This is a genomic window from Pseudomonas sp. GW101-3H06 (assembly GCF_059424605.1).
In genome coordinates this window covers 3,957,531-4,011,774 of record NZ_JBWKZO010000001.1, presented here as the reverse complement: position 1 = coordinate 4,011,774, position 54,244 = coordinate 3,957,531, and the positions used below count along the sequence as shown (strand labels likewise).

58 protein-coding genes (2 of these 58 only partly in view) are annotated in these 54,244 nt (G+C 61.6%); 25 read left to right on the top strand and 33 right to left on the bottom strand.

All coding sequences use genetic code 11. The features are described 5' to 3' along the window. The 3 genes from AC07ZE_RS18330 to AC07ZE_RS18320 form a co-directional block, all read left to right on the top strand. A protein-coding gene (locus AC07ZE_RS18330; RefSeq protein WP_207266081.1) for an NAD(P)/FAD-dependent oxidoreductase crosses the window boundary here: on the top strand, positions 1-549 show its final stretch. Its footprint begins 654 nt before the window's first position; only the last 549 of its 1,203 coding nucleotides appear in the window; its start codon lies beyond the left edge, outside the window; it ends in the stop codon at positions 547-549. 204 nt (positions 550-753) lie between these two features. Beyond that, the gene (locus AC07ZE_RS18325) at positions 754-1,692 is read left to right on the top strand and encodes a cyclase family protein (protein ID WP_207266080.1); all 939 of its coding nucleotides are present in this window, start codon (positions 754-756) and stop codon (positions 1,690-1,692) included. 69 nt (positions 1,693-1,761) lie between these two features. Continuing rightward, positions 1,762-2,706 (top strand): LysR family transcriptional regulator, encoded by a 945-nt coding sequence (locus AC07ZE_RS18320; protein WP_207266079.1) that lies wholly within the window; start codon positions 1,762-1,764, stop codon positions 2,704-2,706. Here AC07ZE_RS18320 and AC07ZE_RS18315 read toward each other — a convergent pair. The 3 genes from AC07ZE_RS18315 to AC07ZE_RS18305 form a co-directional block, all read right to left on the bottom strand. Then, positions 2,699-3,676, bottom strand: a complete 978-nt coding sequence (locus tag AC07ZE_RS18315; protein ID WP_207266078.1) for a cyclase family protein — start codon at positions 3,674-3,676, stop codon at positions 2,699-2,701. The two genes, AC07ZE_RS18320 and AC07ZE_RS18315, sit on opposite strands and share 8 nt — an antisense overlap. Before the next feature lie 148 nt (positions 3,677-3,824). Continuing rightward, on the bottom strand, positions 3,825-4,139 hold the full coding sequence (locus AC07ZE_RS18310; RefSeq protein WP_095192554.1) for an NIPSNAP family protein: 315 nt from the start codon (positions 4,137-4,139) through the stop codon (positions 3,825-3,827). 13 nt (positions 4,140-4,152) lie between these two features. Beyond that, entirely contained in the window at positions 4,153-5,319 is a 1,167-nt protein-coding gene (locus AC07ZE_RS18305; RefSeq protein ID WP_207266077.1) for an iron-containing alcohol dehydrogenase, read from the bottom strand. 160 nt (positions 5,320-5,479) lie between these two features. Between AC07ZE_RS18305 and AC07ZE_RS18300 the strand changes: the two genes are divergently transcribed. From AC07ZE_RS18300 to AC07ZE_RS18285, 4 genes are all read left to right on the top strand, one after another. Then, positions 5,480-6,268, top strand: a complete 789-nt coding sequence (locus tag AC07ZE_RS18300; protein WP_207266076.1) for an SDR family oxidoreductase — start codon at positions 5,480-5,482, stop codon at positions 6,266-6,268. A gap of 222 nt (positions 6,269-6,490) precedes the next feature. Further along, positions 6,491-7,804: an MFS transporter gene (locus tag AC07ZE_RS18295; protein WP_207266075.1), complete on the top strand. Its 1,314-nt coding sequence runs from the start codon at positions 6,491-6,493 to the stop codon at positions 7,802-7,804. Between the two features lie 33 nt (positions 7,805-7,837). Beyond that, positions 7,838-8,941, top strand: a complete 1,104-nt coding sequence (locus tag AC07ZE_RS18290) for an NAD(P)/FAD-dependent oxidoreductase (protein ID WP_207266074.1) — start codon at positions 7,838-7,840, stop codon at positions 8,939-8,941. Between the two features lie 202 nt (positions 8,942-9,143). After that, entirely contained in the window at positions 9,144-9,737 is a 594-nt protein-coding gene (locus tag AC07ZE_RS18285) for a DinB family protein (RefSeq protein WP_207266073.1), read from the top strand. Here the strand turns inward: AC07ZE_RS18285 and AC07ZE_RS18280 are convergent. The 9 genes from AC07ZE_RS18280 to gcvA all read right to left on the bottom strand — a co-directional run bounded on the left by AC07ZE_RS18280 (position 9,658) and on the right by gcvA (position 18,030). After that, positions 9,658-10,578: a LysR substrate-binding domain-containing protein gene (locus tag AC07ZE_RS18280; protein WP_207266072.1), complete on the bottom strand. Its 921-nt coding sequence runs from the start codon at positions 10,576-10,578 to the stop codon at positions 9,658-9,660. The genes AC07ZE_RS18285 and AC07ZE_RS18280 overlap by 80 nt on opposite strands. Before the next feature lie 151 nt (positions 10,579-10,729). Further along, on the bottom strand, positions 10,730-11,941 hold the full coding sequence (locus AC07ZE_RS18275) for a CaiB/BaiF CoA transferase family protein (RefSeq protein ID WP_207266071.1): 1,212 nt from the start codon (positions 11,939-11,941) through the stop codon (positions 10,730-10,732). Positions 11,942-11,958: 17 nt separating this feature from the next. Then, on the bottom strand, positions 11,959-12,765 hold the full coding sequence (locus AC07ZE_RS18270; protein ID WP_207266070.1) for an enoyl-CoA hydratase/isomerase family protein: 807 nt from the start codon (positions 12,763-12,765) through the stop codon (positions 11,959-11,961). A gap of 10 nt (positions 12,766-12,775) precedes the next feature. Next, entirely contained in the window at positions 12,776-13,534 is a 759-nt protein-coding gene (locus AC07ZE_RS18265) for an SDR family NAD(P)-dependent oxidoreductase (RefSeq protein ID WP_207266069.1), read from the bottom strand. A gap of 4 nt (positions 13,535-13,538) precedes the next feature. Further along, positions 13,539-14,684 carry a thiolase family protein gene (locus AC07ZE_RS18260; protein WP_207266068.1) on the bottom strand — a complete coding sequence of 382 codons (1,146 nt, stop codon included), beginning with the start codon at positions 14,682-14,684 and terminating at the stop codon, positions 13,539-13,541. Further along, positions 14,681-15,031 carry a Zn-ribbon domain-containing OB-fold protein gene (locus AC07ZE_RS18255; RefSeq protein WP_207266067.1) on the bottom strand — a complete coding sequence of 117 codons (351 nt, stop codon included), beginning with the start codon at positions 15,029-15,031 and terminating at the stop codon, positions 14,681-14,683. Before AC07ZE_RS18255 ends, AC07ZE_RS18260 begins: the two co-directional genes overlap by 4 nt. Positions 15,032-15,288: 257 nt before the next feature. After that, positions 15,289-15,651, bottom strand: coding sequence for a DUF6124 family protein (locus tag AC07ZE_RS18250; protein ID WP_207266066.1), 363 nt, complete (start codon positions 15,649-15,651; stop codon positions 15,289-15,291). A gap of 474 nt (positions 15,652-16,125) precedes the next feature. Then, positions 16,126-17,031, bottom strand: coding sequence for an NAD(P)-dependent oxidoreductase (locus AC07ZE_RS18245; protein WP_207266065.1), 906 nt, complete (start codon positions 17,029-17,031; stop codon positions 16,126-16,128). A 93-nt stretch (positions 17,032-17,124) separates the two neighbouring features. Beyond that, positions 17,125-18,030, bottom strand: a complete 906-nt coding sequence (gcvA, locus tag AC07ZE_RS18240) for a transcriptional regulator GcvA (RefSeq protein WP_207266064.1) — start codon at positions 18,028-18,030, stop codon at positions 17,125-17,127. Between the two features lie 194 nt (positions 18,031-18,224). On the opposite strand from gcvA, the gene AC07ZE_RS18235 reads away from it, so the two are divergent. Next, a complete protein-coding gene (locus AC07ZE_RS18235; RefSeq protein WP_207266063.1) occupies positions 18,225-19,490 on the top strand; it encodes an OprD family porin in 1,266 nt (421 codons plus the stop codon). A 170-nt stretch (positions 19,491-19,660) separates the two neighbouring features. Here the strand turns inward: AC07ZE_RS18235 and AC07ZE_RS18230 are convergent, their stop codons facing one another. After that, on the bottom strand, positions 19,661-21,094 hold the full coding sequence (locus AC07ZE_RS18230) for an aldehyde dehydrogenase family protein (protein WP_207266062.1): 1,434 nt from the start codon (positions 21,092-21,094) through the stop codon (positions 19,661-19,663). A gap of 299 nt (positions 21,095-21,393) precedes the next feature. Between AC07ZE_RS18230 and AC07ZE_RS18225 the strand changes: the two genes are divergently transcribed. Further along, positions 21,394-22,737, top strand: coding sequence for an MFS transporter (locus AC07ZE_RS18225; protein ID WP_207266061.1), 1,344 nt, complete (start codon positions 21,394-21,396; stop codon positions 22,735-22,737). A gap of 32 nt (positions 22,738-22,769) precedes the next feature. Here the strand turns inward: AC07ZE_RS18225 and AC07ZE_RS18220 are convergent, their stop codons facing one another. Continuing rightward, complete coding sequence (locus AC07ZE_RS18220) at positions 22,770-23,672, bottom strand: LysR substrate-binding domain-containing protein (protein WP_207266060.1); 903 nt, start codon at positions 23,670-23,672, stop codon at positions 22,770-22,772. A gap of 113 nt (positions 23,673-23,785) precedes the next feature. On the opposite strand from AC07ZE_RS18220, the gene AC07ZE_RS18215 reads away from it, so the two are divergent. Genes AC07ZE_RS18215 through AC07ZE_RS18205 form a run of 3 tightly spaced genes read left to right on the top strand, consistent with a single transcriptional unit; the run spans position 23,786 to position 26,041 of the window. After that, positions 23,786-24,802, top strand: coding sequence for an aldo/keto reductase (locus tag AC07ZE_RS18215; protein ID WP_207266059.1), 1,017 nt, complete (start codon positions 23,786-23,788; stop codon positions 24,800-24,802). 2 nt (positions 24,803-24,804) lie between these two features. Continuing rightward, positions 24,805-25,602 carry an SDR family NAD(P)-dependent oxidoreductase gene (locus AC07ZE_RS18210; RefSeq protein ID WP_207266058.1) on the top strand — a complete coding sequence of 266 codons (798 nt, stop codon included), beginning with the start codon at positions 24,805-24,807 and terminating at the stop codon, positions 25,600-25,602. 28 nt (positions 25,603-25,630) lie between these two features. Further along, entirely contained in the window at positions 25,631-26,041 is a 411-nt protein-coding gene (locus AC07ZE_RS18205; RefSeq protein ID WP_207266057.1) for an SRPBCC family protein, read from the top strand. A 55-nt stretch (positions 26,042-26,096) separates the two neighbouring features. Here the strand turns inward: AC07ZE_RS18205 and AC07ZE_RS18200 are convergent, their stop codons facing one another. Together AC07ZE_RS18200 and AC07ZE_RS18195 are read right to left on the bottom strand one after the other, a co-directional pair. Then, positions 26,097-27,491 (bottom strand): sensor histidine kinase, encoded by a 1,395-nt coding sequence (locus AC07ZE_RS18200; RefSeq protein ID WP_207266056.1) that lies wholly within the window; start codon positions 27,489-27,491, stop codon positions 26,097-26,099. Further along, complete coding sequence (locus AC07ZE_RS18195; protein WP_137806849.1) at positions 27,469-28,152, bottom strand: response regulator transcription factor; 684 nt, start codon at positions 28,150-28,152, stop codon at positions 27,469-27,471. Before AC07ZE_RS18195 ends, AC07ZE_RS18200 begins: the two co-directional genes overlap by 23 nt. Positions 28,153-28,421: 269 nt before the next feature. On the opposite strand from AC07ZE_RS18195, the gene AC07ZE_RS18190 reads away from it, so the two are divergent. Continuing rightward, positions 28,422-29,354, top strand: a complete 933-nt coding sequence (locus tag AC07ZE_RS18190; RefSeq protein ID WP_207266055.1) for a hypothetical protein — start codon at positions 28,422-28,424, stop codon at positions 29,352-29,354. 214 nt (positions 29,355-29,568) lie between these two features. Here AC07ZE_RS18190 and AC07ZE_RS18185 read toward each other — a convergent pair whose 3' ends face one another. Then, positions 29,569-30,183, bottom strand: a complete 615-nt coding sequence (locus tag AC07ZE_RS18185) for a glutathione S-transferase (protein WP_207266054.1) — start codon at positions 30,181-30,183, stop codon at positions 29,569-29,571. Between the two features lie 363 nt (positions 30,184-30,546). Here AC07ZE_RS18185 and AC07ZE_RS18180 point away from each other — a divergent pair, with 363 nt between their 5' ends. From AC07ZE_RS18180 to AC07ZE_RS18170, 3 genes are all read left to right on the top strand, one after another. Further along, positions 30,547-30,951: a TraR/DksA family transcriptional regulator gene (locus AC07ZE_RS18180; RefSeq protein WP_007935965.1), complete on the top strand. Its 405-nt coding sequence runs from the start codon at positions 30,547-30,549 to the stop codon at positions 30,949-30,951. A 147-nt stretch (positions 30,952-31,098) separates the two neighbouring features. Further along, positions 31,099-32,775 (top strand): methyl-accepting chemotaxis protein, encoded by a 1,677-nt coding sequence (locus tag AC07ZE_RS18175; protein WP_404940872.1) that lies wholly within the window; start codon positions 31,099-31,101, stop codon positions 32,773-32,775. 427 nt (positions 32,776-33,202) lie between these two features. Then, positions 33,203-33,406: a hypothetical protein gene (locus tag AC07ZE_RS18170; protein WP_207266052.1), complete on the top strand. Its 204-nt coding sequence runs from the start codon at positions 33,203-33,205 to the stop codon at positions 33,404-33,406. Between the two features lie 9 nt (positions 33,407-33,415). Here AC07ZE_RS18170 and AC07ZE_RS18165 read toward each other — a convergent pair whose 3' ends face one another. The 3 genes from AC07ZE_RS18165 to AC07ZE_RS18155 form a co-directional block, all read right to left on the bottom strand. Next, positions 33,416-33,655, bottom strand: a complete 240-nt coding sequence (locus tag AC07ZE_RS18165; RefSeq protein ID WP_095196017.1) for a DUF2789 domain-containing protein — start codon at positions 33,653-33,655, stop codon at positions 33,416-33,418. A 133-nt stretch (positions 33,656-33,788) separates the two neighbouring features. After that, positions 33,789-34,019, bottom strand: a complete 231-nt coding sequence (locus AC07ZE_RS18160) for a hypothetical protein (protein ID WP_207266051.1) — start codon at positions 34,017-34,019, stop codon at positions 33,789-33,791. 162 nt (positions 34,020-34,181) lie between these two features. Further along, the gene (locus AC07ZE_RS18155; protein ID WP_259332037.1) at positions 34,182-34,418 is read right to left on the bottom strand and encodes a hypothetical protein; all 237 of its coding nucleotides are present in this window, start codon (positions 34,416-34,418) and stop codon (positions 34,182-34,184) included. Positions 34,419-34,851: 433 nt separating this feature from the next. On the opposite strand from AC07ZE_RS18155, the gene AC07ZE_RS18150 reads away from it, so the two are divergent. The 3 genes from AC07ZE_RS18150 (at position 34,852) to AC07ZE_RS18140 (ending at position 36,639) form a co-directional block, all read left to right on the top strand. Further along, positions 34,852-35,301, top strand: coding sequence for a hypothetical protein (locus tag AC07ZE_RS18150; protein ID WP_207266050.1), 450 nt, complete (start codon positions 34,852-34,854; stop codon positions 35,299-35,301). Continuing rightward, positions 35,301-35,504 (top strand): hypothetical protein, encoded by a 204-nt coding sequence (locus tag AC07ZE_RS18145; protein ID WP_207266049.1) that lies wholly within the window; start codon positions 35,301-35,303, stop codon positions 35,502-35,504. Before AC07ZE_RS18150 ends, AC07ZE_RS18145 begins: the two co-directional genes overlap by 1 nt. Before the next feature lie 118 nt (positions 35,505-35,622). Beyond that, the gene (locus AC07ZE_RS18140) at positions 35,623-36,639 is read left to right on the top strand and encodes an ABC transporter substrate-binding protein (protein WP_207266048.1); all 1,017 of its coding nucleotides are present in this window, start codon (positions 35,623-35,625) and stop codon (positions 36,637-36,639) included. A gap of 106 nt (positions 36,640-36,745) precedes the next feature. Here AC07ZE_RS18140 and AC07ZE_RS18135 read toward each other — a convergent pair whose 3' ends face one another. Together AC07ZE_RS18135 and AC07ZE_RS18130 are read right to left on the bottom strand one after the other, a co-directional pair. Beyond that, positions 36,746-38,893: a TonB-dependent receptor gene (locus AC07ZE_RS18135; protein ID WP_207266047.1), complete on the bottom strand. Its 2,148-nt coding sequence runs from the start codon at positions 38,891-38,893 to the stop codon at positions 36,746-36,748. A gap of 89 nt (positions 38,894-38,982) precedes the next feature. Further along, complete coding sequence (locus tag AC07ZE_RS18130) at positions 38,983-39,369, bottom strand: DUF2946 domain-containing protein (protein ID WP_207266046.1); 387 nt, start codon at positions 39,367-39,369, stop codon at positions 38,983-38,985. A gap of 95 nt (positions 39,370-39,464) precedes the next feature. Between AC07ZE_RS18130 and AC07ZE_RS18125 the strand changes: the two genes are divergently transcribed. Next, positions 39,465-39,902: a DUF3995 domain-containing protein gene (locus tag AC07ZE_RS18125; RefSeq protein ID WP_207266045.1), complete on the top strand. Its 438-nt coding sequence runs from the start codon at positions 39,465-39,467 to the stop codon at positions 39,900-39,902. Between the two features lie 114 nt (positions 39,903-40,016). Here the strand turns inward: AC07ZE_RS18125 and AC07ZE_RS18120 are convergent, their stop codons facing one another. The 7 genes from AC07ZE_RS18120 to AC07ZE_RS18090 all read right to left on the bottom strand — a co-directional run bounded on the left by AC07ZE_RS18120 (position 40,017) and on the right by AC07ZE_RS18090 (position 47,350). Next, on the bottom strand, positions 40,017-40,379 hold the full coding sequence (locus tag AC07ZE_RS18120) for a Na+/H+ antiporter subunit G (RefSeq protein WP_207266044.1): 363 nt from the start codon (positions 40,377-40,379) through the stop codon (positions 40,017-40,019). Then, entirely contained in the window at positions 40,376-40,654 is a 279-nt protein-coding gene (locus AC07ZE_RS18115) for a K+/H+ antiporter subunit F (RefSeq protein WP_095196027.1), read from the bottom strand. The genes AC07ZE_RS18120 and AC07ZE_RS18115 overlap by 4 nt, the downstream gene beginning before the upstream one ends. Next, entirely contained in the window at positions 40,651-41,139 is a 489-nt protein-coding gene (locus AC07ZE_RS18110) for a Na+/H+ antiporter subunit E (protein ID WP_207266043.1), read from the bottom strand. Before AC07ZE_RS18110 ends, AC07ZE_RS18115 begins: the two co-directional genes overlap by 4 nt. Then, complete coding sequence (locus AC07ZE_RS18105; protein WP_207266042.1) at positions 41,136-42,821, bottom strand: monovalent cation/H+ antiporter subunit D; 1,686 nt, start codon at positions 42,819-42,821, stop codon at positions 41,136-41,138. Before AC07ZE_RS18105 ends, AC07ZE_RS18110 begins: the two co-directional genes overlap by 4 nt. Further along, complete coding sequence (locus AC07ZE_RS18100) at positions 42,818-43,162, bottom strand: Na+/H+ antiporter subunit C (RefSeq protein ID WP_095196030.1); 345 nt, start codon at positions 43,160-43,162, stop codon at positions 42,818-42,820. The genes AC07ZE_RS18105 and AC07ZE_RS18100 overlap by 4 nt, the downstream gene beginning before the upstream one ends. After that, a complete protein-coding gene (locus AC07ZE_RS18095; RefSeq protein WP_207266041.1) occupies positions 43,162-46,080 on the bottom strand; it encodes a monovalent cation/H+ antiporter subunit A in 2,919 nt (972 codons plus the stop codon). Before AC07ZE_RS18095 ends, AC07ZE_RS18100 begins: the two co-directional genes overlap by 1 nt. 244 nt (positions 46,081-46,324) lie before the next feature. Next, entirely contained in the window at positions 46,325-47,350 is a 1,026-nt protein-coding gene (locus AC07ZE_RS18090; RefSeq protein ID WP_207266040.1) for a DMT family transporter, read from the bottom strand. On the opposite strand from AC07ZE_RS18090, the gene AC07ZE_RS18085 reads away from it, so the two are divergent. Further along, entirely contained in the window at positions 47,345-47,908 is a 564-nt protein-coding gene (locus AC07ZE_RS18085; RefSeq protein ID WP_095196033.1) for a helix-turn-helix domain-containing protein, read from the top strand. The genes AC07ZE_RS18090 and AC07ZE_RS18085 overlap by 6 nt on opposite strands. Before the next feature lie 111 nt (positions 47,909-48,019). Beyond that, complete coding sequence (locus tag AC07ZE_RS18080) at positions 48,020-49,459, top strand: FAD/NAD(P)-binding protein (protein ID WP_207266039.1); 1,440 nt, start codon at positions 48,020-48,022, stop codon at positions 49,457-49,459. 134 nt (positions 49,460-49,593) lie between these two features. Here AC07ZE_RS18080 and AC07ZE_RS18075 read toward each other — a convergent pair whose 3' ends face one another. Next, positions 49,594-50,082 (bottom strand): DUF6644 family protein, encoded by a 489-nt coding sequence (locus AC07ZE_RS18075; protein WP_207266038.1) that lies wholly within the window; start codon positions 50,080-50,082, stop codon positions 49,594-49,596. After that, positions 50,082-50,432 (bottom strand): DUF6152 family protein, encoded by a 351-nt coding sequence (locus tag AC07ZE_RS18070; RefSeq protein WP_095196046.1) that lies wholly within the window; start codon positions 50,430-50,432, stop codon positions 50,082-50,084. Before AC07ZE_RS18070 ends, AC07ZE_RS18075 begins: the two co-directional genes overlap by 1 nt. A 282-nt stretch (positions 50,433-50,714) precedes the next feature. On the opposite strand from AC07ZE_RS18070, the gene AC07ZE_RS18065 reads away from it, so the two are divergent. Genes AC07ZE_RS18065 through AC07ZE_RS18055 form a run of 3 tightly spaced genes read left to right on the top strand, consistent with a single transcriptional unit; the run spans position 50,715 to position 53,698 of the window. Further along, positions 50,715-51,686 carry a Bug family tripartite tricarboxylate transporter substrate binding protein gene (locus AC07ZE_RS18065; protein ID WP_207266037.1) on the top strand — a complete coding sequence of 324 codons (972 nt, stop codon included), beginning with the start codon at positions 50,715-50,717 and terminating at the stop codon, positions 51,684-51,686. Beyond that, positions 51,683-52,165, top strand: a complete 483-nt coding sequence (locus AC07ZE_RS18060) for a tripartite tricarboxylate transporter TctB family protein (RefSeq protein ID WP_207266036.1) — start codon at positions 51,683-51,685, stop codon at positions 52,163-52,165. Before AC07ZE_RS18065 ends, AC07ZE_RS18060 begins: the two co-directional genes overlap by 4 nt. 24 nt (positions 52,166-52,189) lie before the next feature. Further along, a complete protein-coding gene (locus AC07ZE_RS18055) occupies positions 52,190-53,698 on the top strand; it encodes a tripartite tricarboxylate transporter permease (RefSeq protein WP_207266035.1) in 1,509 nt (502 codons plus the stop codon). Between the two features lie 132 nt (positions 53,699-53,830). Here the strand turns inward: AC07ZE_RS18055 and grxC are convergent, their stop codons facing one another. Both grxC and AC07ZE_RS18045 read right to left on the bottom strand, forming a co-directional pair. Further along, complete coding sequence (gene grxC, locus AC07ZE_RS18050) at positions 53,831-54,082, bottom strand: glutaredoxin 3 (protein ID WP_207266034.1); 252 nt, start codon at positions 54,080-54,082, stop codon at positions 53,831-53,833. Positions 54,083-54,109: 27 nt separating this feature from the next. Then, a protein-coding gene (locus AC07ZE_RS18045; RefSeq protein WP_207266033.1) for a carboxymuconolactone decarboxylase family protein crosses the window boundary here: on the bottom strand, positions 54,110-54,244 show its 3' portion. 384 nt of this gene lie beyond the right edge of the window; the window shows 135 of its 519 coding nt (coding positions 385-519); its start codon lies off the right edge, out of view; it ends in the stop codon at positions 54,110-54,112.

Genomic DNA, 54,244 nt, shown 5'->3' with positions numbered 1-54,244 from the left:
ATCGAGTTTCAGGTCGGTTCCGGGGTGGTTGCCATTGATGCCGATGGCGTGCAGACCGCCAACGGTCAGCGCATCGATGCAATGACCGTAATCTGGACCGGTGGGCTGGTCGCCAGTGGCCTGACCTCGCAAGTGTCATCGCAGCTCGACCGCCTGGGACGCGCCGAAGTGACCGACGACTTGCGTGTGATCGGCACCGATCACGTGTTTGCCGCCGGCGACGTGGCCAGGGCGTTGACCGATGATCAAGGGCATTACGCGCTGATGTCCTGCCAGCACGCGATCATCATGGGACGCTTTGGCGGGCACAACGTGGCTGCCGATCTGCTGGGCGTGCCGACCCTGCCGTACCGTCAACCCTTCTACGCCACCTGCCTGGACCTGGGCGAGTGGGGTGCGGTGTACACCGAGGGCTGGGACCGTCAGGTGGTGTTGACCCATGACGAAGGCAAGGAACGCAAGCGCATGATCAACACCCAGTGGATCTATCCGCCTGCGGCGAACCGCGCCGACGCGCTGGCGGCCGGTGACCCTCTGGCATCCTTCTAAACGGATGGATTGGTCATCCTGCTCGCGATGGCGGTGTGTCAGGCAACAGTGATGTTGGATGTGCCTGCCTCTTCGCGAGCAGGCTCACTCCCACAGGTCGGGTACTCGTGAGTATTGAGAACAATTGTATTGTTCATAGCTGTCTGTTTCTGCACAAAAGGGCTGGGTACCTTGGGGTCACTCAAACCAGACAAGGACCCCCACATGCTCAATCGCTTGGTTCTGCCTTTTGCCCTGTTGTTCTCCCTCAACGCCGCCCACGCCGCCGAGGGTGAAAAATGGTACCCGTCGAAATACGGTGCCCAAGATGAAATCGGCGCGCTGAACCTGCTCAATGCCGATTCGGTGCTCAATGCCGCCAAACTGATCAAGACCGGCAAGACCTACCCGCTGGCGGTGCCCATCGACAAGAATCTGCCGGCCTTCCGTCATCGCAGTTTTCACCTGACCAACGTCCAGCCCGGCGAAGCGGGCGGCGCCACCATGGGGCCGAACAAATTCACCTTCAACGATGAGCTGGTGGTGGGCTGGACCGGTGTCGGCACCCAGCTCAATGGCATCGGCCACATCGGCATCGATAATGTCTATTACAACGGCAACCGCGCGGCAGACTTTGTCACCGTGGAAGGGGTGCAGAAACTCGGCATCGAAAAAGTCCCGCCGATGGTCACCCGTGGTGTGGTGCTGGACATGACCGCGGTGTATGGCAGCGCCATCGTGCCGGAGAAAACCGAGTTCACGGTCGCCGACATCCAGAAGGCGTTGGACCTGCAAGGCATCACCATCGAGAAAGGTGACGTGGTGCTGTTCAACACCGGTTGGCTGGAACTGCTGGGCAAGGACAACGAGAAGTTCCTTGCAGTGGAACCTGGCATCGGCATGGCGGCGGCCAAATGGTTGGCGGACAAGCAGATCGTCGCCTTCGGTGGTGACACCTGGGCCTCGGAAATCTACCCCGGCACTGACGGCCAGGTGTTCCCGGTCAACCAGTTCATGCTGGCCAAGAACGGCATCTACAATCTTGAACTGATCGACAGCCGCGCGCTGGTGCGGGACAAGGCATGGACTTTCATGTTCGTGCTCGGGCAGCCGCTGTACAAGGGCTCGACCCAGGTCAACATCAACCCGGTGGCGATTCGCTGATACCCAACGCCCAGTTCATAACCCACCCGCGCCGGTCTTTGCCGCCGCGGGTTTTGACGGATACGCACTTTGAACCAGACCACCCGGTTTCCCTCGCTGGGCAGCATCGCCGCACGCCTGCGCCTCAAACAACTGCGCTTGCTGATTGCGCTGGATGAACGCGGTTCGCTGCACAAGGCGGCCGAACAGATTTCCATCTCCCAGTCCGGCGCTACCAAGGCGCTGCATGAAGTCGAGTCGCTGCTTGGCATGCCGCTGTTCGAGCGTCAGCCCCAAGGCCTGGTGGCCAACGAAATGGGGCGTTGCATGATCCGTTACGCGCGGCTGATCTACAGCGACGTCGAACACTTGCGCGAGGACATGCTGAGCATCCTGCGCGGGCAGGGTGGGCGGCTGTCGGTGGGGGTGATCATGGGCGCGGTGCCATTGCTCACCCGGGCCTTGACCGAACTGCGCCTCAAGCAACCGCAACTGGCCATCGAAGTGGTGGAAAACACCAGCGCCAACCTGCTCGGGCTGCTGGATCAGGGACGGCTGGACCTGGCCATTTGTCGTACCAGTGTCGGCCAGCGTTCGGACGCCTATGCCTGCATCGAGTTGAGCGAAGAACCTTTGGCAGTGGTGGCCAGCAAGGACCATCCACTGGCCGGTGCCACCTCGTTACAGTTGGCGCAATTGAGCGATTACCGCTGGGTGGTTTACCCCAAGGACATGCCGATGCGCCAGGCCCTGGAGCGCGAACTGGAGGAGGCGGGGCTGGATATTCCGCGTTATCCGCTGGAGACCTCGTCGATTTTCGCCACCATTCTGCTGGTGCAGCAGGACCCGACTTTGCTGGCGGTGATCCCGGCGGAAGTCGCCGGCTTCTGTGCGCAGTTCGATTTGCTGGTGACGCTGCCCTTGTCGATGCGCGCGCTGATCGAGCCCTACGGCGCGATCAGCCGGGCCGGCACCGACTTGCCTCCGGCAGCGACCCTGCTGATCGACGAACTGCAACGGTTGATGGTTACTTGATCACGATCGGGTTCACCGGTGCGCCCGTGCCGCCGACGATCTTCAGCGGCGCGGCGGTGTAAAGGAACTGCCACTGACCGTCTTCGGCGCAGTCGTTGGCCAGGTCATCGAGCATCGCCACTTCGGTGAAAGTCACGCCGAGGTTGCGCATCAAAGCGTTGTGCAGCGGGATCAACACACCCGAAGCGGGGTCGACCGCCACTTCGTTGGCCATGGTGTCGGTGACCAGGTTGGGGATCTCCATCTGGTGAAACCACTCCACCAGTTCGCGGCTGAAGGTCAGGCCCGGCTCGGCGAAATCCTTGTAGAACTCTTCCGGCTCGCGCTCATAGAACGAGCCGATCCAGCCAGTGCGGATGATCAGGATGTCACGCTTGTGGATCTCGATACCCTGGGCGTTGGCGGCAGCCAGCAGGTCGTGGTGATTGAAGGTCTCGCCCTTGTCCAGCACGGTTTTGCCGCGATGGCGGGCCATGTCGATCAACACCGCACGGCCGACGATGCCGCGCTCGGCAATCGGCAGGATGCTGGCCTTGTCCATGCCGCCGATGGTGCTCATGGCGTCGTAGCCGTTCCACAGTTTGTTGTCGTGCCAGACATGGCCCAGCGCGTCGTATTGGGTCGAGCCTTGCAGGTGCATGAAGATTACGTCGTCGGCGTATTCCACATGGCCGTCAAAGTGCGTCTTGCCGGCCAGGAAGTGCCCCTTGTCCAACACGTTGACCCGCATCGACGGCCGTCGCCCGGGCCACAAGGGTTCGCCCTTGGGGTGACCGATCTGCACTTGCAGGGTAAAGGTCTTGCCCTGGCGCACCGCAGCGATACCCCGCAGGATTTCCGCGCTTTGCAGGTAGTTCAGGGCGCCAACTTCATCCTCAGGCCCCCATTTTCCCCAGTTGGTGGGCAGGCCTTCGAGCAAGGCCTTGATGTCGGGAGAGCGGTCGACGGTGTTGTTATTGTGGTCGCACATGGGATCTGTCCTTGGTTTGAGCGTCTGACTCGGTCCCTGTGGGAGCGAGCCTGCTCGCGAAGAGGGCGTGTCAGTCACCATTGATGAACCTGGCACACCGCTTCCGCGAGCAGGCTCGCTCCCATAGGGATTTGTGCTGATTGCGGAATTATTTGATCGGCGAAAACGCCGCCGGCATCAACAGCTTCGATTCCATCTTTTCCAGCATCGGGAACGCGATCGGCACAAAGCCTTCGAGCCAGTCCGGGTCCTGGTACAGGGCGGCGCGTTTCTTGATGCGCTCGTCCAGGCTCTCGTAGGCCCAGATGTGGATCACCTGGTTCAACTCACCGATTTCGGTGTACCACCAACCCACCAGCGTGGTGTAGCGGGAGATCACCGGCAGGCCGTTTTCCTCGAAGTGCTTGAGGTAGGTCTGCATTTTTCCGATCTGGATCGTGTAGGTGCGCATTTCGTAGAACATGGGAGGCTTCTCTTCAGGAATGAGTGCCGTGGAAGGCGTTGCTGATGATTCGCTCGACGTCGGCGGCGGTGGTCAGGCGAGGGTTGACCAACACGTTGCCGCTGCGCATCGAGTCGCTGACCATTTGCGGCATGTAGTCCAGGTCCACGCCCAGGTCCTTGATGTTGTCAGGGATGCCGATGGCCTTGTTCAGCGCCATCACGTGTTCCACTACTTTGTACCCGGCGCGGGCAGGGCTGAGGCCGTCGACGTTCTCGCCCATGGCCAGGGCAATCTCGCAAAACCGTTCAGGGCAGGCCGGCAGGTTGTATTCGATGACGTAGGGCAGCAGCGTCGCGTTGGCGATGCCATGGGGGATGTTGAACACGCCGCCGAAGGTGTGGGAGATCGCGTGCACATTACCCAGTTTGGATTGTGCGAAGGCGACCCCGGCGAGGAACGAGGCGAGCAGCATCTGCTCCCGGGCGTGCAGGTCGGAACCGGTGAAGAACGCTTTGGGCAGGTAGGTGCAGATCATCTTGATCGCTTGCAGGGCCAGGGCCTGGCTGATCGGGTTGGCCTGCTTGGAGACGTAGGATTCGATGGCATGGGTCAGGGCGTCCATGCCGGTGGCCGCGGTGATGGATGGCGGCAGCTTGAGGGTCAGTTCGGCGTCGAGAATCGCCAGTTTCGGAAACAGCGCCGGGCTGATGATCACGGTCTTGAACAGGGTCTGGGTGTTGGTGAACACCGTGGACGCGGTGCATTCGCTGCCGGTGCCCGAGGTGGTCGGGATGGCGAAGATCGGCAGCGGCGGGTTCAGCAGTTTGTCATAGCCCTCGTAGTCGAGGATGTTGCCGGGGTTGGTGGCCATGGCCGCGACACCCTTGGCGGTGTCGATGCTGCTGCCGCCACCGACACCGATCACCGAATCGCACTCGTGGTTTTTCAGGAACGCCACGGCGCGTTCCAGCACGTCGGTCGTAGGGTTGGGTTCGACGCCGTCAAACACTTCGTAGGCAATCTCGCTGTCAGCCAGCGAAGCAAAAAAAGGTGCCATCACGCCCGACGCCATCAACCCTTGGTCGGTGACCACCAGCAGTTTTTTTCGAACATGCGGTTTAAGCAGCGCACCGGCCTGGCGCACCAGGCCGTTGCCGCTTTTCAAGGTCGTGGGAAAGTAAAACTGGAAGGGGTTCATCGGTTACTCCGGTTCTTGGTCTTGTTCGTCCCGGAACAGTAATTAGCGTCGCGCGCGGCCGATAATGAAAAGGCCTGATCAAGCGATCACCCTTTGTCATCCCCCGGACAGCGGGTAGGCAGTGGTAACGTGAGCGCTTCCAACAGTCAGGAGCGTGGTCATGGATTTGGGTATTTCGGGGCGGTGGGCGATTGTCTGTGCCGCCAGCAAGGGCTTGGGCCTGGCCTGTGCGCGGGCGTTGGCGAAGGAGGGCGTGAACCTGGTGATCAATGCCCGTGGCGAGGAAACGCTGCAGGCGGCTGCCGTGGAGTTGCGCCAATTGGCGCCGACCATCGAGGTGCGCACCGTGGCCGGGGACATCAGTGAACCTGCGGTGCGCGCCCAGGTGCTGGCGGCGTGTCCGCAGGTGGACATCCTGGTCAACAACGCCGGCGGCCCGCCCCCCGGCGACTTCCGTGATTGGCAGCGCGAAGACTGGCTCAAGGCGCTGGACGCCAACATGCTCACGCCTATCGAGTTGATCAAGGCCTGCGTCGATGGCATGGCCGAGCGCGGTTTCGGGCGCATCGTCAACATCACGTCCGGCGCGGTGAAGGCGCCGATCGATGTGCTTGGCCTGTCCAACGGCGCGCGCAGCGGCCTCACCGGTTTCATCGCCGGGCTGGCACGTCAGGCGCGGTTGGCGGGGAACAACGTCACGGTCAACAACCTGCTGCCGGGGCCGTTCGAGACCGAACGCCTGCACAAAACCCTCGACGCCGCCGCCCAGGCCAATGGCACCAGCGTTGAGAGCATCGCCGAGCAGCGGCGCAAACATGTCCCGGCCCAGCGCTTCGGCCAGCCTGACGAATTTGGTGCGTATTGCGCGTTCATCTGCGGTGCGCAGTCCGGCTTCCTCACCGGGCAGAACCTGTTGCTCGATGGTGGCAGCTATCCCGGGACCTTCTGATCGATTTGGGGGGATGACCGTTGGTGATCCCCCTATCAGATCCCATCATTATCCAGCACTCGGGGGTGTGATTAGAGTGGGGCCGCTTGCCTCATGTCAGTCGGTCAAGACGCAAAAAACTGTGGGAGCCAGCCGGCTGGCTCCCACAGGGGATTGTGGTGTTCAGAACCTTGACCGATAGGCATCAGGCAGCTCGTCTCCACAACAACAAGAGCGCCCCACATGAACAATCCGAGTGCCGAAAGCCTGGTATTGCCAGCCGCGACCGCGACAATGCGTCCCACCAACGTGCGCTGGCGAATCTTCCTCATCATGTTGCTGCTGACCGCGATCAACTACATCGACCGCGCCTCGCTGTCGGTGGCGTTGCCGCTGATCTCCGCTGAGTTCCAGATCCCGCCGGCTCTTGAAGGCCTGATGCTCAGCGCGTTTTTCTGGTCCTACGCCTTGATGCAAATCCCCGGTGGCATGCTACTCGATCGCTTTCATACCCGCCGGGTAATCGTCGTCGCGACCGTAGCCTGGGGGGCGTTCCAGGCCTTGGCGGCCGGCGCGCATAACTGGATCACCCTGATGATCACCCGAATGGGCCTGGGCGTTGCCGAGTCGCCGATCATGCCTGCCGGGGCCAAGCTCAACGGTGCCTGGCTGACCCCCAACGAACGCGGACGCGGCGCGGTGCTGGTGGACGGCGGTGCCCCCCTGGGCAGCGCCTTCGGCGCGATCATCATTGCCGGGCTGATCGGCTGGTTCGACTCGTGGCGCATCGCCTTCGTGATTGCCGGCGTCGGCACCATGCTCGCCGGCGTGCTGGCCTGGAAATACATCCGCAATCACCCCAGTGAACACCCTGGCGTCAACGCCGCCGAACTGGCACACATCACCGCGGGTAACGCAGCGGTCAGCCAGCCTGGCGCGGTCACCAGCATCCCCTTCAAGGAACTGCTCAAGGACCGTTCTGTGCTGGCGATGTTCGCCGGGTATTGCTGCATCCTCAGCGTGTTCTATGGCCTGTTGACCTGGATGCCCAGCTACCTGCACCAAACCCACGGCCTGAACATTTCCGGTATGGGTGGCGCGACCTTCCTGATCTTCATGTGCGGCTTCGTCGGCGAACTGGTCGGCGGGTACCTGGGGGATAAATGGAAGTCCAGCGGCGCCTCGCCCAACCTGGTAATGCGCAGCATGTTCAGCGGTTCGGCGCTGGTGGCGGCGCTGTGCATGCTCGGGACGGCTTATGCTTCCGAGGCGAGCCAGGCCATCGGCCTGCTGTGCGTGGCGATGTTTTTCATTCGCTGGTGCGGCATGTACTGGTGCATTCCATCGATCCTTGGCGGCACTTCGAAAACCGGCGTACTGGCCGGCACCATGAACTTCTGCGGCAACATGGCCGGGGTGATTGTGCCGATCCTGATCGGTTTGATCGTGCAGTTCACCGGTTCGTATTTCCTGGTGCTGATCTTCTTCGTGGTCATGGCCATGCTGCTGGCGATATTCTCCAGCCTGATCGATTACCGGGAGCGGGGACTGGTTTGATGGGGAAATTGCTTTGATAGGGGTAAGTCGCCGATGAGCGTCGATATCGACACCGTGGTGGTCGGCGCCGGGGTGGTCGGGCTGGCGGTGGCCAGGGCCCTGGCCATGAGCGGGCGCGAGGTGATTCTGGTCGAGTCCGGCGAAGGTATCGGCACGGGCATCAGTTCGCGCAATTCCGAAGTGATCCACGCTGGCATCTACTACCCCGAAGGCAGCCTCAAAGCGCGGTTGTGCGTGGAGGGCAGGCAACGCCTGTACGCCTACTGCGATGAGCGTGGCGTCAGTCATCAGCGTCTGGGCAAGTTGATCGTCGCCACCGATGACACACAGCTCGCAACCCTGCAACGATTGCTGGAACAGGGGCGTCGCAATGGCGTCGATGACCTGCAATGGCTGGACGCCGCACAGGCGCGGGCGCTTGAACCGGCGTTGTCTTGCGTTGGCGCGTTGTGGTCGCCATCCACCGGGATCGTCGATTCCCATGGGCTGATGCTGGCGTTGCAGGGCGATGCCGAGGCCCATGGCGCGTCGCTGGTCTTCCATACGCCTTTACTGTCGGCCCGTTGTACCGGGCAAGGTTTTGAGTTGCAAATGGGTGGCGCCGAGCCCATGACCTTGAGCTGTCGCGAGTTGATCAATTGCGCGGGGCTGTCCGCGCCCGAGGTGGCGAGCCGCATCGCCGGTCTGCCTGCGCACCATGTGCCGAAGGCGCGATTGTGCAAAGGCAGCTATTTCAGTTTCAGCGGCCGGGCACCGTTCCGTCATCTGGTGTACCCGGCGCCGGAAAGCGCCGGGCTGGGCGTACACATGACCCTCGATCTGGGCGGCCAGGCACGTTTCGGGCCGGACGTGGAATGGGTCGATACGGTCGATTACCGCGTGGATCCAGCCCGGGCCGACGGCTTCTACCAAGCGATCCGCCGTTACTGGCCGGGCCTGCCGGATCACAGCCTGCAACCGGCCTATAGCGGCATCCGCCCGAAAATCAGCGAGCCAAACGAACCCGCCGCCGACTTTCGAATCAGCGGCCCGAGTGAACATGGGCTGCCGGGATTGGTCAATCTGTTCGGCATCGAATCCCCGGGCCTGACCAGTTGCCTGGCGCTGGCCGAGCGCGTAATCAACCAACTTGCATAACCCCCCCCTGTGGGAGCGAGCCTGCTCGCCAAAGCGGTGTATCAGATTCAGCAAGGGTGACTGACACTCTCTCTTCGCGAGCAGGCTCGCTCCCACAGGTATAGGTGCAGTTTGGAGGGATGACCGATAATCAGCACCCGCGCAACGGCGCGTGGATAGCGCTATCCTTGGAAGATGCGCTTATCGCCATCGGAGATATCTGATGATCAACGTACGCACTGCCCGCCTGCTCGCCGATTACAAACTATGGGCCAACCAGCGTCTGTTCGACAACCTGGCGCAATTGCCGCCGGGCGAAGTCGAAAAGGAACGCGCCGGGATCTTCAAGAACATGATCGGCACGCTCAACCACATCTATGTGGTGGACTGTCTCTGGCAAGCCCACCTGGAAGGCCGAGGGCACGGCTTCACCACTTCCCACGATCTTGTGTACCCCGAGCTAGCGGCCTTGCGCCAGGCACAACAGGACGTTGATCACTGGTACTGCGACTGGAGCGCGCGGCAAACCGATGCCTCGCTGGACAGGCCCGTGCGGTTCACCTTCATTTCCGGCGAGAGCGGCACCATGAGCGCCGGCGCGATGCTGATGCACGTGGTCAACCACGCCAGCTATCACCGGGGCTGGATCATCCAGATGTACTTCGAAATCCCGGCCATGCCGCCCATGACCGACCTGCCGGTCTACCTGCGCGAGACCGACCCGAACTTCAACTCGCTCAATGCCCCGGCAGTGGAACCGACATGTGCTGCGCAATTCGCGAGCGCAACCAACGTTCTGCCGGATCGTTATCGTTGACGCCGTTCCAGACCATGGACAGTTCGGACAGGTTGATTTCGAAAGGCGCGTCGTCGGCACGCAACTGACTGCTGCCTTCGATCAGCGCAGCGGCCGCGTAATCCGGCACCGTGGCGAGCATATCGGTGCCGGCGAGCAAGGCGCGCAGACCGGCGAATTGCGGCACCGCCAGCACCACCCGGCGCGATCGGCCGATGCGGGCCAGGTCAGTGTCGATCGCCCCGGTCAAATCCCCGGAAAACGACACCAGGGCGTGGGGGCGTTTGCAATATTCGTCCAGGGTCAGGGGGCCGGGCCGGTTATCGCCGCGAAGGATCTTCACGCTCAAATCCCGCAGCTTCTTGCGCTTGGCATTGGCCGGCAATTCAGTGGTGTAACTGATCCCCACGGAAATTTCACCGGAGGCGAGCATCGGCGACATCAACAGGAAATTCACCCGCCGCACCACGATCACCACGTTCTGCGCCTCTTCGCGCAGTTGCTTGAGCAAGGGCGGGAACAGGCCGAACTCGGCGTCATCGGACAAACCGATGCGAAACACATCGCGGCTGGTGGACGGGTCGAAATCCTTGGCCCGGCTGACCGCACCGGAAATGGTGTCCATCGCCGGCTGCAATTCCTTGAGAATCATCAGCGCCCGCTGGGTCGGCTCCAGCACCCGGCCGTTGCGCACCAGCAGCGGGTCATCGAACAAATCCCGCAACCGCGCCAGGGCTGCACTGACGGCAGGCTGGCCAAGGAACAGCTTCTCCCCGGCTCGGGTCAGGTTTTTTTCGAACATCAGGGTTTCGAAAATTACCAAGAGGTTCATGTCCACGCGGCGCAGGTCGTTGCGGTTCATTGAAAGATTCTCGTGGGTTGCAGAATCTCTTCAGTAAAGCACCAAACCTTGTGGGAGCGAGCCTGCTCGCGATAGCGGTGGATCAGTCGACATCTGCGTTGCCTGTTACTCCGCCATCGCGAGCAGGCTCGCTCCCACAGGTGGGTAGCCGTCAGGCCAACGCCTTCTCTGGACAACGCATGGCATCGGATTCCAGCAAGGTTTCGATCTCATCTTCGGAAAACGCAAACCCGCGCAATACCTCACACGAATGCTCACCCTTGTCCGGCGCCGGTGCATAAGGGGTTTGCGCCGCTTCCAGACTGTTGATCGGAAACCCCGGCACCCGCACCACGCCATGCTGCGGATGATGCAGATCCACCAGCATGCCGTTGCTGGCGATTTGCGGATGAGCCAGTACGTCGTTGTAGTCGCTGACCTTGGAGCAGAGGATGTCGGCCTCGCGCAGCACCTGCAGCCAATGGGCGACGGGTTGGGTGCGGAACACGTCGGTCAGCGCCTCGCCCATGGCTTGGCGATGCACCACGCGCTGCGCGGAGCTGGCAAAGCGCGGATCGTCGATCCATTCCGGATGCCCGAGCACCCCGCACAGCGTTGGCCAGCGATTGCCGTTGTACGCGGCGACCATCAGCCAGCCGTCCGCCGCTTCGAAGGCTTCGTTGGGCGCGGAGTAAGGCGCGGCGCTGCCGATGCGGGTCGGCAGTTTGCCGTCGCAGAGGAAGCTGGCCAGCGACGCCTGTTGCAGCGCCAGGGCCGAGTTCATCAGGCTGACGTCGAGGTGGCCGCCGAGGCCGTCGTTGTTTCGGGCGTGCAGTTTGGCCAGTACCGCCATGCAGGCCATGTAGCCGGTGACCACGTCGACCACTGGCGCCTGCACCTTGGACGGTGCCGAGCCTGGTGTGCCGATCAGGCTCATCAGCCCGGAGTCGGCCTGCAAAATGCCGTCGACCCCGGCCCTATCTGCATAGGGTCCTTGCTGGCCGTAGGCGGAGATCGAGCAGTAGATCAGGTCCGGTTTCAGCGCGGCCAAGGCCTCGTAGCCCAGGCCGAGTCGGGCCATGACGCCGGGGCGCATGCTCTCGATGACCACGTCGGCCTGCAAGACCAGGCGCTTGATCACCGCCACGCTGTCCGGGTGTTTCAGGTCCAGGCACAGGCCCTGTTTGCCGCGGTTGAAACCGTGGAACAGCGCGCTGTCTTCACCGACCCAGGCAGGTCCCAGGGTGCGGCCCAGCTCGCCTTCGGGGGGTTCGACCTTGATCACTTTGGCGCCCATGTCGGCCATCAGCATGGTGGCCGTGGGGCCGGCGGCGATCTGGGTGAAGTCGAGGACGGTCAGACCGTCCAGTGCGTTGCGTAACATGTTCGCCTCCTCGGACTTTAGCGGCCCGTGTAATGCGGCGTGCGTTTCTCGGCAAATGCCTGGCGGCCTTCGATGCGATCTTCGGTGTCGCGCAGCACGCCCCAGTAGAGCTCGGTCAGGCGCTGCGCCTCGCGGTCGCTCAGGTGCGCGGTGCTGCGGGCCAGGGTTTGCAGGGCCTGGATCGCCAGCGGTGCTTGGCGGGCAATCAGTTGCGCCAGTTCCAGCGCCCGTTGCACCAGGGTTTCGCGGTTAGCCAGATGCTCGGAGATCAAGCCGATGGACTCGGCACGCGCGGCGTCGATACGCGCCCCGGTCAGGGCCATTTGCAGGGCGTGGGCCGGCGGCACGGCGCGCATCAAGCGATGCAGGCCGCTGACCGCCGGGATCGAGCCGACCACCGCTTCCGGCAAGCCGAAAGTGGCGCTGGAGCTTGCGATGCGCAGGTCGCATTGCAACGCCAGTTCCAGGCCACCGCCGAGACAGTGGCCGTTGATCGCGGCGATCAAGGGTTTGTGCAGGTCCAGATCGGTGAGGTCCATCAGGCGGATATAGAGCCCGGCGTCCGCCGCCGATTCATTGGCCAAAAACAACGCCTCGGCGTAGGAGGCCTTGGAGTCCCGCGTACTCTTCAGGTCGGCGCCGACGCAGAACGCCCGTTCGCCGCTACCGGTGATCACGGCGGCGCGCAAGTCGCGACGATCGCGCACGTGCAGCAGGTGGCTGCGCAGGGCCTGCAGCGAGTCCAGGTCCAGGGCGTTGAGCGCTTGCGGCCGGTCGAGAGTGATCAGCGCGACGGCGCCAAAGGCTTCGAAAGTGACAGTCATGGCCTTGCCCTCACACACTGGCCGAGGACAGGCTGCGCCCGCCGCACACGTACAGGGTTTGCCCGGTGACGTAGCTGCTGGCCGGGGCGAGGAAAAACTCCACGGCGTTGGCGATGTCGTCCGGCGTGCCGATGCGTTTGACCGGCACGGTGTCCTTGAGCCTGGTCTGCACTTCGGGGGCGAAACTCTGAAACAGTGGCGTGTCGACGATGCCCGGCGCGATGGCGTTGACGGTGATGCCCTTGGCGGCGAATTCGATGGCCAGGCTGCGGGTCAGGCTGACCACGCCACCCTTGGCCGCCGAATAGTTGGCCTGGCCGAAACCGCCGAGCCAGGCCCGGGACGACATGTTGACGATGCGTCCGAAGGCGTACTCCAGCATCAGTGGCAGGGCGGCCTTGCAGCACAGAAATTGCGCCCGCAGGTTGGTGTCCACCACCAGGTCCCAGTCCTGTTCGGTCATGGTGAGGAAACGTTTGTCGCGGACTACGCCGGCGTTGTTCACCAGAAAGTCCAGTCGACCCTGCGCCTCGCGAATCTGGGTGAATGCGGCGTTTACCGCTTCACCTTCGGTGAGATCGAGGGCGATGCCGGCGACTTTCAGGTCTTCGGATTGCAGTGCCTTGACGCTGTTGTTCAGCGCTTGTTCGTCGCGGTCCAGCAGATAAACGAACACACCTTGTTGCGCCAGACGCTGGGCGATGGCGAGGCCGATGCCACGGGCAGCCCCCGTCACTACGGCGATCTGACCGGCAGAAAAGTTGTTCATGGCTTCAGACTCCAAGGATGTGCACGGCGGACGCCGCGTGGTCGACCCCGGCGATGCCGCCGCCGGTGCATTGCGCCAGGCCCAGGCGCGGGGTGCCCGCTTGGCGGTCGCCGGCGCGGCCTTGCAGTTGCCAGAACAGCTCGACCATTTGCGCGACGCCCGTAGCACCCAATGGATGCCCCTTGGCCAGCAAGCCGCCACTCGGATTGACCGGCACTCGACCACCGAGAGAGGTCGCGCCGGAGTGCAGCAAGGCCACGGCTTCGCCCGGCGCCGCCAGCCCCAGGGCTTCGTAGTACAACAGCTCGGCAATGGTGAAGGCGTCGTGCAGTTCGACCACGCCGATATCGCTTGGCGCGACGCCGGCCTGCTCGTAGGCCAGGCGTGCGGCGCGGGCGGTGATTTCCGCGTCGAGGATGTCCTCGTCACCGCTTTCGCGCAGGCCGGAGACGATGATCGAACCCAGCACCTTCACGTCTTTGCCATGCGGGCCGGGTTTGTTGCCGAGCACCAGTGCGGCGGCGCCATCGACCTGTGACGGGCAGCACTGCAACAGGGTCAGCGGGTCGGCGATCATGCGCGAGGCGAGCACTTCTTCGAGCGTCACTTCGCTGCGCTGCTGGGCGTAGGGGTTGAGTGAGCCGTGATGACGGTTCTTCACCGCCACGGCGGCGAGGTCGGCGGGTTTAGCGTCGCGTTCGTGGAGGAAGCGCGTGCCACGCATGGCGTAGACCGCTGGCAGCACCATGCCGGCGGTGGCGTACAGATCGGTCATGCGGTCGTTGCGCTGCATCGGGATCATGCCGCCACCGAGGGCAGTCAGTTGCTCGATGCCGAACACCAACACCCGCTCGTATTGCCCGGCCAGCAAGGCATGACGGGCCAGATGCACCGCCGTGGCGCCGCTGGCGCAGGCGTTTTCAATGTTGTAGACCGGGATGCCTTTCAGACCCAGATCGCGCAGGATCACCTGGCCGAGGATCATCCCGCCGAGCACGTTGGCGCAGTACACCGCCTGAATGTCCGCCAGTTGCAGGCCGGCATCGGCCACCGCATCGAGAATCGCCCGTTGCGCCAGTTCAGGCGCCATGACGCCGGGGTGACGACCGAAGACGGTCATCGCGCCGCCCATTACATGCATCTGGCTCATGGACGTGCCTCCAGGGATTGGAAAATGTAGCCGTAGGTGTCGTGGGCGATCACCCGGCATGGTTCGCCGATGGCGACGCGACCGGTCAGGCGACCGAACAGACGCACCGGGCCGGGCAGGTCGACATACGCCAGCACGAACGGCGGCAGGCCGCTTTTCGGGCTCGGGTGCATGACGGTGAAGCTGTAGACCTGGCCTTGGGCGTCGAGCACGGCATCGTCGAACTCGGCGCTCAGGGGCGATTGGGCAGTGACGGCGGGAAAGAAGATTTCGCCGCTGCGGCGATGACGCGAGGCGCGCAGGCTCGGCGGCGTGGTGGCGGCCCAGACGGGCGTGGACGAACTCATGATGACCTCCTGTTGTTATGGGCTCGCAGGCGAGCTGGAGGTCATGGTCGGGCAGGGAAGGGAGGGCCGACAAACGAGATAAAAACCGGGGTGGGTTGAGAAAAAATCAAATGATCAGCCATCAAACCACCGCAATCTGTTAGCTGAAATGCATTCACTGTGGGAGCGAGCCTGCTCGCGAAGAGGCCATGTCAGGCGACTCAGTGGTGCCTGACACACCGCTTTCGCGAGCAGGCTCGCTCCCACAGGGCCGGTGGTTATTGAGGTGGATCGAGTCGATCCAGCGCCCGATTCACCGCCAACTCACCGAGCATGATGACCTGGGCAATCCCCAGCAGGGTGTTGCGGTGCGAGCCCTCCAGAAAACCCGCCAGATCACTGGCCATGACATTGGCCGAGGCCAGCGACTCGCAGGCATGGGCCAGCAGGGTTTCGGTGTCGATGTCGGGGTTGATGGTGAACATCGTGGAGGGTTTGTGCGGCGTGGCCATGATGTTCGCCGCCGGATTGAGGTAGTGGTTGAGGGCACGTTCGGCCGCTTCGTGCAATTGCTTGGAATCGCGGCTTTGGTAGGGGGAGGCGGGGTCGGTTTCTGGGGGATTGGGTGTGGGCTTGAACATAGATGAAACTCCAGTACTTGCTGAATTGAAGCCATCACCTTTCGCTACCAAACGAATGGGTGGTGGCCATACGCAGGTTGGTAGACCGGAGTACTGGAACCGGCGCCTGCGAACAGGCCCTGCGCATGACCACCATAAAGCAGCGTTATGCGCAGTACTCCGGGCTACCAAACCCGATCGCTGTTTTTTTCAGCGACCGGCCAACGATAAAACCCGGCCCCAAGGCGCACAAGCCGGCGGATTCTGGCGTAACCGTAGGCAATGACGCAAGGCGATGTAGCTTTCATGAAGTAACGCTGACAGCCGTTAAACAAGCGCTTACACATGACTTTCAGTGAATACAAAATCCATGCACAACGCAGATCCACTGTGGGAGCGAGCCTGCTCGCGAAAGCGGTGTGTCAGACACCAGTAATGCCAACTGACACGCCCTCTTCGCGAGCAGGCTCGCTCCCACAGGTACAGTGTTCGACTTTAGCCTTGCAGTGTGACCCCCGCCAGCCGTTCCAGCACCTCCACCACGTGCGTCATATCCCTTGCCGGATCGCCGTCACTCAACGCCTGATCAAAAAACTGCTTCACCACCGACCCGGTAAACGCCGGCGCTCCGGCATTTTCCGCTTCGGCCAGAAACAGCCGCACATCCTTGCGCATCAAATCCAGGCGAAAGCCGAAATCAAACTCCCGTCGCATCACCGTCCCGGCCAGGATCTGTTCGCTGGTGAAACTGCGCGCCGTGCTGGCGTTGAGCATCTCCACCATCTGGCGCGCATCGAGTCCGGCTTTGACCCCGAACAGCATCGCTTCACTGGTGGCCACCAGCGTGGCGGCGACGATCATGTTGTTGACCAGTTTCAACGTCTGGCCCAACCCCGGTTCAGTGCCGATGTGCTCGACTTTCTTGCCGAACGCCGCAAACACGGGCACGCAACGCTCATACGCGTGGCGATCACCCCCGACCATTACCGACAAGGTGCCGTTCTGCGCCCCCGCAACACCGCCGGCCAGCGGCGCATCGAGGGCGTCGATGCCGCGTTCGGCCAGCTCGGCGTGCAGGCGTCGGGCCAGGCTCGGGCCGGTGGTGGAGTGGTCGACGAGGATGTTGATCTGCTGGCCGTGGATCACGCCGTCGGTGCCGAGCACTACGCGCTCGACGATGTCCGGCGTAGGCACGCAGACCAGCACGATGTGCGCGTGGTCAGCCACTTCCCGGGGCGTGGCGAAGCTGCGGGCACCACGGGCGAGCAACGGCCCCAAGGCTTGCGGATTGGGGTCGAACAGGCTCAGGTCGAAGCCGTTGTCCAGCAGATGCAAAGCCATTTTATGGCCCATGGCACCGAGGCCGATAAAACCGATGGAAGGGGCGTCGAGCGTGGTCATGGCGAGTCTCTTTTTTGTCGTTGGAGACCCATGCTAGACATGCCGGCAAATCACCGACAAAGCAGTTTTACGCCGCCATGCGTTGAGTAAATCTCAAGCCTGATCACCGGTCATGCGTGCCTGTTCCAGAATCCATTCACGGAAAATCCGCAAGTCATCGCTTTCCTCGCGGTGCCGAGGCGTGAGCAGATAGTAGGTGTACACGCCCATGTCCACCACCTGCTCGAACGGGCGGATCAGGCTGCCGTCCTGCAACTCCTTGCTGACCAGAAACAGCTGCGCCATGGCGATGCCCTGACCGCCGACCGCAGCGGCATAGACCATCGACGAACTCTGATACGACATACCGGCCTGGGCATCCACTTCGCGACTAACCCCGGCGGCCTCCAGCCAGTAGCGCCAGTCTTCGGGGCGGGCGATGGAGTGCAGCATGGTGTAGCCGGCGATATCGGCGGGTGTCTGCAACCCCGGCCCGTGTTGCAGCAATGACGGGCTGCACACCGGGGCCAACTGGTTGTCGCTGAGCACGTAGCAATTGCAGTTGGGCCACTCGCCGGAACCGAGGCGGATCGCGGCGTCGATGTCTTCCTTGTAGAAATCCACGGGTTCGAGCGAGGCGGTCAGCAGCACTTCGATCTTCGGGTTCTGCGCGTGGAAACTCGCCAGCCGCGGGATCAGCCACTGCATGGCAAAGGTGGTGTAGGCGCGCACCTTGAGCTGGCGGCGACGGGGTGGCGACATGAGTTTTTTCGTCGCCCCGCGCAAGTCTTCGACAATTTTCGCCACGGCGCGAAAGTACTGCTCGCCAGCGGCGGTAAGGGTGATCTGCCGATGCCCGCGCACGAACAGATCGAGCTTGAGGAACTCTTCCAGGGTGCGGATCTGCCGGCTGACCGCGCCTGGCGTGACGTTCAATTCATCGGCGGCCAGGGTGATGCTCAGATGCCGGGCAACGGACTCGAAGGCGCGGATGGCATTGAGCGGTGGCAGACGTTCCATAGCGGGCAGACTCTTGTTCTTGGGGGAGCGCGGTGCGCAGTGTACGTAAAGCTGAGCCTAAACCCACTTGATTAAAACTCAAGGCTGCGGGGTGTTTTTCTCGATTGTCGGGCCCGGCCCTGGCTTTCAGGATCGACGTTCGCACGCCTGTCCGGGGCGTGTTCGAACCTGACAACAATAAGAGAAACGCGCCCATGAACAACGCCTTCCCAGTGGTTTCACGTCTTGCTGTTTGCATGGCGGCGAGTGCCGTCATCAACCCGGTGTGCGCCGATATTTTCCAGGACGGCAAAGCCAGTCTGGAGCTGCGCAACTACTACTTCAATCGTGATTTTCGGCAGTCTGGCGCGGCTCAGAGCAAGGCCGAAGAATGGGCTCAAGGCATGATCCTGCGGGTTGAATCGGGTTACACCGGGGGGCTGATCGGCGTCGGTTTCGACGCCATCGGCCTGGTCGGTATCAAGCTCGACTCCGCGCCGGACCGTAGCGGCACCGGTCTGCTCAACACTGCACGCGGGCCGGGCGGACGCGCCGAAGACCAGTACGGCGCATTAGGCGCCACCGGCAAGTTGCGTATGGCCAAGAGCACCCTGAAAGCCGGCACCCTGCTGCCGAAAATGCCGGTGGTGATGTACAACGATTCGCGCCTGCTGCCGCAAACCTTTCGCGGTGCCTGGCTCAACAGCGCTGATGTCGACAACCTGTCACTGGACCTCGGCCGCCTCGACCAGACCAAACTGCGCAATTCTTCCGACTTTGAAGACATGAGCGTCTACAACGGCGTGGCCCGCAACATCCGCCTTGGCCGCCACACCACCAGCGACCGCTTCGGCTTTGCCGGGGCGACGTACCGCTGGACGCCGTCGCTGAGCACCGCCTACCACTACGGCGAACTGGACGGCATCTACCGCCAGCACTACCTGACCCTCAACCACAAATGGACGATCAGCGAAGGCCAGACCTTAAGCTCCGACTTGCGTTGGGCGCGCAGCCTCGACGACGGCGGCAGCAACGTCGACAACTCGGCGTTGGGCGCGATGTTCACCTACAGCGCCAGTGGCCACTCGCTGGGGCTGGGTTACCAACGCATGAGTGGCGATACCGGTTTCGCCAACATCAATGGCACCGATGGTTACCTGGTGAACCTGGTGCAGATCAATGATTTCGGTAATCAGGATGAGCGCTCGTGGCAGGCGCGCTATGACTACAACTTCGCCGCGCTGGGCATTCCGGGGCTGACCTTCATGACCCGTTATCTGTCAGGGGACGACGTCACAGTGCGCACCCGCACCACGGCGGGCAAGGAGTGGGAACGGGATTCCGAATTGGGCTACGTGATCCAGAGCGGACCGTTGAAGAACCTTGGAGTGAAGTGGAAAAACGCCAGTGCGCGGAGCAATTTTTCCAGTGATATTGATGAGAATCGGTTGATCGTGACGTATTCGTTGGCGCTGTGGTAATCCTTTGTAAACACGATTTTGGCGAACACCTTCAATCCCTGTAGGAGCCAGGCTTGCCGGCGAAAGCGGCCTCAAGATCGCCTTCGCGGGCAAGCCTCGCCCAGGGGGGTGGTGTTTTTGGATGTAAAAAGGCGCAGCCATGGCTGCGCCTTTGGGTGAGTCGGGCGGCCTCAAAGCCGAATGATCACCGACTTCAACTGCGTGTAATGCGACAACGCATCCACCCCTTGCTCGCGCCCGTACCCACTCTGCTTGAACCCGCCGCACGGCGTTTGCACAAAGCCGCCGCTGTATTCGTTGACCACGATGCGCCCGGCTTCCAGTTGCGCGGCGACGCGGTGGACGCGGCCGATGTCGCGGCTCCAGATTCCGGCGCCGAGGCCGAATTCGCTGTCGTTGGCGATGCGCAAGGCATCGGCTTCGTCCTTGAACGGGATCACGCAGACGATGGGGCCGAAGATTTCTTCCTTGGCCAATGTCATGTCATTGGTGACGCCGGTATAGACCGTCGGTTCGATGTACCAGCCGTTTTCATAACCGGGAAGGCTGGCGACTTTGCCGCCGATGGCCGGCTTAAGACCTTCGCGCTCGGCGATGGCGAAGTAGCTCTGGATTTTCTCGAATTGCGCGTGGGTGGTGATGGGGCCGGAGGTGGCGTCATCCTGGGGACCGACCCGCAACTGGCCGACCTCGGCCACCAGTTTGTCGACGAAACGCTCGTAGATCGATTCCTGCACCAACAACCGTGTACCTGCCGCGCACCACTGGCCGCTGTTCCAGGTGAAGGCCAGGGTTGAGCCTTTGGCGGCGGCGTCGAGGTCGGCGTCGTCGAACACGATATTGGCCGACTTGCCGCCCAGTTCCAGGGTCAGCGGCAGGATACGATCCGCCGCGATGTGCCCCAGTTCCTGGCCGGCGCGGATGCCGCCGGTGAAGGAGATTTTGCGAATGTGCGGGTTGTGCGCCATGGCCGGGCCGATCACGCTGCCCTTGCCGACGATGACGTTGAATACGCCGGGCGGGATGCCGGCTTCGACCGCCAGACGCGCCAGTTCCACCAGCGAGGCCGAGGTGTGTTCGGAGGGTTTGGCGACCACGGTGTTGCCGGTGGCCAGGGCCGGGGCGATGGCGCGGGCAGCCTGGTGCAGCGGGGCATTCCACGGCAGGATCACGCCGATCACCCCGAACGGATCGCGGCGGGTATAGACGTGGTAGTTCGGGCCTTGATTGATCACTTCGCCGTCCATGACGTTGACGATGCCGCCGTAGAACTCGAAGTACTGCGCGGTCAGGTCCATCAGGGTTGCCATCTCGCGGCCGGGCTTGCCGGTTTCGGCGCGCTCCAGGGCGCCGAGGGTGGCCTCGCTTGCGCGGATCAGGCGGCCGAAATCGTTGAGGATGCGCCCGCGCAAGGCCGGACGCATGTCGCGCCAGGCCTGCAAGGCGTTGGCGGCGCTGTCGATGGCAATGGCCACGTCGGCCGGGCCGCTGCTGGCCACTTCGTTGAGTTTTTCGCCGGTGCGCGGGTCGATCTTGTCGACGTATTGGCCGTCCAGCGGCGGCGTGATGCGGCCGTCGATGAAGCTGTTGGTTTTGTCAAACATTGCCGGTTCTCCTCGTGAAGCTTTCTTGTCGATGCTTTTTTGTCGAAGCAGGCATGGGGTAGGGTCGTGGGCAGCCCCATGATTGCCTGCCATTACCGCTGCTCACGGAGGACCCTTCAACCGAGTTTTAAAGCACCGTGCGTTGAGAAAATCTCAAGGCAATGGCTTGAGGTTTAGTCAACCGAACCGTTCTGAAAACTCGCTTCACGCGAAGCAGGCAACGCCGGATATTGCTCCCGTCGCAACGCTGAGGCCGCGTCCGAAGGTCAACAATAATAGCGCCCACGGGAGTCTTGAATATGAGCAACTACCACACGGTGGACGGTCCATTGCCGCCGTCATCCACTGCCACTGCGATCCCTCAAACCGAGGGTCGTAAACTCAACAGTGCCGAAAGAAAAGCCATTGTCGCCGCTACCCTCGGTACGATCGTCGAGTACACCGATTGGGTGATCTACGCGACGTTTTCCTCGATCCTCGCCAAGCAGTTTTTCCCCGCCGGTGACGGCGTCACCGCTTTGCTGTCGGTGCTGGCGGTGTTCGCCGTCGGCTTCATCATGCGCCCCATCGGTGGTGCGGTGCTGGGCCAATTGGCTGACCGTTATGGCCGTAAAAAAGGTCTGACGCTGTCGATCCTGCTGATGTCGGTGGCCTCGCTGGTGATCGGCATCTGCCCCAACTATGAAAGCATCGGCATTGCCGCACCGATCATTCTGGTCATTGCCCGTCTGGTCCAGGGCTTCTCGGCAGGCGGCGAATTCGGCTCGGCGTCGGCGTTCCTGATCGAGTCGGCACCGGCGCATCGCCGGGCGTTTGCCGGGTCCTGGCAATGGTTCGCCATCAATGCCGGCACGCTGGTGTCGTTTCTGCTGGGTTTTGCGCTTGCGTCGATGGGCAGCGATACCGCGCTGTACGACTGGGGTTGGCGCGTGGCCTTCGTGATCGCGGCGCTGATGGGCCTGATTACCTTGTGGATTCGTCTGTCGGTGCGCGAAACCGAGATCTTCAAATCGAAGATCGCCAGCCACGGCAAAAAGCGCCCGATCCGGGAGCTGCTGTTCAGCCACCGTCGCGATGCCCTGCGCGTGATCGGCATCGCCATGGCCGGCAACCTGCTCAACTATGTGTGGATGGTCAGCTACCCCAATCAGGTGCACCTGATCACCGGTATGTCCATTCGCGATACGTTGCTGGCCGGTGTGGTTTCCGTTGGCGTGTCGCTGGTGCTGATGCCATTCGCCGGCAAACTGGCTGACCGAGTGGGACGCCGTCCGGTGCTGATCGCCTTTGCCATCGCTTCGATCCTGTGGGCCTGGCCGAGCTTCGGACTGTTGCACCCCGGCATCAGCCTGCTGGAAGTGACGCTGATCCAGACCGTGTCGATGGTGATCATGACCGGCTTCGGCGCTGCATCGGCGGTGACCATGGCCGAACAGTTCCCCGCCGAAGTGCGCGTGACCGGCATCGCCTTGCCGTACGCCTTGTCAGTGACGCTGTTCGGCGGCACCGCGCCGTACCTGATGGCGGCGATGGCGGGGTGGGGGTATGGCGGGTTGTTCTGGATTTACCTGGCGGTGATCAGTGCGATCAGTCTGGTGGTGTACCTGCGGATGCCGGAGACGCGGGGGCAACCGCTGCGCTGAGTCAGATCTTCAGTGATCACAAAACCTTTGCACTAGGCCGGAACCGGCTCCCGTTCGGTCAACACCTTCCTGAACGTCTCCACCAAAGGCCGCAGGTTGATCCGGTGCCACGCCGCCCACAGCGGCGTGGTGAAGGAGATCCACGGCACCTCCCTCAGCACCACGCCCGGTGGTGCGTTGCGGCTCAGGCCTTTCTGAATCATCGCGATCCCCAATCCCGACGCCACCAAGCCCAATGCTGTAAAGGGTTCGGTGGCTTGCATGCGGATGTCCGGGGTGAAGCCGGCGCGGATGCAGGCGCTGACGAAGTCGTCGTGGCAGTTGGCATTCTGGCGATGCTGCACACCAATCCATTCCTGATTGGCCAGGTCGGCGGCGACCAGTGTTGCTTTCTGTGCCAAGGGATGATGCTCGGGCAGGGCCAGCAGCATCGGGTCGTCCAGCACCTGGAAACCCAGCAGGTCCGGGTCGTCGTTGGTCGGCGGTTCGCTGACCAATGCGATATCCAGACTACGCTGACGCAGGCCTTCGAGTTGTTCGGCGCAGCTGAGGTTGTACAACGCGACGTGTACGTTCGGCCGGTCTGCGCGCAGTACGCGCAAGGCATTGGGCAGGACGCCGGCGTGCATGGCGTTTTCGATGTAGCCGATGCACAAGCCGCCTTCTTCGCCGCGACCCAGGCGTTTGCCCAGGGATTCCAGGCGATTGGCGTGGGTCAGCAGCGCGCGGGTTTCGGCGAGGAAGGTCTGGCCGTCGCGGGTCAGGCGGATACGTTGCTGGCTGCGCTCGAACAGGGTCAGGCCCAGGCGTTCTTCGAGCTGGGCGATCTGCCGGCTCAGGGGCGATTGGGAAATGTGCAGGCGTTCGGCGGCGCGACCGACGTGTTCTTCCTCGGCGACGGCGACGAAGTAGCGCAATTGACGGATGTCGATCATGTCAGACCTCTAGGGACTCAAGTGCTGCGCATTATGTCTTGGACGGTCCGATGGTCGCAATCTAGGATCTGCTCAACGGTCACCTGACCACTGAACTGATGAGGATTTGAATCATGAGCTTGAAAGACAAACTGCCCGGCGCACTGGGTTTCGGCACTGCACCGCTGGGCAATATGTTCCGCGCCATTGCTGAAGAAGAAGCGCAAGCCACCGTGCATGCCGCCTGGGAGGCCGGCGTGCGTTACTTCGACACCGCGCCGTTCTACGGTTCGGGCCTGTCGGAAATTCGCCTCGGCCAGGCACTGTCGCGCTACAACCGCGACGACTATGTACTGAGCAGCAAGGTCGGCCGGGTGATTCTCGACGAAGTCGAAGACGCCTCCGCCCGCGATCTGGGCGAAAAGAGTGGGGTGTTCGAACACGGCCGCCCGAACAAGATCGTCAACGACTACAGCGCCGACGCGACCATGCGTTCGATCGAAGACAGCCTCAAGCGTCTGCAAACCGATCGCCTGGACATCGTCTGGGTGCATGACATCGCCCAGGACTTCTACGGCGATCAATGGCTGGAATACTTCAATCAGGCGCGCACCGGTGCCTTCAAAGTCCTGACCCGCTTGCGTGAAGAGGGCGTGATCAAGGGCTGGGGCCTGGGCGTGAACAAGGTCGAGCCGTGCGAGCTGACCCTGGACCTGAGCGAAGCGCAGCCGGACGGGTTTCTGCTGGCCGGTCGCTACACGCTGCTCGATCACGACCGTGCCTTGCAGCGCCTGATGGACGCGGCGCTGGCGCAAAACGTCGAGATTGTGGTCGGCGGCCCGTACAGCTCGGGCATCCTCGCCGGTGGCGCACACTTCGAATACCAGAAGGCCAGCCCGGCGATCATCGCCAAAGTCGAACACATCAAACGCATCGCGGCTGCCCATGGTGTCGATATCAAAGCTGCTGCCTTGCAATTTTCCCTGGCTAACCCGGCGGTGGCGGCAGTGATTCCAGGTGCCAGCCGTCCCGATCGGATTGCCGAAGATGTCGCCGCTTTGTCGGCGGTGATTCCCGCAGCCTTCTGGCAGGCGTTGCGTGACGCGAAGCTGGTGTCTGAACGTGCCCCATTACCCATGATTGGAGCCTGAACATGAAAATCGATCTGAGTGGAAAACTGGCGATTGTCAGCGGCAGCACCGCCGGCATTGGCCTGGGCATCAGCAAGGCGCTGGCCGAATCCGGCGCCACCGTGGTGGTGATCGGCCGCGACACGGCCAAGGTCGAGCAGGCGTTGGCGAGCATCCGCCAGAGCGTGCCGGGTGCGCAGTTGCGAGGCTTGACCGCGGACCTGGGCACCGCCGAGGGGGCGGAAAAATTGTTCGCCGCCGAACCCCGCGCTGACGTTCTGGTAAACAACCTCGGGATCTACAACGATGTGGACTTCTTCGAGACCCCGGACAGCGAGTGGACACGCTTCTATGAAGTCAACGTGATCTCCGGTGTGCGCCTGGCCCGGCATTACGTGCCGGATATGGTCAAGCAGGGCTGGGGCCGGGTGATTTTCCTGTCTTCGGAGTCCGGCGTGGCGATCCCGGCCGAGATGATCAACTACGGTGTGACCAAAAGCGCCAACCTGGCGGTGTCCCATGGCCTGGCCAAACGCTTGGCGGGTACCGGGGTGACGGTCAATTCGATCCTGCCGGGCCCGACCCTTACCGACGGTGTGGAGGAGATGCTCAAGGAGGCCATCGCCGCCTCCGGTCGCAGCGTCCGGGAAGAAGCTGACGCTTTTGTGCGCAAGGCCCGGCCCAGTTCGATCATCCAGCGCGTGGCGGAGGTCGAGGAAGTGGCGAACCTGGTGGCTTACATCGCTTCGCCACTGTCCTCGGCCACCACAGGCGCAGCCCTGCGGGTCGACGGCGGCGTGGTCGACAGCCTGGCCATCTGAACCTTTTTGAATCCGGAGAATATTTTTCATGGCGACCACATCAGCATTCATCGACATTCCGGCCTCGGCCGATCAGGTCTGGCAATTGATCGGCGGTTTCAACTCGCTGCCGGACTGGCTGCCGTTCATTCCCAAGAGCGAACTCAGCGAAGGCGGGCGCGTGCGCAGCCTGCAAACGGCGGACGGCGGCGTGGTGATCGAGCGTCTGCAAGCGTTCGACAATGACGGCAAAACCTACAGCTATTCGATTTTGCAGGCACCGTTTCCGGCCACGGATTACCTGGCGACGATTCGTGTGGAAGCGCAGGGGCAGGGCGCCCGGGTGACCTGGTCCGGTCGGTTTGAACCGGTGGGCGTGAGTGACGAAGAAGTGGTGGCGTTGTTTAACGGGATTTATCAGGGTGGGCTTGAAGCTCTCCGGGCCAATTACCCAACCTGACCATCACCACCAATTCCCTGTGGGAGCGAGCAGGCTCGCTCCCACAGGTTTTGTGTCAGGCTTGGGGTATCAATCTCTCCCGACAATCCAGCACCAGCCGCGCCCCACCCAGTTCACTGCTACCCACCTCCAGCGTAAACCCATGCAGGCTGACAATCGCCGCGACGATCGACAGCCCCAACCCGAAACCGCTTTTCAGGTTGCCCGCCTCGGCGCGATAGAAACGCTGGAACACCGCCACCCGTTCAGACTCGGGAATGCCGGGGCCGGAATCGAGCACCTCGATGCGGGTATGCCCGTTCTCATCAATCCCACGCAAAATCACCTGGCCACCGGGCGGGGTGAATTTGATCGAATTACTCAACAAATTTGCCACTGCCTCAAACAGCAAGGCGCGATCGCCATTGAGAGGAGGTAACGATGCGGGCAGTTGCAGTTGAAACCTCAGGCCGTCGTCCTCAGCCAGCGGCAGATAGAACTCATGCAGTTCCTGCAGCAACGGCACCGGGTCCAGCTGCACGAAACCAGAGCGGCGCTGGCGATCCTCCAGTTCGGAAATCCGCAACAACCCGCGAAAGCGCGCCATCAACGTGTCGGCTTCGGCCAATACCAGGTCAAGCTGAGTCGCTTGCGCCGAGCCTTCGCCGGCCTGTTGTTGCATGCGGTAAAGCTGCGCGCGCAGGCGGGTCAGCGGGGTGCGCAGGTCATGGGCGATGTTGTCGCACACGCCTTTGACTTCATTCATCAACCGCTCAATGCGTTCGAGCATGGCGTTGACGATGGCGGCAAGCATGTCCAGTTCATCGCGGCGGTTGGACAGCGGCAAGCGCCGGGTCAGGTCGCCGGCGACGATGGCTTCGGCGCTGGCCTGAATCCCGCGAATGCGCTGCAGCGGCCGACGGCGAAGCAGGTGCCAGCCGACGATGCCTGGCACGATGGTCAACGTCACGCCCCAGAACAAGGCATGGAGAATGATCCGGGTCACGGCAAACAACGAACCGTTGTCCCGCACCAGGATCAGCCAGCGGCCATCTTTCGTCTGGGTCGCCACAGCGTCGCAGCTGTCGATGGGCAGGGTCGGGTCGTCGGATTCGGCGCAGTCGTTGAGCATGTGGATCTTGCCGTCCAGCGGCAGGTCCTTGGGGATGTGGCGCAGGGCGCCGCTGAGGTAACGATGCTCGGCATCGAACAGGCCATAGGCGTCGATGCCGCGAATATCGAAGGTCATGCTGACGGCGAGAGCGTCCGCCAGTTGCTCGCCCTGGAAGTGCGAAAACAGATGCTGACGTTGCATCAGCGAATGCTTGGCCAGGTTGTCCAGGTAAGCGGACACTTCGTAGTACATGACGCCCATGAGGATGCCGCTCCAGGCCACGAACAATGCACTGTAGAGCGCCAGCAGGCGACTGGTGGAAGAGCGCCAGCCTTTAGACGGGTTCGGCAATGACATAACCCGAGCCTCGCACGGTCCGAATCAGTGGAACATTGCCAGGTGGGTCGATCTTCTTGCGCAGGCGGCCGATGTGCACATCGATCAGGTTGGTGCCAGGATCGAAGTGATAACCCCAGACCTCTTCGAAAATCATCATCCGCGAGAGGATTTGCCCGGTGTTGCGCATCAGGAATTCCAGCAGCTTGTATTCGGTGGGCAGCAGCGTAAGCAGTTCGCCATTACGGCTGGCTTCGTGGCTGATCAGGTTCAGCTCCAGGTCCGCTACCCGCAGCGTGGTGGCCTGGGCGGTCACGGTGTTCTGCCGGCGCAGCAGGACTTCGACCCGGGCGGCCATCTCATCGGTGGCGAAGGGCTTGGTCAGGTAGTCGTCGCCCCCGGCGCGCAAGCCGCGCACACGTTCATCGACATCGGAAAGGGCGCTGATCATCAGGATAGGCGTGGCCACGCCCATGGTCCGCAGCGTGGTGACAATGGCCAGGCCATCGAGCTCGGGCAGCATGCGGTCGAGGGTGATCAGGTCATAGTGGCCGCTGACCGCACGTTCCAGCCCCTCGCGCCCGTTGTCGACCCAGTCGACGTCGAGGCCGTGGCTGCTCAGTTCGGCGACGATTTCCCGGGCGGTCACAGCGTCGTCTTCGATGGTCAAGATGCGGGTCATAAGGCTGGCCTGATTAGGTGTTCACAACGATAGGCGACATTTTGCCAAGAAATGTTCGCCAGCTTTCTAAATAAAACTTCATGGACCCGCCAATGCAGAAAACCCGTTGAGCGTGCCCGTTCGTTGCATATTGCAAGAGCCGGGGAAGTTCAATATTTATAACTGGCTGACATACAACGATTTATTCAAAGCCCGCGACTGGCACGGTGACTGCAACGTGTGATTACGACTAGTTGTAACACCATCTTTCTGCCTGGAGCGATACAACGATGAATAGATCCTCTGATGGTTTCTATCCTGCCCTGGATGAATCAAGCACGCTCTCTGGTGTGTCGTGGGCCGCGATCTTTGCCGGGGCCGCAGCGGCGGCGGCGTTGTCGCTGATTCTGGTGCTGCTGGGTTTTGGCCTCGGGTTTTCCGCGGTATCACCGTGGGCCAATGAAGGTATCAGCGCCAAGGGCCTGGGCATTACCACGATTGTCTGGCTGGCCTTCACACAAATCGTGGCCTCTGGGCTCGGTGGTTATATTGCCGGTCGGTTGCGGGTGAAGTGGGCCTACATGCACAGCGATGAAGTCTATTTCCGCGACACCGCCCACGGTTTTCTCGCCTGGTGTGTGGCGACGCTGGTGACGGCCACGCTGGTGGCGGGCTCTGTCAGCGGTATCGTCAGTGGTGGCGTACAGGCCGGGGCGCAGGTCGCCGGGGGTGCCGCCAGTGCCGCGACTCAAGTGGCCGGTACTGCGGCGGCCAATACCGACGGCGATCAGTACGGTTATTACATCGACAGCCTGTTGCGCGATGATCGTCCGGCCGCCGTCAGCGATGACGCGGTGCACGGGACCGTCACTCGTATCTTCGTTCGCTCCCTGGCCAACGATGGTCAACTGGCTGCTGAAGACCGTACCTACCTGGCACAACTGGTGGCGCAACGCACCAACCTGACCCAGGCGGATGCCGAGCGTCGTGTCGATGAAGTCTATGCCCGCACGCAAAAAGCTGTGGCCGACGCCAAGCTGGCCGCACAACAAGCTGCGGACACAGCCGCCAAGGTTGCCGCCATGACCACCCTGTGGATGTTTGTTGCGCTTCTGGCCGGTGCGTTCTTCGCCAGCCTTGCAGCCACATTCGGCGGTCGTCGTCGGGATGCCGTGGTGTATGTGGAAACCGACACCTACGTCACCACCCCACCTGTTCGTTAACCCAGGAGAATCATCATGCGTTCATTACTGCTGTTCTTTCTTGGCGTGCCGCTCCCGATCATCATTCTGATTGCGTTGTTCACATGAGTTGATATTTCCGGGGCTCGTGCCTCTGCCGCTTCTGCCTTTGAGAGAAGCGGCGTTTTTATGTTTGGGGCTGGCTTTTAGATGGATGCTGGCAGTCATTCTCTCTTCGCGAGCAGGCACCGCATATTTATCCGTCAATCGGCGTACTGACAAACACTTCAAGCCCCTCGGCGTACCCGGTGAACGCAGCGATCCTCGGAAACCGCTCAGTCGACACCTGATCCGGCACCACATAGTTGGTAAAGCTCCACGCCACCGCCAGGGTGATGCCCGCCTGATCAATCAAGCCATCGGTTTTCAACGGCTGTTTTTCCAGCTCCCGCTCAAGCGCGTCGTACGCTGCCGCCAACTGCCCCTCGACCCGTTCAACCCAGGGCGCATATTGAATTTGCTCCGGTCGCAAGTTGCGCTCGTAATAAAGCTGCACCGACTTTTCGCTGGCTGCCAACGCCAGGCCGATCAGGCGCAATGCACGCAGGCGTTGCTTGATGCCCGCGGGCATCAAACTGCGTTCCGGGCCAGCCAGTGCTTCCAGGTAATCGATGATCAGTGTGGAGTCCATCAACACATCACCGTCATCCAGCACCAGGGTGGGGGCCTTGACCACCGGGTTGATTTGCCGGAACTGTTCGAACGTTCTGAACACCGACACCGATTCGTGCTCCAGGGCGATGCCCAGGCGTTTGGCAGAAATGGCGACGCGTCGCACATAGGGCGAATCCAGCATGCCGATCAGCTTCATTTAACCGCTCCTTGGGTTTGCCATTTCGGAAGGTACAACCTTAGCCGAGCCTGCGCGGCATGCAAAAGGGGCCCTGTTGCTCGGCCGTTTGTCCTCTATATACCTCCGCGGGATGGAATTTCTTGCTATAAACGCACTCCGATATCCGCCTGGATGCCTGCCATAGCGCATTTTCGAGGCCTTGTCGGACAAATTCGCTGTCTTTTCAGTTGCTGAGGCCTCAAGTCGGCCTTAGACTGCCGCCCCTCGTAAATTGAGTGCCGGGTGGCGCTTGGAACAAACGGCGCCTTTCCGATGGCCTGCCCAGGTCCGCCGGAACGCTCCCTTATTCGCCTTAATGCACGTTTTTTTATAGAGATATCAATGACAAAGGACAAGTTGCTGGCCATGCCGGCGGATGACTACATGAATGCCGAGCAACATGCTTTTTTCTCCGAGCTGTTGCAGAACATGAAAGTCGAAACCCATGAGCGCATCGAACAGAACCGCATCGCCATCGAAAGCCTGGACACCCCGGCCGACCCGGCTGACGCGGCTTCCGTGGAAGAAGAGCGTACCTGGCTGGTTAACGCTATCGATCGCGACCAGCGCATGCTGCCTCAGTTGGAACAAGCCCTGGAACGTATCAAAGAAGACAGCTTCGGCTGGTGCGACGACAGCGGCGAGCCGATTGGCCTCAAGCGCCTGCTGATCAGCCCGACCACCAAGTACTGCATCGAAGCTCAAGAGCGTCACGAGCAGATCGACAAGCACCAGCGTCAGGCCTGATTCGTCAGCGCCCCCATCGCGGGCAAGCCAGCTCCCACAGGGTTCACAAGAGTCCTGTGGGAGCTGGCTTGCCCGCGATGTTTCTTGCCGCCTGCAAAAAGCCCCGTACTTCTATTGATCTGCTGCAATACCCGCGACTAAAGGCTTATGGATAATGGCTTTTTAGTGGCGCTTAATGCGAAGACAACAATTAGAAGATTTTTTGGGGTGACTACGATGACGAGAGACGGTTCTCTGGTGGCGGCAGTGCCTGCGCCTCTACTTTTTTTGCCAAAAAACCGCTGGCTGACACCGACGTTGCAAAGCATCGCCCTGATGCTGTTGCTGTGTGGCATGGCACTTGGCGGCTGGTCGCTTTACCTTGGCTTGCCAGTGGCCGTGTTGATTATCTGGCTGCCTCGCCTGCGCTCACGCGCAACGCCCGAATCCGTTCCTGCCGATACGTCCGGCGCCATCGCCGCGTTGACCCGCGATCTTTCCTACACCACCAGTCATAATGCGCTGTCCGCTGCCGGCGTGGCCTTTTCGGTCAAGCAACTGGCGGACAAGCTGCAATCGCAACTGGGTGCGGCAGCGCAAATCGTCGGCAACGCCGAAGTGATGATTGCCACCGAGCAGGCCACCTCGACCCTCAGTCGCGAGGCGCTGAGCGCTGCAAGTGAGGCGCATCGCAGCGGCGCGGCCGGGCGAAGCGAGTTGATCGAGTCGATTTCGCGAATGCACCGACTCAGCGAACGGGCCAATAGCAGCCGTGAACTGATCGAAGCCCTGAGTCTGCGCAGCGACGATATCCAACGCGTGACCCTGGTCATTCAGTCCATCGCCAGCCAGACCAATCTGTTGGCCCTGAACGCGGCGATCGAAGCGGCGCGGGCCGGGGAGCATGGGCGCGGTTTTGCGGTGGTGGCCGACGAGGTTCGTGGACTCGCCGCGCGCACGGCGACCGCGACCGGGGAGGTCGGTGAGATGGTGGCCGATATCCAGCAACGCACCGCGCAAGTGGTGGAGCAGATCCGCCAGCTGTCCAGCGACCTCGGCACCGGTGTCGAGCAGGTCGAGCACACCGGTCAGCATCTGGAAAACATCGCCCGCCTGGCGGCCAGCGTTGAAACCCAGGTCGGGGAAATCGCCCGCGGCGCCGAAACCAATCGCGAACAACTCGATAGCCTGTTTCACGCCATCGAACAGATGCGCAGTGACCTGGCCATCAGCGATCAACAAACCCGCCGCCTGGCCGAGGCGGCGGTGCAGATGGAGGGGCAGGCGGAAACCATCAGCGAACGACTGGCCGAAGTCGGGCTGGACGATTATCACCAGCGGATCTACGACCTGGCGCGCGAAGGTGCAAGTCAGATTGCGGCGCGTTTCGAAGCGGACATCGACGCAGGCCGTGTCAGCCTCGACGATTTGTTCGACCGTAATTACCAGGCGATCCCCGACACCAGCCCGGCCAAATACCAGACGCGTTTCGACCGCTACACCGATCAGGTCTTGCCGGCGATCCAGGAGCCGCTGCTGCCGCGTCATGAAGGCCTGGTGTTCGCGATTGCCTGCACTCAGCAGGGTTATGTGCCGACTCACAACAACGTCTTCAGCCAACCGCTGACCGGTGATGTGCAGGTCGATACGCTGCAAAACCGCACCAAACGAAAATTCGCCGACCGCACCGGGATTCGCTGTGGCAGTCATCAGCAGGCGGTGTTGTTGCAGACTTACACCCGGGACACCGGGGAACTGATGCATGATTTGTCAGTGCCGATTGTGGTCAGGGGGCGGCATTGGGGTGGGTTGCGGTTGGGGTATAAGCCGCAGACGGTTCGCTAGGTTTTGGATTTGGGTTGGTGTACATATCCGTTGCTTTGGTAACGGCGACTAATGGTTTCGCCCTTACGGCGAGTTACTTGGAAATCGGAACGCCGCCCGGCGCCAAGTAACCAAGCGCTTTCGCCCCTTTCGTTCGGTGCCGAGCCTGAGCGAGGCACCGAGTGGTGGGGCAAGAGCCTTTTGGTTACTTTTGGCTGGGCCGGCATTCCGGCTTTTCAAAATTGACCCGCTGTAAAAGCGGAACCCTAAGTGGCCGTTACCGCAGAAACGGATATTCACCCAACCCAACCCAACCCAACCCAATCCAGCCCCCAAAGATTGTTACGACTTCGACAACGGAGCTCTACAAAGTCGTCGCTGTTTCCCCGTCATCGAACTCATTACCCTACCTGCATAGTCAGGTTGCTAACGGAGTTCGAAGCGCAACATGCAAAGCAGAGTCGATGTCGCGGTGATGATTGGCAGCGGTGTGCCCGCCAGTTTGCGAGCCTTGGGCCAGAGCGTGTGCTGGGTGGTGTTGTTGAACGGAGAACGCCGGGGTACGGCGTTTTCCAGTCGCGATGAAGCGCAGGAGTGCAAGGCTGCCTGGTTGGCGCAATTGAACGCCGAAATCCCGGACAGCCTGCATTGAACCGGTAGGTCAGTGCACCTGGTGCATACGCAGGTTCAGATCGTCGACCACCCGCGCCCAGTCGGCGTCTTCACGCAATTGTTCTTTCAGGAAACCTGCCTGTTGCGGGGTCCAGAACTCGGCATCGATGAGCTTCTTGTCATCGGGCATGGGCGAGTGGCTGGCAATGAAATCGTCGATGGCTGTCTGGGTGGAATCCAGGCCGAGCTGGTCGAACAAACCTTTCAAGTCGTGGGTCGGTGATTCCATTTTCATCTCCTTGCAGGGGCGAAGAGGGTTCGAGGTCTGAGCAACGGCTCCATTACTTCTGAGGGAGCCACGCTTCAGGAGTTCGAAAACTATATTCAAACGCAGGAGAGAGCATAGACCGCAAAACCGGGTGTCAGGCTTTCAATGCGCCGGCATCGACAGCCGCCTTGAGCGCCTTGGCGGACTCCTGGGCGGCGAGGGCCGCGATCTCCGTGGACTTGAACCAGCGGTCTTTTTCGACCTGGTGATAGCTCACGGTTTTCAGCGGTGGCTTGGCGCGCATGACAATCACGGCCTGGAACTCGCCGTCGACTTCTCTGGCTTCGCCCCGGATAAAAAACTCGCCGATATCAAATTCCGTCACTTTGCGGCCTTCCGTTGGAAATATATTGTTGTGTTCAACGACGCCCCAGGGTGACGGGGCGCTATTGATTGGTCGGGCAGTATGGCAGCAGTTGCGGGCCGGCGGCTGAGTTAAGTCACCGGCATGACGAAACGTCTCTATGAGGAAGCGAGGCGCGTCGTGTCAAATACGTGACTCGAGCGAGCGGGCGAGGGCGCAAGCTTCGTTATGATTGGCGCGGAAACCTCTTACATGCCCCGTGGAAATTTCTTTGATATGGAAGAAGGCATTGCCAGCCAATATCACTTGAAACCTCGGAAAGACGGGGCATCGGGATTGAGGTTCAGCGTGTGCCAACCCTTGCGAACGGGAAATCGATGGAGCTACCAAGGAATGATCGAAGTGAGTCAACGTGCACATAGGAAGTCCTTTTCGTTGTTTTACCGACGTATGTACGTCGTTATGGGTAGTCTCGGCGAGCATGGCTGCTCTAGAATCACCTTCACTGGTGGGTGATCTGTGTTTATCTAAAGCAATTTTTGCTTGGCGATATGTCGGAAAAGTGCTTTTTTTTTGAGAGTTTTTTCCCTGAAGTTGATAGTCCGTATTTCTCTGGCCGTACAAAGGGCGTTTTCCTTCAACCTTTGACGAATGTCAGGCAGGACGAGGCGAGCGGCGTCCAGTAGTCTGCTCAAGCCTCCGGTTGGATGAGCTCTCTGCTCATTCAGGATCTCGACCCGGGTTTATCTGGCTTCACCCTCGGCATTGCCGCTTTTTTCGGCTGTGCGCATTTCAAGCGTGCGGCATCATTTACAGATGTGGGGATGGTTCCTTGGCAGTAAGTAATCTCGATATGCATGCTTTGTTCGTGTTGGGTGATTTGCGCGCAAAGCTGGTTAAACAGTTTCAGTCACGTTTCGTTTACATCACCGAACAGAACGCCGAAGGCATCTACGTCGCCGAAATCGACACCGACTCGGCGCTGGTGGTGGACGACAAGCCGGGGCTCAAACTCAAGGTCGGCGACCATTTCAGCGCCTCGGTCCTGCCGAGTCGCGAAGGTGGCAAGCTGGAAATCAAATTCCGCGAAATCAAACTGACGGTCTACGGCCTGGGCGACTACGCCTTTGTGACCACCGCCGATGGTCAGGCGGTGATATTCAAGGAAGGTCACAGCGTGGTGACGGTGTTCGCCACCCACCAGCAATTGCAGGAAGGCCTGACCAAGACGCTCAAGGCCGTGACCGCCAAGGCCGCCAAGTGGCGCAAAGGCGAACTGGTAACGTTCAAGGCCAGCGAGTGATGAGCCTGCCCCGCGCCGACTTCCACCAGCAGAATCAGGCCAGTGCCCAAGCCGAAGCCCTGAGGCTGTTCGAGCGCAAGCCTGTTCTGCAGGGAGCCTGGCTGAATTGGGTGGCCTCACAGCTCTATGCATTGCGTCCGGCGGAGTACGCCAGCATGGTCAGACGAGAACTGGTGCTTTTGCAGGAAAATTCCGAAAATTAATCCGAGCCCCTCGAAAGCAGGAACCTCTACTACAGTCAATTGACTGAAGTTTCAGAGGCTTTGCGGTCTTCTGCCTGGCCATCCTGCGATTGCTGTGAATAGCACGAGGTGCAAAAGCATGAAAGGTTTTCGACGGTTGCTGGCTGCGGTCCTGGCCACTTGCGGATTGTTGGCGTCACCCGTTCCGGTGCTGGCCGCCCAGGCGCCGATCCATTTTGCTGATCTGAACTGGGAAAGCGGCAGCCTGATCACCGATATCCTGCGGATCATTGTCGAGAAGGGCTACGGCCTGCCCACCGACACGTTGCCAGGCACCACCATCACCCTGGAAACCGCCCTGGCCAACAATGACATTCAGGTCATTGGCGAGGAGTGGGCCGGGCGCAGTCCCGTGTGGGTCAAGGCCGAAGCCGAAGGCAAGGTGGCCAGTCTGGGCGATACGGTCAAGGGCGCCACCGAAGGCTGGTGGGTGCCGGAATACGTGATCAAGGGCGACCCGGCCAAGGGTATCAAACCGATGGCGCCGGATCTGCGCAGCGTCAGCGATCTGCCCAAATACAAGGACGTGTTCAAGGACCCGGAAACGCCGAACAAGGGACGCTTCCTCAACAGCCCCATTGGCTGGACCTCGGAAGTGGTCAACAAACAGAAGCTCAAGGCGTACGGTCTGGATGACAGTTACGTGAACTTCCGCAGCGGTTCGGGGGCGGCGCTGGATGCCGAGATCAGTTCGTCGATCCGCCGGGGCAAGCCGGTGCTGTTCTATTACTGGTCGCCCACGCCGTTGCTCGGCCGCTTCAAGCTGATTCAGCTGGAAGAGCCACCCTTCGACGGCGAAGCCTGGAAAACCCTGACCGACGCCGACAACCCGAACCCCAAACCCACCCGTTCGCTGCCTTCGAAACTGTCCATCGGTGTGTCCACACCGTTCCAGAAGCAGTATCCGCAGATTGCCGAGTTCTTCGCCAAGGTCGACTTTCCCATCGATCCCTTGAACAAGGCCCTGGCGGATATGAGCGAAAAACACACCCCGCCGCGTCAGGCGGCGCAGGAGTTCATGAAGAAGCATCCGGATGTGTGGAAGGCCTGGGTGCCCAAGGATGTGGCGGACAAGGTGTCTGCTGAGTTGAAGTGATGGGGTGAATTCGAAGCCGCCTTCGCGAGCAGGCTCGCTCCCACAGGGGATATGTGGCGTTCACAGATCACCTGTGGGAGCGGGCTTGCTCGCGAAGCTTCTGCTTTTAAAACCGCGTCTGCACCGCCAGCTCAAAAGTCCGCGGCGTACCCAAATAGTACGCCGGCGATACATGGGCAAACTCGGCATACACCTCGTTGGTCAGGTTGCGCACCCGACCGGTAACGGTGGTGTGTCGATCAACCTTGTAGCTCAGAAACGAACCGAACAGCGTGTACGACGGCACGGTCATGGTGTTGGCGCTGTCGGCAAACACCGACGCCACGTAGCGTGCATCGACACCCCCTTGCCATTGCGGCGCGAAGTCATAGGTCAACCACAGATTGCCCACCCGGTCCGGCACGTTGGTCGGCGTGTTGCCCTTGCGTGAAACCACCACGCCGGCCGAATTCTTTTCAGTGAATTCGTCGTATTGGGCATCGACCCAGGCGAAGTTGCCTTCGACCAACAGCTTGTCGGTGACCCGCAGTGAGCTGGCCACTTCGATGCCATTGGAGGTTTGCTGACCTACCGGTATGCTCAAGGTCGGGTCCAGCGGGTCCGCCACCGCGAAGTCCTTGCGCTCGATCGTATAGGCCGCCACCGTCGCTGCACCGCGACCGTCCAGATAATCGAACTTGCTGCCGATCTCCCACTGCTTGCCCGTGGACACGTCAAAGTCTTGCGTGCCATTGGGCTGTTCGGCGGCAGTGCTGTATTGCGCGTAGACATTCGCCGAAGGCAGGATCTGATAAGTCAGGCCGACCCGCCCGGTCACCGGCTCCCAGCTGCGCTTGAGGTGCCGTGGATTGCTCGCGGTCACGACGCGATGGTTGGTCACGTCCAGGTCGATGTCGTCGTAGCGCAGGCCGGTGAGCAACGACAGCTTGTCGGTGAGCACCAGGCGATTCTCGACAAACAAGGCTTTGGTGGTGACCTCGTTGGTCTTGTCGCTGATGAAACCCTGATGAGTGCCGGGAATGTCGTAGAAGTGACCTGGCTCATAGTTATCTGGATCGACAGTGCTGGCGCCTTTGACGTTCAGGGGTGAGTTGGTGGTCTGGTTGACCTTGTATTCGAAACCGCCGGACCAGGTGGTCGCCAGCCCCAGCAGCGTGTTGTCGTGACGCAGTTCGAACTGGTTGCCGTTCTGCTCGCCCTGATGTCGCACCTGATACGCCGTGGAGCGGTTCACCACGCTGTTGTCGGCGCTGTACTGATAGGTCTCCAGGTTGCGGTAATCGCGCTGGCTGTCGAGGTGGTAAAGCATGTTACGCAAGGTGGTGCTGTCGTTGATCCGGTAGTCGATGATCGAGCGTACCCAGATCGTCCGTTGCTCGTAGCGGCCGTCCTCGACGTTGTAGTTGTTGAAGCGGTTGTGTTTGTCGATTTTCAGCTCACCGGCCTTGGGGTTGAGCACTGGCGTGCCCCAGTAGGGACTGTCTTCGTGCTCGTCCTGGTATTCCAGGGCCAGGGTGTGGGACAGGTTCGGCGTCAGGTCGCTGAGCAGCGAGAACGCCACGCTCCAGGCATCGCGCTCCTGGCGGTCGATGTAGCCGTTGCCGGTGTTGTGACTGACGTCGAGGCGGGCATAGTGCTGCACGTCCGCGTCGGCCTCGCTGAGTGCGTGGTTCAGGCCCAAGGCGGTTTCTGTGGTGTCGTAGGTGCCGTAGCTGACCCGGCCTTCCAACGCCTGCTCTTCATGGGTCGCCAGTTTGGTCACGTAATTGAGCGAGCCGCCCACGGAGCCGGCCCCATTGATCAGCGACGATGGACCGCCAACCAGTTCCACCCGGTCATAAATCCACGCATCCACCGGCCGGGCGAGACCGCCGGACACATTGACGCCGTTGAACATCTGGGTGATCTGACTGCTGGTGAAGCCCCGGTACGAGACGAAGCCGCCGAAGCCCGGCGGTGCGCTGGCATTCACGCCGGGCAGGGTATTGGCGGCGTCCTGGAAGTTCTGTGCGCCGTGGCGCTCGATGTCGTTGCGGTTGGCGATGGCCACCGAGGCCGGGGTTTCCCGCACGCTCAAACCCAGGCGCGAGGCCATGCCACTGGACTGGTCAATGTTGAGGCCGGGCGCGGCGTTTTGATCGCCATCAATGGTGATGGGGGCGAGTTCGACCGTGGATTGCGCCCAGGCATTAACGGACAGGCAGCCGAACAGGCTCGCCAGCAAAGGGCTGGTAACGAAAGAAAAACGTGTCATCGATGAATCCTGAATGCTCGGTTAGCAAGCAGCGCACACGCAAACGCCTCGCGTTGGCGAAGTGGGCTGGTCGGTAGAGGCGAAGAGATTCAGGCGAGCGGTGGCGCGCGCGGATTGGCCGAGGGCCAGATGAAGCGGGCGGGGAGGTCGGCACTGGCGATGGGCGCCAATGGCGGGCTGTGTTGCTCGGGAAGGGTCGCCAGGGTCAGGCTGGAATTGAACGCCGGTCCCATGCCCCCGCTGGAGCACAACGGGCAGCCGAAGGCCTTGGACAGCGTCGGCAGTTGGTCCTGGGAGGAATTGGTCGAGACCGGTGCCTGGGTGGCCGGATCGACCGCACAGAATTGGCCGCCGATACCGTTGAGCTGCATCCCGACCATTTGCCCGTGGCCGATGCTGCAGGTGAACACGTTGAGCAGAACGCAGCAGTAGAGCGTCCAGGCCAACAGTGAGCGATCGGTTCGGGAAAATTTCATGGGGCGGCACTTTACTCCACCGCCGACCGGTCGTGCACTTCAAAAAATGCCGACTAGGATGATTCTGTCCAAATCTCTTTCAAGGATCTTCAACCATGACCTTTGCGTTGGCTCAATGGCTGGTGACGATATTTGCAGCGATCAGTTTGGTACACGTGTATTGGGCGTTGGGTGGTGAGTGGGCGACGGTGGCAGCAGTGCCCCAGGTGCCAGTGGAGGGCGGAGTGCAGTTGCATCCGGCTTTTGAGCCGCAAGGCTGGATCACCCTGCTGGTAGCCGCCGTTTTGCTGGTGATTGCCCTGTTGGTGTGCTTGCGGGTCGGCTGGTGGCTGCCGCAGGTACAACATCGGGCGCTGCAATGGGTGATCAGTGCGATTGCGATCCTGTTGTTCGCCCGGGCGATTGGCGATTCGGAGCTGGTGGGGTTTTTCAAGCAGATCAAGGATTCCCGGTTTGCGCGGTGGGATACCTGGGTCTACTCGCCGCTGTGTGTAGTGTTGGGGGCGGGGCTGTTGGCCGTTGCCTGGGTTTGAGTTGCCCAGGCTGACGCTTTCGCGAGCAAGCCCGCTCCCACATTTGGAATGCGTTCCCTTGTGGGAGCGGGCTTGCTCGCGAAGAGGCCAGGCCAATCAACACAAGTTTTGAATTCAAATGCCACTTTCGGTACGCCGACTACTGACCTCAGCCGGCACATCATCCCCGGCCATGCGCTTGCGGAATAACGCCGCCCGCGCCAGCAGCAAGGTAGTCACCGGCACGGTAATCGCCAGCAGGATCGGAATCAGCCAGGCGTGCAGCACCGGCCCGGACTTGAGGGCCGAAAAGTAGATGATCGAGGCCAGCGCCACGCACCACGCACCCAATGTCGAGGCCAGTGCGGGTGGGTGCATGCGCTGGAAGTAATCCTTCATCCGCACCAGGCCGATGGCGCCGATCAGCGCAAACAGGCTGCCGAGCACCAGCAGGATCGCCACCGGGATTTCCACCCACAACGACAGTTCAGACGTCATTCGATCACCTCGCCGCGCAGCAGGAATTTCGCCAGGGCAAATGAGCCGACGAAGCCGAACAACGCGATCAGCAACGCTGCCTCGAAGTACGTGTCACTGGCATAGCGGATGCCCAGGGTCAGCATCATCAGCATGGCGATGATGTACAGGTAATCCAGCGCCAGAACCCGGTCCTGGGCCGACGGACCCTTGAACAGGCGCACCAGGGTCAGGATCATCGCCACGGAAAACAGGAACAGGCTCAGCATGATCGCATTCGACAACAGGGTGCTCATTCGAATATCTCCATCAACGGGCGCTCGTACGTCGCCTTGAAGTGCTTGATGAACGGCGCTTCGTCGTCCAGATCGAAGACGTGCAGCAACAGAATGCTGCGGTCCAGCGCCAGCTCCGACCAGACCGTGCCCGGCACTACGGTGCAGATCATCGACAGCGTCGCCAGCCCGTTGGCGTCGCGCAGGTCCAGCGGCACCTTGATGAACCGCGAGCGCGGTGGACGCCGGCCGGCGTTGAGCACCCCCCAGGCCACGGCCAGGTTGGACACCACAACATCGCGACCCACCACCAGGAACAGGCGCAGGATCACTCCCGGGCGGCGAATGCGGATCGGCAGCGGGCGCAATTTGCGCATCATCAAGGGCGCGCAGAAACCCAGCACGGCGCCCAACAGCACGTTGCCCGGACTCATCGACAGGTTCAGCACCAACCACAATAACCACAGGGCCAGCGACAGCCACGGCGCGGGAAACAAACGCTTCATGGTTGCACCTCCAGCAGCGCAGCCCTGACCTGCGGGTTTGGAACGACCCGGGTGCCGAGCACGGCCGCCACGTACTGTTGCGGGTTGTTCAAGGCATCGGCGGCGGCCTGGGTGTAGCGCAACAGCGGTTCTGCCTTGAAGGTCAGTGCAATGCTCAAGCCCAGCAGGGCGAAGATCGGCACGCATTCCAGGCGACGCAGCACCGGCGACGGCCGTTCTGCCGGCGTCCAGAAACGCTGGATGCCCAGCCGCGAAAAAGCCACCAGCGAGGCCAGGCCGGAGAGGATCAGCAACACCAGCAAGCCCCACGCTGCATTGGAGATCGGTGCATCACTGCCATGGCCCAGGCCCAGTGGATTGAGCAGGGCGCTGAGCAGCCCGAGTTTGCCAATGAACCCGGAGAGTGGCGGCATGCCGACGATCAACAGTGCGCAGGCAATGAAGCTCAAGCCGAGGAACGCCATGGTCCAGGGAATCACCTGGCCGACCACGGCTTTCTGATCGTCGTCGAGGTTGACGCCCTTGGCCGGATGCAGCGATTCCAACGGCCTTGGCAGCATCTCGTTTTCGTCCTCCAGCGGGATTTCGTTGGCCGAGCGCGAGCGCTCGATCAACTCGGCCAGCAGGAACAGCGCACTCAAGGCCAGGGTCGAGCTGACCAGATAGAACAGCGCCGCGCCGATCAGGTTGGGCTGGGCGAAACCGATGGCTGACAGCAGAATCCCCGCCGACACCAGAATGCTCAGGCTGGCCATGCGTTCCAGGCGTTGCGCGGCGAGGATCGCCACGGCCGCGCAGACGATGGTTGCCATGCCGCCGTAGATCAGCCAGTCACCGCCGAAGTACGCCGACGCCCCGGCCTGGCTGGAAAACAGCAGGGTCCACAGGCGCAAAAAGGTATAGACGCCGACCTTGGTCATGATCGCGAACATGGCCGCCACCGGCGCGCTCGCCGAGGAATACGCCGGCACCAGCCAGAAGTTCAGCGGCCACATCCCGGCCTTGGCCAGGAACGCCACTGCCAGAATGCCCGCGCCGGCGTGCAGCAGCCCGCGATCGGCCTCCGATACCAAGGGGATCTTCTGCGCCAGGTCGGCCATGTTCAGGGTGCCGGTGACACCGTAGATCAACGCCGCTCCGATCAGGAACAGGGTCGAGGCCAGCAGGTTGATCGAGATGTAATGCAGCCCCGACGACACCCGTGCCCGACCCGAGCCGTGCAGCATCAATCCATAGGACGCGGCCAGCAGCACTTCGAAGAACACGAAGAGGTTGAACAGGTCGGCGGTCAGGAAGGCGCCATACAGGCCCATCAACTGAATCTGGAACAACGCGTGGAAGCTCGAACCGGCGCTGTCCCAGCGCGCCATGGCGAACAGCAGGGCACTGACGCCGATGATCCCGGTCAGCACCAGCATCAGCGCCGACAGACGATCGACCACCAGCACCAGGCCGAATGGCACTGGCCAGTTGCCCGGCAGGTACACGCCGATGGAACCGGGCACGCCGGTGGTTTGCGTCCATTGCAGCAACAACAGCGAAATGCTTAAGCCCAGCAGGCTGGAGAACAGGTTGATTTTGGCTTTGAGCGGGCGGTGTTTTTCGCCGAGCATCAGCATGATGGCGGCGGTCAACAGCGGTAGCAGGATCGGTGCCGCGATCAGGTGCGTCATCGCATTCATTCTTTAGGCTCCCGGCCATCCACATGGTCGGTGCCGGTCAGGCCCCGGGAGGCCAGCAAGACCACCAGAAACAGCGCGGTCATGGCGAAGCTGATGACGATCGCGGTCAGCACCAGCGCCTGTGGCAGCGGGTCGGTGTAATGCAGCAGGTCCTGCGGTACGCCGTCCTTGATGATCGGCTCCTTGCCGATGAACAGGCTGCCCATGCTGAAGATAAACAGGTTGACACCATAGGACAGCAGGCACAGACCCATGACCACCTGGAACGTCCGTGGCCGCAGGATCAGCCAGACGCCGGACGCGGCCAGCGCGCCGATGGCGATTGCGATGACTTCTTCCATCAGACGGCCTCCTTGATGGCGAGGGGTTTGGGTTGGGCGGCGGTCTTGTGACCCCGGACCGATTGGTGGGCGAGGGCTGTGAGGATCAGCAGCGTCGAACCGACCACCACCGAATACACACCGACGTCGAAGAACAGCGCGCTGGCCAGGTGGATGTCGCCCAGCAGCGGCAGGTGCAAATGCCAGGTGTGGGTGGTCAGGAACGGATAGCCAACCACCATCGCACCGACGCCGGTGACCGTGGCGAACAGCAGGCCGGTGCTCATCCAGCGCAACGGTCGCAGGCTCATCTGCGCCTCGACCCACTGGGTGCCGGCCACCATGTATTGCAGGATGAACGCCACCGACATCACCAGCCCCGCGACAAAACCGCCGCCCGGTTGGTTGTGGCCGCGCATGAACAGGTAGAACGACACCACCAGGGCAATCGGCAACAGCAGGCGCACCAGCACCGCCGGGACCATCATGAAACCCAGCGCGGTATCGCTGGCGTGACGCGGGTTGACCAGGTCGGTGACCACGTCGGGCGCCAGCAAGCGCTGCTGGGCCGGCAACTGCAGGCTTTCTTTCGGCGGACGGAAACGGCGCAGCAGGGCGAATACGGTAAGGGCTACCGCCGCCAGCACGGTGATTTCGCCGAGTGTGTCGAAGCCGCGGAAGTCCACCAGCATCACGTTGACCACGTTACTGCCGCCGCCTTCGGGCAGGGCACGGCTCAGGTAAAAGGAGGAAATGTCGTTTGGCGTCTGGCGCGTCAGCATCGCGTAGGACAGCAACGCCATGCCGCCGCCGACCACGGTCGACAGCAGCAAGTCGCGGATCCGCCGGATACGTGCCTTGCGCAGGCTGCTTGGCAATGGCGAGACTTCTTCGATCCGTCGTGGCAACCAGCGCAAGCCCAGCAGGATCAGGATCGTGGTCACCACTTCGACCACCAGTTGCGTCAGGGCCAGGTCCGGCGCCGAGAACCAGACGAAAGTCACGCAGGTCATCAGGCCGCAGACACTGACCATGGTCAGGGCGGCGAGACGGTGGTACTTGGCCTGCCAGGCGGCGCCCAGGGCACAGGCAATCGCCAGCAGCCACAGAATGACAAACACGATCGAGCCGGGAATCTTCGGCCGGTCGCCCCAGCTCAAATGGCTGTGCAGCATCGGGATCAGCCCGGCCAGCACGGCGGCGAGCACCATCAGGAACAGTTGGGTTTGCAGACGCCGGGTGCTGATCCGCCGCTCCAGGCGTCGGGCCAGGTGCATCTTGATCACCAGGCTGCGCTCAAACAAGCGCTTGCCGTTGAAGCGGCCAATCAGGGGCGGGTAGTGGAAACGTCCGCGCTTGAGTTGTTTACGCAGCAGCAGGTACAGCACGATGCCGCCGGACATGGCGATCAGGCTCATGATCATCGGCGCGTTCAAACCGTGCCAGATTGCCAGACTGTATTCAGGCAACGTGCCGCCCACCACCGGCAGCGCGGCCGCCGCGAGCAAGGGACCCACCACTTGCGCCGGGAAAATCCCCACCACCAGGCACGCGAACACCAGCAGTTCGACCGGCGCGCGCATCCAGCGCGGTGGCTCGTGCGGGGTGTGGGGCAGGTCGGTGGCAGTCGGGCCGAAGAACACATCCACGGTGAAGCGCAGGGAATAGGCGACGCTGAAGGTGCCGGCGATGGTCGCAACGATCGGCAAGGTCGCTTCGATCCAGGCCGTGGCGTTGATGAACACGGTTTCGGCGAAGAACATCTCTTTGGACAGGAAGCCGTTGAGCAACGGCACGCCGGCCATTGAGGCGCTGGCGACCATGGCCAGAGTGGCGGTGAACGGTATCAGCTTGAACAGGCCATTGAGCCGGCGAATGTCGCGGGTGCCGCTTTCGTGGTCGATGATCCCGGCGGCCATGAACAGCGAGGCCTTGAATGTGGCGTGGTTAAGAATGTGGAACACCGCGGCCACCGCTGCCAGTGGGCTGTTGAGGCCCAGCAGCAGGGTGATCAGGCCCAGGTGACTGATGGTCGAGTAGGCCAGCAGGCCCTTGAGGTCGTTCTGGAACATCGCGCAATAGGCGCCAAGCAACAGGGTGCAAGCCCCGGCACCGCTGACAATGTAGAACCATTCTTCGCTGCCCGACAGCGACGGCCACAGCCGCGCCAGCAGGAATACCCCGGCTTTTACCATGGTCGCCGAGTGCAGATAGGCCGAGACCGGTGTCGGCGCGGCCATGGCGTGGGGCAGCCAGAAATGGAAGGGGAATTGTGCGCTTTTGCTCAGCGCGCCGATCAGGATCAGGGGCAGCAGGATGGGGTAGAGGGCGTGTGCGCGAATCAGGTCGCCGGCGGCCAGGACCTTGTCCAGGTCATAGCTGCCCACCACATGGCCAAGCAGCATGACCCCCGCCAGCAGGCACAACCCGCCGGCCCCGGTGACCATCAGCGCCATGTAGGCACCGCGCCGGGCATCGGCGCGGTGGTGCCAGTAGCCAATCAACAGGAACGAGAAGAGGCTGGTCAGCTCCCAGAAAAACACGATTTGAATCAGGTTGCCGGAGATCACCAGCCCGAGCATGGCGCCCATGAACGCCAGGAAGAAGGCGAAGAAGCGCGGCACCGGATCGTCCGGCGACATGTAGTAGCGGGCGTACAGCGACACCAGCGTGCCGATGCCCAGCACCAGCATCGAGAACAGCCAGGCAAAACCGTCCATGCGCAGGACGAAGTTCAGGCCCAGGCTCGGCAGCCAGAAGAACTCTTCGCGGATTACGCCGCCATCGGCGATTTGCGGGTACAGAAGGGCGACCTGGACGGTGCCGATCAAGGCAACCAGGCCAGCCAGGAGAGATTCGGTGTTACGCGCGTTGTGTGGCAGCACGGCTGCCAGACAGCTGCCTAAAAAAGGCAGAAGCAGTAGAACTATCAGGGACATAGGCTTCTAATCTGCGGAAGTTTGTGAAGCATCATACGTGCCAGCTCCCGGATCACCAAACGTCAAGCTGTCGCAGAATCCTACAAGGTAGATGGAGAATACGCGTTTAACATTGTTTCAAAGGGCCGTGTTCAGCAGGTCCGGCTCCTTCGCGAGCAGGCTCGCTCCCACAGGGGAACGCATTCTAATTGTGGGAGCGAGCCTGCTCGCAAAGGCATCTGCCTGACGCGACAGAACCGACGGTTTAACCTTGAGTTTCCCGCTCCAATTCTTCCTCCGTCGCGGCAACCTTACCCTTGGTCTTCAACTCACTGACAATCACCGCTGCCACGATCAATCCCGCCCCCACCAACGCAATCGCCGGCAACCGCTCCCCGGCAATGCGCCCGACAATCCCGGCCCACACCGGCTCGCCGGCATAGATCAGGGTCGCGCGGGTTGGCGAGACGCTTTTCTGCGCCCAGTTCATCGCCACCTGGATCGCCGCACTGGCCGCGCCCAACCCCAACGCACTGCACAACAGCAACCAGGAGAAGTCAGGAATGTGCTCCTGGGTCGGCACTACCATCAGAAACGACAGCAGCGACGTGACCGCCAGTTGCACCACCGTCACCCGTTTCACATCGACCTGACCGGCAAAATTGCTGATCAGAATGATCTCTGCGGCAATGGCGATGGCGCTGATCAGTGTGGCGATTTCACCGGGGCTGAAATTCAACGCCGCGCCGGAAGGCCCCGACAGCAGCATCAACCCGGTAAACGCCAGCATGATCCCGATGCTGGGCATCAAGCCCGGACGACGACCCAGCACCAGCCATTGCAGCAACGGCACAAAAGGCACGTACAACGCGGTGATGAACGCCGACTGGCTGCTGGGAATGCTTTGCAGGCCGACGGTTTGCAAACCGTAGCCGAGCATGATCGCCACGCCGATAAAGGCCCCGGCCTTGAGTTCGAACAAGGTCAGTTCCCGCAGGCTGCGCCAGGAAAACAGGGCGACGATGCTCGCGGCGGCGGCAAAGCGCAGGCCGACGAAAAACATTGGGCCGCTGACGGTCATCGCATGCTGGACCAGCAGAAAGGTCCCGCCCCAGACCATGGTGATCAACACCAGCACGCACTCAGCCTTGCTGAGCCGCAGGAAACGGGAGGAAGCCTGGGGGGAGTTCACCGACGTCATGATCTTGCACACTATTTGAGGGGGACGCACAATGCGCCCGAAGTTGGGCAGTATACTGCGCAACACCACCGAGTGAGCAATATAGTGCACAAAGATTCCACGCAGCGGGCTTCGGTCCTTCAGCACGTCAGCCAGAACGTTCGCCGTTTGCGCCATGCCGCCGACATGAGCCAGACCGCCCTGGCGGAAAAGTCCGGGGTCAGTCGCCGCATGTTGGTGGCCATCGAGGCCGGCGAAAAGAATGTCAGCCTGACCACCCTCGATCGCGTGGCCGAGGCGCTGGACGTAGCCTTCAGCGACCTGATCCAGGCCCCGGAAGTGCGCGACCACAGCCGCATCAACGAACTGGCCTGGGCCGGCACGATCCCCGGCAGCAAGGCGGTATTGCTGGCCAAGGCTAACGCCACCCGGGAAGTCGAACTCTGGGAATGGCGTCTCGAACCCGGTGAGCACTATCCCTCGGAGCCGGATGCCGATGGCTGGAGCGAACAGTTCTACGTCTTCGAAGGTTGCCTGACCCTGATGGTCGGCGATGTACCGCACCGTATCAGCGCCGGCGAGTTCTTCATGTTCGCCAGCAACCAGCCGCACTCCTATCGCAACGATGGGCCGGTGGCGGTGCGGTTTGTGCGAAACGTGGTGATATGACGCGTGGGGCGCGTCACACTGGGTGAGTAGAGTGCTTTAGTCACGTCCCGTGGTGCGGGTCAGCCGACGGGGCGATCTGCGCAACATCTATCCTGGATCAGTGAGAACGGCATGATTGATACCCAAAAAGGACAGGCGACTGATGCCATCCGTCACGCAGACGTCCTGATCGTTGGCGGTGGCCTCAGTGGCACGATGCTGGCGGCGCAGTTGTTGCGTCTGCCCGGCAGGCGCTCGGTGCTGGTGATCGAACCCCGTGCCGAACTCGGCCGTGGCGAGGCCTACAGCGCCGTGGAGTTGGGCCATACGCTCAACGGCAATGCGGCACGCATGAGCGTCGACCCGGACAACGCCGACGACCTGACGCAATGGCTGACCGACTATATCGCCGCCGGTGGCTGGCCGGAATCGGATGAGCAACATGTGCCGGTCAGTGAGCTGTTTCCACCCCGGGGGATTTTCGGCCTGTACGTGCAGCAGCGTCTGACAGAAGCGCAAGCGGTGGGGGCGCGCAACGGTTCGACGGTCGAACATGTGCGGGCCGAGGTGGTGGATTTGCAAACCGATGCGCAGTCGGTGCGGTTGACCTTGAGTGACGGTCAGCGTTTGCAGGGTGCGTTTGCCGTGCTCGCCACTGGCATGTTTCCCGCCGCGCGCACGCCGCAAACCGAGTCCAGCGGCTTGAATGCAGCGGCGCTCGATCCGTGGGATGTGACGGCGATGCAGCAGCTGGATCCGCAGTCGACGGTGCTGATTATCGGCTCTGGGCTGACCATGGTCGATGCCGTGGTGTCGCTGGAACAGGCCGGGCATCGCGGGCCGATCGAGGTGTTTTCCCGGCATGGCTTGCTGCCCCATGTGCGGCGGCAACCACCAGCGTGGATGGACTTCCTTGCAGAGGATCACGGCATTCGCACGCCGCGACAATTGGTGCGCGAACTGCGCCGGCATTGCCGCGACGCCATCGCCCAGGGCATTGACTGGCAGGCGCCGCTGGACACGGTTCGGGCACATATCGGCCGCTTGTGGAATCAGGCCACCGACGTGCAGCGCCGGCAATTCGTGCGGCATGTGCGGCCGTGGTGGGAGAGTCATCACCATCGCTCGCCCCCCTTGAGCGCCGAATTGGTAGCGCGCCTTCACGGGGAAGGGCGGTTGCGAGTTCACGCAGCGTCATTCAAAGGGCTTGAGCCTGCTTCTCGCGGTGAAGTGAGCATTCGAATCCGGCGTCGGGGTGAAGCTGAAACCATTGTGGTCAGTGGCGCGGCGCTGATCAATTCCAGCGGCATCGAATACGACTGGCGACGGGTTGCGCGGCCGCTGCCACAGCAGTTGCTGGCGCGCGGTTTGATCAAGCCGGGGCCGTTGGCGTTGGGGATTGCGGCAGAGGTGGATGGCGCGGTGCTCGATGAAGAGGGGCTGGCGGCGAGTCGGCTGTTTGCCATGGGGCCACCGTTGCGTGGGGTCTGGTGGGAGAGCACGGCGGTTACTGATGTGGCGAGTCAGGCCAAGGCGTTGGCGGCGCGATTGGTTGGGGTGTCGCCTCACTAAGTCAGATCAAAAGCCAGAACAAAAGCAGTTCGGCCGTGACCAAAAATTGTAGAGATACGCGGACCTGTGGGATTGGGTACAACCGCGAAAGCCACGTTGCCCTCAGGCCGCCTGGCTAAAACCGTCCGGTCCCCTCAGGTATAAGCCAACAACCGCCCACACAGAATCACACTGACCCATATCACAATCGAAAACAGCGCCTGCAATTTGGCCACCCCGGGCGCCGACGCACCGGTGTCCCACGCCGGCACGGAACGGTACACGCCAACATGGAACAGCAAGGCGTTGAGGCCCGCCGTGGCGATCAGGCACAGCTTGAGGATGAAAATGTCATTGGAGGCGAAATCGTGGGGGTGGGCGGTGAACATCATCAGCCCGGCCGGTACGATCAACAGCAGCGCCGCAATGGCCCAGGTCAGCAGATGGCGGGCCAGGGCGGTGACCTGAATGCTGCGCGACAGCCCCAGCACCCGCAGGTCGAACATCACCACCGCACCGACCAGTATCGTAAAGCCAACGATGTGCATCACCTCAACCAGCGGATACAGCCACAGATCGCCGCGCATGGCTTCGCCCAGCGGTGAGTCGTTGAGCCAGTCCATCCAGTTCTGCGAGGCTTGCATCAGCGTAACTCGGTGGTTTTACCGCCGATTGTGATGCGTTCCGCGCGCATCTCATCAGGTTTATTGCGGTTGGCGTAACCGACCACGGTCGCTTGGGTGCCGACCGCCAGCATCTCCTTGGACAGACCACGGTTTTCCATACGCGACGGGGGCGCGAGGACCACGTTCCAGGTCTTGTCCGCTGTTTTCAGGTTCACGAAACCGTGGGGGTGGGAGTATCCGGACGCTTCGATGGTGCCGGTCAGATTCAACGGGTTGCTGGAGTCGTACTCGCTCCAGCCGTGATGGGCGAATGCCGCTGTGGCAACCAGCAGCAATGTCGCGCCAAAGCCCTTGAGCATGACGTTCATGACACGTCCTCCTGTACTAGTCGTGGATGGATGCTCGACAGCGTGTTCGCCAATGTTTTTCAGGATAGTCGGCGCATTTCGCGGCCTGAAGCACCCGGACCAAAGGAATGTTTCCATCTGTGACGCAGGGCCTCGCGGGGGCTGGCGGGCCTTCGTTTGAAAGAACTTCAATAAACGCAACCATGTCCTACGCTTATGCGCAGGCCAATGTTCATTGAACGGGACTGACCCCCTGATCGACGGGCTGACGGCACCTATAAAAACAATCCAGGGAGATACACCATGTCCGCATTGTTGCGCCGTTTCAGTCGTTACCTGGCAGTTGGCATGACCGCTGCCGTACTCAACACCCCCGCGCTTGCGCTGGACACTGTCAAGTTCATGGCTCCCGGTTCTGTGGGTGGCGGTTATGACCAGACCGCACGGGTGCTGGGCAAGGCCCTGATCGAGGCTAACGCCGCCAAATCCACCACCTTTGAAAACAAGGGGGGTGCAGGCGGAACCCTGGGGCTGGCGCAGTTCGCCAACAGCACCAAGGGCGACCCGAATGCGTTGCTGGTGGTTGGCGCGATCATGGTCGCGGGCATCGAACAGAACAAACCGCAAATCACCCTGAAAGACGTGACGCCGATTGCCCGGTTGTTCACGGAATACAACGTGATTGCGGTGCGCAAGGATTCGCCCTACAAGACCCTCGACGACCTGATCAAGGACTTCAAGAGCAAGCCAACCAGTGTCACCTGGGGCGGTGGTTCCAAGGGGTCGATCGACCACATCGGCATCGCCGAGCTGGCTGGCAAACTGGATGTTCCGGTCAACAAGGTCAATTACATCGCCACCGGCGGCGGGGGTGAAATTGTGGCGCAGACCCTGGGCGGGCAGATCAAGGTGCTCACCGGGGGCTACGCCGAACTGGGTCAATACATCAAGAACGGGCAGATCCGCGTCCTGGCCATCGGTGCGCCCGAGCGCGTTCCCGGGATCGATGCCCCAACCCTCAAGGAAAGCGGCTACGACGTGATCATCGGCAACTGGCGCGGCGTCTACGGTGCTGCCAACCTCACACCCGAGCAGCGCAAGGAAGTGACTGATGCGGTCCTGGCCGCCAGCAAAAGCAAAGTCTGGCAAGAGAACATTCAGACCAACGCATGGACGGCAAACGTGGTGACCGGTGATGACTTCGGCAAATTCGTCGATGAAGAGCACGTGCGGTTGCACGCGATGCTGGTCCAGGTCGGACTGCTTAAAGAATGACCGGGCCGCGCGCAATCGTGCCGACGCAACTGGCGATAGGCCTTGGCCTGATTGCCCTCAGCGCCGTGTTGGCGGTAGGGGCCTACCGCTTTCCGCCCGAGATGGGTTTCGTGATTTTGCCGGCCTACGTCTATCCCTATCTCGTCGCCGGGTTTCTCGCCGTGGTGGGGCTGTTGCTCAGTTATCAGGCGCTCACCGGCGGTTTTCGCGAGCAGGACAGCAGTAACGGCGTGATTCCCGGCGGTAAAACCGGCGCGGCCTGGGTGACGGGCGGGTTGCTGGGCGTGGCGTTGCTGATCAACCTGATCGGTTTTGTGCTGGCCGCGGCCTTGCTGTTTGCCTGTTCGGCCCGGGGGTTTGGCAGTCGTCATCCGCTGCGGGACCTGGCCATCGGCATTGCCCTGACCCTGCCGATCTACTGGCTGTTCAACGCCGGGCTGGGGGTTTCCCTGCCGCCGCTGGTCAATGCCTGGATCTGATCCAGCGCCAAGGAGATCGACTGCGTGGACATTCTTTCAAGTTTGTTGATGGGGTTTAGCGCGGCGCTGACGCCGATCAATCTGATGTGGGGGTTCATCGGTTGCCTGCTGGGCACCGCCATCGGTGTCTTGCCCGGCATAGGACCGGCTCTGACAGTGGCCTTGCTGCTGCCGATCACCGCCAAGGTTGATCCCACCGGGGCGTTGATCATGTTTGCCGGTATCTATTACGGCGCACAGTTCGGCGGTTCCACCACCTCGATTCTGCTTAACACGCCCGGCGAATCGTCTTCCATGGTCACGGCCCTGGAAGGCAACCGCATGGCACGCAATGGTCGGGCGGGGCCTGCGTTGGCCACGGCGGCGATCGGGTCTTTTGTGGCGGGCACCATCGCGACGATCTTGCTGACCTTGTTCGCCCCGGTCGTGGCCCGGCTGGCGCTCAACTTCGGGCCGGCAGAATATTTCGCGATCCTTGTACTGTCCTTCACCACGGTATCGGCGGTGCTCGGCGCGTCCATGCTGCGGGGGTTCGCGTCACTGGGGATCGGGCTGACCATCGGCATGATCGGCCTGGACTCGACGTCGGGTATCGCTCGCTACACCCTGGGCGTTCCCGAATTGGTGGACGGCATCGAAGTGGTGCTGGTGGCGGTCGGTTTGTTTGCGGTAGGGGAGGCGCTGTACAGCTTGTTGTATCAGCAGGAGCAAGCGGAGGGCCGGCATCGCCTGACCTCGTTGTGGATGACCCGCGCCGACTGGAAGCGCTCGGTGCCCGCCTGGTTGCGTGGCACGCTGATCGGCTTTCCGTTCGGTTCGATCCCGGCCGGTGGTGCGGAGATCCCGACGTTTTTGTCCTATTCCACCGAACGCAAGCTCAGCAAATTTCCGAAAGAGTTTTCCGCCAATAAAGGCGAAGGCGCCATCGAAGGTGTTGCCGGACCGGAAGCGGCCAACAATGCGAGTGCGACCGGGTCGTTGGTGCCGCTGCTGACCCTGGGCATACCGACGTCCGCCACGGCGGCGATTCTGTTGGCGGCGTTCCAGAACTACAACCTGCAACCGGGGCCGCTGCTGTTCGAAACCTCCGCCGAGCTGGTCTGGACGTTGGTCGCCTCGCTGTACATCGGCAACCTCATTCTGCTGGTGCTGAACCTGCCGTTGGTGGGGCTGTGGGTCAAACTGCTGCAAATCCCCCGGCCATACCTGAACGCCGGGATTCTGGTGTTCGCCACCATCGGCGTGTATGGCATGCGCCATTCTTCCTTTGACTTGCTGTTGATGCTGGGGATTGGCTGGGCCGGCGTGTTGATGCGGCGTTTCGACTTTCCGGTCGCGCCGGTGATCGTGGGCATGCTGCTGGGGCCGATGGCCGAGAAGCAATTGCGCAATGCCCTGTCCATCAGCGAGGGCGACTGGATGATCTTTCTCACGCAGCCGATCTCGGCGTTTTTCCTGGCCTTGACGTTGCTGGTGCTGGTGGTGCCGCACCTGCTGCATGCGCGGGGGATCAAGTTGCATGAGGATGACTGAGGCAGCGCACTGACCCTGGGTGAGCGAGTCTGCTCGCGAAGACGGCGGCACATTCTGCATTGATGGGACAGATGCGACGCTTTCGCGAGCAGGCTCGCTCCCACAGGGATTGGTGTGTGCTTCAGCGTCGGTTCAGGCCAACATCGACATCAACCCACCCTGGCGATCCAGCTTGGCCAGGTCGTCGAAGCCGCCGATGTGCGTGTCGCCGAAGAAAATCTGCGGCACGCTGCGTCGTCCGCTGCGCTCGAGCATTTCTTCGAGTTTGCCGGGTTCGCGTTGAATGTTGATCTCTTGCATGGCGATGCCTTTGCTGGCCAGCAGGGATTTGGCGCTGCGGCAGTACGGGCAGGTGTCGGTGGTATACAGGGTTACGGTGTTCATGGATTGATCCTCTGCAACAGGGATTGATCAGGCGTCGATGGCCGGAAAGTCGATTTCGGTCAGGGCGACGTTGTTCAGGTAGTTGGTCAGCGTCTGCGAAGCCACGTGGGCAATCACTTCGATGATCTTCGCGTCGTTGATTCCGGCGGCGCGGGCGACGGC

What these genes read in the sequence shown, in the direction of transcription:
- AC07ZE_RS18325 (WP_207266080.1), top strand. Translation starts at nt 754, where the DNA reads ATGCTCAATCGCTTGGTTCTGCCTTTTGCCCTGTTGTTCTCCCTCAAC.
- AC07ZE_RS18315 (WP_207266078.1), bottom strand. Translation starts at nt 3,676, where the DNA reads ATGTGCGACCACAATAACAACACCGTCGACCGCTCTCCCGACATCAAG.
- AC07ZE_RS18310 (WP_095192554.1), bottom strand. Translation starts at nt 4,139, where the DNA reads ATGTTCTACGAAATGCGCACCTACACGATCCAGATCGGAAAAATGCAG.
- AC07ZE_RS18305 (WP_207266077.1), bottom strand. Translation starts at nt 5,319, where the DNA reads ATGAACCCCTTCCAGTTTTACTTTCCCACGACCTTGAAAAGCGGCAAC.
- AC07ZE_RS18300 (WP_207266076.1), top strand. Translation starts at nt 5,480, where the DNA reads ATGGATTTGGGTATTTCGGGGCGGTGGGCGATTGTCTGTGCCGCCAGC.
- AC07ZE_RS18295 (WP_207266075.1), top strand. Translation starts at nt 6,491, where the DNA reads ATGAACAATCCGAGTGCCGAAAGCCTGGTATTGCCAGCCGCGACCGCG.
- AC07ZE_RS18290 (WP_207266074.1), top strand. Translation starts at nt 7,838, where the DNA reads ATGAGCGTCGATATCGACACCGTGGTGGTCGGCGCCGGGGTGGTCGGG.
- AC07ZE_RS18285 (WP_207266073.1), top strand. Translation starts at nt 9,144, where the DNA reads ATGATCAACGTACGCACTGCCCGCCTGCTCGCCGATTACAAACTATGG.
- AC07ZE_RS18280 (WP_207266072.1), bottom strand. Translation starts at nt 10,578, where the DNA reads ATGAACCGCAACGACCTGCGCCGCGTGGACATGAACCTCTTGGTAATT.
- AC07ZE_RS18275 (WP_207266071.1), bottom strand. Translation starts at nt 11,941, where the DNA reads ATGTTACGCAACGCACTGGACGGTCTGACCGTCCTCGACTTCACCCAG.
- AC07ZE_RS18270 (WP_207266070.1), bottom strand. Translation starts at nt 12,765, where the DNA reads ATGACTGTCACTTTCGAAGCCTTTGGCGCCGTCGCGCTGATCACTCTC.
- AC07ZE_RS18265 (WP_207266069.1), bottom strand. Translation starts at nt 13,534, where the DNA reads ATGAACAACTTTTCTGCCGGTCAGATCGCCGTAGTGACGGGGGCTGCC.
- AC07ZE_RS18260 (WP_207266068.1), bottom strand. Translation starts at nt 14,684, where the DNA reads ATGAGCCAGATGCATGTAATGGGCGGCGCGATGACCGTCTTCGGTCGT.
- AC07ZE_RS18255 (WP_207266067.1), bottom strand. Translation starts at nt 15,031, where the DNA reads ATGAGTTCGTCCACGCCCGTCTGGGCCGCCACCACGCCGCCGAGCCTG.
- AC07ZE_RS18250 (WP_207266066.1), bottom strand. Translation starts at nt 15,651, where the DNA reads ATGTTCAAGCCCACACCCAATCCCCCAGAAACCGACCCCGCCTCCCCC.
- AC07ZE_RS18245 (WP_207266065.1), bottom strand. Translation starts at nt 17,031, where the DNA reads ATGACCACGCTCGACGCCCCTTCCATCGGTTTTATCGGCCTCGGTGCC.
- gcvA (WP_207266064.1), bottom strand. Translation starts at nt 18,030, where the DNA reads ATGGAACGTCTGCCACCGCTCAATGCCATCCGCGCCTTCGAGTCCGTT.
- AC07ZE_RS18235 (WP_207266063.1), top strand. Translation starts at nt 18,225, where the DNA reads ATGAACAACGCCTTCCCAGTGGTTTCACGTCTTGCTGTTTGCATGGCG.
- AC07ZE_RS18230 (WP_207266062.1), bottom strand. Translation starts at nt 21,094, where the DNA reads ATGTTTGACAAAACCAACAGCTTCATCGACGGCCGCATCACGCCGCCG.
- AC07ZE_RS18225 (WP_207266061.1), top strand. Translation starts at nt 21,394, where the DNA reads ATGAGCAACTACCACACGGTGGACGGTCCATTGCCGCCGTCATCCACT.
- AC07ZE_RS18220 (WP_207266060.1), bottom strand. Translation starts at nt 23,672, where the DNA reads ATGATCGACATCCGTCAATTGCGCTACTTCGTCGCCGTCGCCGAGGAA.
- AC07ZE_RS18215 (WP_207266059.1), top strand. Translation starts at nt 23,786, where the DNA reads ATGAGCTTGAAAGACAAACTGCCCGGCGCACTGGGTTTCGGCACTGCA.
- AC07ZE_RS18210 (WP_207266058.1), top strand. Translation starts at nt 24,805, where the DNA reads ATGAAAATCGATCTGAGTGGAAAACTGGCGATTGTCAGCGGCAGCACC.
- AC07ZE_RS18205 (WP_207266057.1), top strand. Translation starts at nt 25,631, where the DNA reads ATGGCGACCACATCAGCATTCATCGACATTCCGGCCTCGGCCGATCAG.
- AC07ZE_RS18200 (WP_207266056.1), bottom strand. Translation starts at nt 27,491, where the DNA reads ATGTCATTGCCGAACCCGTCTAAAGGCTGGCGCTCTTCCACCAGTCGC.
- AC07ZE_RS18195 (WP_137806849.1), bottom strand. Translation starts at nt 28,152, where the DNA reads ATGACCCGCATCTTGACCATCGAAGACGACGCTGTGACCGCCCGGGAA.
- AC07ZE_RS18190 (WP_207266055.1), top strand. Translation starts at nt 28,422, where the DNA reads ATGAATAGATCCTCTGATGGTTTCTATCCTGCCCTGGATGAATCAAGC.
- AC07ZE_RS18185 (WP_207266054.1), bottom strand. Translation starts at nt 30,183, where the DNA reads ATGAAGCTGATCGGCATGCTGGATTCGCCCTATGTGCGACGCGTCGCC.
- AC07ZE_RS18180 (WP_007935965.1), top strand. Translation starts at nt 30,547, where the DNA reads ATGACAAAGGACAAGTTGCTGGCCATGCCGGCGGATGACTACATGAAT.
- AC07ZE_RS18175 (WP_404940872.1), top strand. Translation starts at nt 31,099, where the DNA reads ATGGATAATGGCTTTTTAGTGGCGCTTAATGCGAAGACAACAATTAGA.
- AC07ZE_RS18170 (WP_207266052.1), top strand. Translation starts at nt 33,203, where the DNA reads ATGCAAAGCAGAGTCGATGTCGCGGTGATGATTGGCAGCGGTGTGCCC.
- AC07ZE_RS18165 (WP_095196017.1), bottom strand. Translation starts at nt 33,655, where the DNA reads ATGGAATCACCGACCCACGACTTGAAAGGTTTGTTCGACCAGCTCGGC.
- AC07ZE_RS18155 (WP_259332037.1), bottom strand. Translation starts at nt 34,418, where the DNA reads ATGTGCACGTTGACTCACTTCGATCATTCCTTGGTAGCTCCATCGATT.
- AC07ZE_RS18150 (WP_207266050.1), top strand. Translation starts at nt 34,852, where the DNA reads ATGCATGCTTTGTTCGTGTTGGGTGATTTGCGCGCAAAGCTGGTTAAA.
- AC07ZE_RS18145 (WP_207266049.1), top strand. Translation starts at nt 35,301, where the DNA reads ATGAGCCTGCCCCGCGCCGACTTCCACCAGCAGAATCAGGCCAGTGCC.
- AC07ZE_RS18140 (WP_207266048.1), top strand. Translation starts at nt 35,623, where the DNA reads ATGAAAGGTTTTCGACGGTTGCTGGCTGCGGTCCTGGCCACTTGCGGA.
- AC07ZE_RS18135 (WP_207266047.1), bottom strand. Translation starts at nt 38,893, where the DNA reads ATGACACGTTTTTCTTTCGTTACCAGCCCTTTGCTGGCGAGCCTGTTC.
- AC07ZE_RS18130 (WP_207266046.1), bottom strand. Translation starts at nt 39,369, where the DNA reads ATGAAATTTTCCCGAACCGATCGCTCACTGTTGGCCTGGACGCTCTAC.
- AC07ZE_RS18125 (WP_207266045.1), top strand. Translation starts at nt 39,465, where the DNA reads ATGACCTTTGCGTTGGCTCAATGGCTGGTGACGATATTTGCAGCGATC.
- AC07ZE_RS18120 (WP_207266044.1), bottom strand. Translation starts at nt 40,379, where the DNA reads ATGACGTCTGAACTGTCGTTGTGGGTGGAAATCCCGGTGGCGATCCTG.
- AC07ZE_RS18115 (WP_095196027.1), bottom strand. Translation starts at nt 40,654, where the DNA reads ATGAGCACCCTGTTGTCGAATGCGATCATGCTGAGCCTGTTCCTGTTT.
- AC07ZE_RS18110 (WP_207266043.1), bottom strand. Translation starts at nt 41,139, where the DNA reads ATGAAGCGTTTGTTTCCCGCGCCGTGGCTGTCGCTGGCCCTGTGGTTA.
- AC07ZE_RS18105 (WP_207266042.1), bottom strand. Translation starts at nt 42,821, where the DNA reads ATGAATGCGATGACGCACCTGATCGCGGCACCGATCCTGCTACCGCTG.
- AC07ZE_RS18100 (WP_095196030.1), bottom strand. Translation starts at nt 43,162, where the DNA reads ATGGAAGAAGTCATCGCAATCGCCATCGGCGCGCTGGCCGCGTCCGGC.
- AC07ZE_RS18095 (WP_207266041.1), bottom strand. Translation starts at nt 46,080, where the DNA reads ATGTCCCTGATAGTTCTACTGCTTCTGCCTTTTTTAGGCAGCTGTCTG.
- AC07ZE_RS18080 (WP_207266039.1), top strand. Translation starts at nt 48,020, where the DNA reads ATGATTGATACCCAAAAAGGACAGGCGACTGATGCCATCCGTCACGCA.
- AC07ZE_RS18075 (WP_207266038.1), bottom strand. Translation starts at nt 50,082, where the DNA reads ATGCAAGCCTCGCAGAACTGGATGGACTGGCTCAACGACTCACCGCTG.
- AC07ZE_RS18070 (WP_095196046.1), bottom strand. Translation starts at nt 50,432, where the DNA reads ATGAACGTCATGCTCAAGGGCTTTGGCGCGACATTGCTGCTGGTTGCC.
- AC07ZE_RS18065 (WP_207266037.1), top strand. Translation starts at nt 50,715, where the DNA reads ATGTCCGCATTGTTGCGCCGTTTCAGTCGTTACCTGGCAGTTGGCATG.
- AC07ZE_RS18060 (WP_207266036.1), top strand. Translation starts at nt 51,683, where the DNA reads ATGACCGGGCCGCGCGCAATCGTGCCGACGCAACTGGCGATAGGCCTT.
- grxC (WP_207266034.1), bottom strand. Translation starts at nt 54,082, where the DNA reads ATGAACACCGTAACCCTGTATACCACCGACACCTGCCCGTACTGCCGC.